This window comes from Phytohabitans houttuyneae (genome assembly GCF_011764425.1).
In the GTDB taxonomy this organism is placed as follows: domain Bacteria; phylum Actinomycetota; class Actinomycetes; order Mycobacteriales; family Micromonosporaceae; genus Phytohabitans; species Phytohabitans houttuyneae.
Window position 1 is genome coordinate 282683 of sequence record NZ_BLPF01000001.1, and the last position, 57671, is coordinate 340353.

The window sequence follows — 57671 nt, forward strand, 5'->3', positions numbered from 1 at the left end:
GCCGGGCTGGGGGCCGCGCGGGTCGGGTTCGCCGGCGCGCATGGTCTCCAGCATCGCGCGCAGCTCGGCGAGTGCGGCGCGGCCGTGCTCCTGGATCGTGTCGAGCGCGGCCCGCGCCTTCTCGGGGCGCGCGTCGAACACGTCGGCGGCGGCACCGGCCTGCACGACCATCAGCGACACGGTGTGCGCGACCACGTCGTGCAGCTCGCGGGCGAGGCGGGCGCGCTCGTCGGCGACGATGCGGCGGCGCTCCTCGGCGCGCCGGGCCGCCCGGATCCGGGCCAGCTCGCCCCAGCTCCAGCCGAGCAGGGTGGCGAAGAGCGCGATGACGAAGTTCTGCCAGCCGCCGGTGACCAGCTCGATCGGGGTCAACGCGACGAGCGCGCCGAGCAGCCAGGCCGACTCGCGGGGCGGGCGGAGGCGGGACACGTACGTCAGCGGGGCGGCGATCAGCCCCAGCCAGCCGAAGTCGGGTGCGGCTGCCTCGAACCCGGCGCCGGCCAGCAACGCCACCGCGATCGCCAGCCCGATGTGGCGGCGCATGAGGGACAGCGACGCGCCCTGAGCGACGGCACAGGCGACGGCAACAGCCGCGGCCGTGCTTCCAGGCCCGTCGGGGGCGGTCAGCACCCACGTGGCGAGGCCGGCGGCGAGCACGGCGCCGAGGATCCCGTCGAAGAGGGCTGGCCGGCAGCGGATTGCGTTCATGACCATCACGGTATGCGGCGGGACGCCGCGGTCCATCGGGCTCGGGACCGACCGCGCGGCGCGCGCGCCTCCGTCTCGGGACGGAGGGGCGATCCGGTCCGGCGGGCGATCCGGGACGAGGACCGCGCGGCGGATCGTGGGCAACCTCGGATCACTACAGGAGGTACCCCGAAATGACCGCGACTCTGCACACGAAGGCTCGGCCCGTCGCCCGTACCCGTGCGGCTTGGATCGTGGCGGCGACGGCCGTGACCAGCGCGATCTGGGCGGCCGCCCGCGGCCTCGGCGCCGATCTGACCGCGAACGACACGGCGGTGACCCTGCCCGCGGTGATCGCCACGACGGTCCTGGTCGGGCTGGCGGCGTGGGCGCTGCTCGCGATCCTGGAACGCGCCACGCGCCGCGCCGCCACCGCCTGGACCTGCGTGGCGGTGGCGGTGCTGCTGCTCTCGCTGGCCGGTCCGGTGGGCGGCGCGGCGACCGGCGGCGGGAAGGCCGCGCTGGCCGCGATGCACCTGGCCGCCGCGGCCGTGCTGATCCCCGGCCTGCGCCGGACTACGCGCCGCTCACAGGGATGAGTAGTCGGTGTATCCGGTGTCGGTCCGCACGTACTGGAGGTACTCCGCGCGCACCGGGTTGAGCGGCGCGCCGGTGCGCAGGCGGGCCACCAGGTCCGGGTTCGCGGCGAACGCGCGGCCCAGCGCCACGAGGTCGGCGCCCGCCGCGAGCAGCCGCTCGCCCGCCGCCGCGCCGCCGTCCGCGGGCAGCGGGCCGGGCCACGGCAGCGCCGGGTTGGCCACGAGCGTGCCGGCCCAGTGCTTGCGCAGGTACTGGAACGTCGGCTGGTCGGGGTCGGCGAAGACGACGTGGAGGTACGCCAGGCCGGCGCCGGCGAGCGCGTCCACCAGCGCGGCGTAGATGTCGTCGGTGTCGCCCTCGACGATGCCGTTGACCGTGTTGCCGGGTGAGACGCGCAGGCCCACCCGCTCCGGCCCGACCGCCGCGGCGACCGCCTCGACGGTCTCGACGACCGCGCGGATCCGGTGCGCAGCCGGCCCGCCGTAGCGGTCGCCGCGCCGGTTGGTGTTGCCGGCCAGGAACTGGTGCAGCAGGTACCCGTTCGCGGCGTGCACCTCCACGCCCGCGAAGCCGGCCGCGACCGCGTTGCGCGCCGCGGTCGCGAAGTCGTCCACAGTGGAGCGTATGTCGGCCGCGGTCATCTCGCGCGGCGTCACGGCCGGCTTCTCCCCGCCCGGCGTGACGAGGGGCACCGGCAGCGGCACCGGCGAGGGTGCGAGCGGCACGAGGCCGCTGGTCTCCGGGTGCCCGATCCGGCCGCCGTGCTGAAGCTGCAGGAACATCCGGCCATGGCCCACCGCGCCGGTCACCCGCCGCCAGCCGGCCACCTGCGCCTCGTCGTGGATGCCGGGGATGTGTGGGTACGTGGCGCCGACCGCGTTGGGCGTCGTGGCCTCGGCGACGATGAGGCCGGCCGTGGCACGCTGCGCGTAGTACGTGGCCATGCTCACCCCCGGCACCCCGTCGGCACCGGCGCGGTTACGCGTCATCGGGGCCATGACCAGGCGGTTAGGCAGCGTCAACGGGCCGAGTTCGTAAGGCGTGAAGAGGCTCATGGGCGGTACGGTAAAACTTGACATCAGTGTCAAGTACAAGAGGTGTTTTCGATGCGGATCGGCGAGCTGGCGCGGCGCACCGGGGTGAGCACCCGTTCCCTGCGCTACTACGAGGAGCAGGGCCTGCTGTTACCGGAGCGCACGGTGGGCGGCCAGCGCGAGTACCCGGACACCGCCGTCGACCGGGTGATCCGCATCCAGGAGCTCTACGCCGCCGGCGTGCCCAGCCGGAGGATCGGGCGCTTCCTCACCTGCATGCGCGACGTCGACGGCGGCCCCAACGAGATCGCCGACGGCAAGCTCGTGGCGGAGCTCACCGCCGAACGCGACCGCATCGACCGGCTGATGGCCGATCTGGCCCGCTCCCGCGAGGTCCTCAACGACGTCATCCAGACCGCCGCGGGCCGCTAGCGGTCGCCGGTCGCCCCTCGCGCCGCACAATCGTGGCCGGCTTCGTCCGCGTGATCGTGCCGGCTTCGTCCGCGCAGGAACAAATCCCCGAGAGGTGGGCTACCGCGATGTCCGCCGTGGTCCGGACCGTTGCTCCCGCGGCCTCGCCCTCCGCGGTCGCCCAGCTCACCCCGAAGAGCCTGCTCCCGCAGATCCAGGAAAAGTTGGTGCTGCTCGACTTTTCGCAGTCGGGATTGCTTGCCGTGGCGTGGCGTGACCGTCGAGCAGGTGGCGGCGGTGTGAGCTTCGAGATCTTGGTGAGTTTGCGCGTTATTTCGACGCCAACTTGCCAAGATCTGCCGGAGCGGGCTGCTGGTTTGAGCCGGACGACCACGGAGGGTGAGGCGGCAACCGCGGGCACAGCGGCAGCGGAGAGCTAACTCGGGGTCGGACTCAAAGAAGGCTCACCCTGAGCGCGAAAGAACTCGAAATCAGGCACGCAGCAGGGGCGCGTGTGGCGAAAGCGCCCCCTGAAAGGGTTCGTCGGTTAGGGGGCGTCGTGTCGCCAGCCTAGGAGGCGTTCTGCCTTGGCGCAGTCGAAGAGGGCGGCGTTGCCGGGCAGCGGCCGGCGCAGCGGGACGTCCGGGTAGTACGTGGCGCACAGCCGCTCGGTTGGAGTGTCCACAATGGTCTGTTGCGCCACGATGTAGAAGACCTCGTGCCCGGTGAAGTCGGCGGACAGCGCGTCCAGGCAGGCCCGCGCGGCGGCCGGGCGCAGCACGTAGCCCCACAGGTCGCGGGTCGCGAAGCCGTCGCGCTCCGGGTCGCCGGGCACGAGACCGACCGGCCGTTCGGTGCGTACGCCGTGCAGGCGCAGGCTCGCGATCGACATGTGCGGGTAGCGGCGGGCGATGCTGTCGGCCTGCGCCTCGCCGATCCACTTCGACAGGCTGTACGGGTCCTCGTTGTACGTCGGGTGCCCCTCGTCCACCGGAAAGTAGTCGAAGCGGGGCCGCCGCGAGTAGCCGCCGCCGATCGCGTTCACGCTCGAGGCGAGGCAGACCCGGTCGATGCCGAGCTCGGCCGCCACCCGTAGCGCGTTGTAGCTGGCGGTCACGTTGTTGTTGTGCACTTCGTGGTCCGGCCACCGCCCCGGCCCCGGGTACGCGGCCAGGTGCACCAGCGCCGCGCAGCCCGCGACCGCCTCGGACAGCGCGCCGTACGACGTCACGTCCACGTCCGGCAGGTCGAGCGCCACCACGTCGTGTCCTCGCGACGCGGCCAGCTCGACGACCGCGCGGCCCACCCGGCCGGCCGCGCCGGTGATCGCCACCTTCACGGGCTCAGCGTCACCGTGGTGGTACGGGTGTAGAAGTCACGCGCCGCCGGACCCTGCTCGCGCGGGCCGTAGCTGGACTCCTTCGCCCCGCCGAACGGCGCGTGGAAGTCCACGCCCGCGGTCGGCGCGTTCACCTTGGCCATGCCGACGTCGAGGCGGGGCGCGAGCGTGAGCGCGTGGCCGAGGTCGCGGGTGAAGAGGGCGGCGACCAGGCCGTACCGCACGGAGTTGGCCGCCTCGACGGCCGCTTCCGGCGAGGCGGCCGGAACCACCGCGCAGATCGGCCCGAAGACCTCCTCGGTGAGCAGCTCGTCCCCGTCCGCCAGGCCGGTGACGACGGTCGGCGCCACGAACCACCCCGCGCCGTCGAGCGCCCGCCCGCCGGTGAGCACCTTGGCACCGCGCGCCGCGGCGCGGTCGGCCGCGCCGGTGACCGCGTCGCGGGCCTCCTGCTCGATGACCGGGCCGACCGCGATGCCCGGCGCGGCGGGGTCACCGACGCCGAGCGCCTCGACGGCCGCGACGAGCCGCTCGGCGAACCCGTCCGCGTCGCCGACCACGATGACGCGGCTTGTGGCGGTGCACTTCTGGCCCGCGTACCCCATCGCGGCGCCCGCGATCGCCTTCGCGGCGGCGTCGAGGTCGGCGTCGGGCAGCACGATGGAGGCGTTCTGGCCGCCCATCTCGCACTGCGCCGGGATGCCGCGCTCGGCCGCCGCGCGGCGCACCTTGCCGCCGGCCGCGACCGATCCGGTGAACGAGACCGCGTCCACCCGCTCGACGACCGCCGCGCCCGCCGCGCCACCGCCCGTGACCAGCGTGAACACGCCGTCGGGCAGCGCGCCGGCGAAGATCTCGGCCAGCCGCAGCGCCACCGCCGGGGACTGCTCGGCCGGCTTGAGCACCACCCCGTTGCCGAACGCGAGCGCCGGCGCGGCCTTCCACAGCGGGATCGCGACCGGAAAGTTCCACGGCGTGATCAGGCCGGCGACACCGTGCGGCCGGCGGCGGGTGTGCAGCAGCGAGGCGCCGTCGGCGGCCGGGTAGACGTCGCCCTCGGGCAGCAGCGCCGCCTGCGCGAAGTACCGCAGGATCGCCACCCCCCGGGCCACCTCGCCGGCCGCCTCGCCGGTGGGCTTGCCGACCTCGCGCACGACAAGCGCGGCCACCTCGCCCGCGGCGCCGGCGAGGGCGTCGGCGCAGGCGTTCAGCGCGGCGGCCCGCTCGGTGGCCGGGCGGCGGGCCCAGCCGGCGCCGGCCGTACGCGCCCGCTCGACGGCGTCCGACACCTCGGCGGCCTGGCTGTCCGGCACCCGGACGACAAGGTCGCCGGGCGACTGCGGCGAGCGGCTCTCGATGTGTTCCACGTTCATCCCCCTGTACCGACGACCGTGACCGGGTTGCGCAGGGTTCCTACCCCGGCGACGTCGATCGTCACCACGTCGCCCGCGCGCAGCGTGAAGTCCCGGTCCGGGACCACGCCGGTGCCGGTGAGCAGCACCACCCCCGCGGGAAAGTCCAGCGCCCGCGTCAACCAGGAGATCAGATCCGCCGGGGTACGCGCGAGCCGGGCTGTCGACGTCTCGGCCGCCCACACCTCGGCGCCGGCCCGCTCCACCCGCACCGCCACCGGAAACGGCCCCGGTCCCGCCTCCCAGACCGGCACGATCGCCGGGCCGAGCGCGCAGGAGCGCGTGTACACCTTGGCCTGGGGCAGGTAGAGCGGGTTCTCCCCTCGATCGAGCGGCTGCTCATGTCGTTGCCGACCGTGTACCCGAACACCTCGCCCGCCGCGTTCACCACCAGGCCGAGCTCGGCCTCGGGCACGTCCCACCCGGAGTCGGCGCGGATGCCGACCGGCTCGCCGTCGCCGACCACCCGCCCGGCGGTCGCCTTGAAGAAGACCTCGGGCCGGTCCGCGTTGTACACGTGGTCGTAGAGCCCGGCGTGCCCGGCGTGCTCCGACTCCTCCCGCCGGCCTTCACGGCTGCGCTGGTACGTGACGCCGGCAGCCCACACCTCCTGCACGTCGACCGGCGCGCGCAGCGGCGCCTCGGCGGCCGGCCCGTCGGCGGCCTCGCAGCGGGCGCGGGCCTCCGAAAGTGGCAGCGCCAGCAGGTCACCGAGGCTCGCGCCGAGCGCGGAGCGCCGCCCGTCGCGGTCGACGGCCCAGCCGTCGTGCGTGCGTACCAGTCGCGTCACGGTCTCCCCTTCCCGCCGCGCCGCTGGCCAGGTGCGATGGGCGCGGCGCGAGAGGATGGTATCCGCCGCCGCGGCTCAGGCCGGCGCTGGCAGCTCGGACGGGAGTTCGCTGGTGTCCTTGCGGGGCTCGATGGACTCGCTGACCGCCGCGTCGTGGTAGACGTACGTGGTCACCAGCGCGACGAACGGCAGCGTGACCGCGTAGACCACACCGGCGACGATGTTGACCAGGGCGAACGACGCGTCCGTCGCGAAGATCAGCAGGAAGCCGACCAGCGGGCCGAGGGCGAGAAAGATGCCGGCGCCGGCCACGACCAGCCAGGCGACCTTCCACCAGCGGCCGCGGACAAGCTCGGAGGAGCGGCGCAGGGCACGCAGGACCGTGGCGGCCGAGACGCGGGCGTCGGGCCGCGGCTCGCGTGGTGCGGGGTCGCCTTCCAGCACGATCACCTGGCCGACCAGGGACCAGCGGCCGGCCAGCCACACCGCGACCGGGAGCCCGATCAGCGTGGCGCCGAGCACCACGACCGAGGTGACCGCGATCACCACGGCACCGAGCAGGCGGGGGAGGTGGCGCAGCGCCATCGCGTACGCCCGCACCGGCCCGATCGGCCGCCCCTCGTCCACTTCGGTGAGCGCCCGCGCGGTGGCGGCCTGCACCAGCCCCAGCCCGGCGAGCGTGACCGTCGCACCGACCACCACCGGGAGCGTGGCGAGCACGCCACCGCTGCCGCCCAGGTCGATGCCGAGCACGTTCTGCGTGCCGAGCGCGAGCCACTGCAGGAGCGCGACCAGGCCGGCGATCGGGAGCACCGCGAGGCCGATGCCGCCGAAGAGGTGCCAGCGCCGCAGGTACATGTGGGCCGAGGCGGCGAGGATCTGGCCCCACGCGCGGCGGCGGGCGACCCGCAGCGGGGCGGCCGGGCGAAACCGGGTGCGGTGCACCAGGTACAGCGCGAACGCCGCCACGATCCCGGCCACCAGCAGCACCCGCTCGGGCTGGTCGACGGTGCGGCGCAGCGCGTCCGAGCCGGCGCGGAGGCCGGCGCAGAAGAAGTCGGTCGCACCGGTGCCGAGCAGCCCGCCGGCCGGCACCGCGTAGCTGCGCCCCCGCCAGTCCTGCGCGTACGCGATCGGCTCCGTCCACTGCCGCTTGAGGTTCGGCCCGGTCGGCCCGTTGTAGAACGCCGTCTGCAGCTCGCCCCACCGCCCCTCGAACGTGATCCACGGGAACGCCTCACCCGCCGCCGCGGGGTCGCTCGGGATCACCTTCACCACCGGCCGCAACTCGACGCTCGGGCTCGTGGCGTCGTCGCAGCCCACGCCCTGCGAGCCGGAGCTGCCCAGGTAGAGCGCGTCCTCGAAGAAGTTGGCGTGCGAGCCGGCGGCGGGGTGGACGACGGGGTGGGTGCCGTCGACGATCTCCAGCTTGCGGTCGCCCCACTCGGCCCGCTCGGCGCCCTCGTGCTGGCTGTACCCCACCTCCTCCGGCTCCACCTCCAGCGCGCCGGCCGCGTCCGGTGCGTCGAAGACGAGCTGGATCATCTCCCAGTCGCCCTCGTGCGTGTTGTTGAAGTCGTTGAACGCGTAGAAGAACCAGTACTGCAACGCCACCTGGCCCGGGTAGCCGGGATCGGTCGCCACGTGCGCGTACACGGCCGGCGGCGTACCGCCGTTCACCCGGTCGGCCCACCGCTCGTAGCCGCAGCCGGGGTGCAGCGGGTTTCCCGGGAAGTCGAGGTGGTACTCGTACCGCCCCGCGGACAGGTCCGACGCGCTCGGCCCGATCTTGACCAGGTCGGTGGAGGTCCACGGCCCGCGCAGCGCCACGGTGGACTGTCCGAAGAGCACGCCGACGTCCATCGGCCGGTACGGCTCGCCGTACCCGCACTCCTCGTCCTGCTGGACCAGCCGCACCACCGGCGCGTACCGCTGGGCCAGTGCGGTCTCGTCGCCGAGGTCCGCCCGGGCGGGAGCGCCGCCGGCGGCCAGCAGGCCCGCGGCGGCAAGGGCGGGCGCGAGGACCCACCGCATCACCCCGCACCCGCGCATATCGCCCATTGTGGCCGCGCCATCATGATCTGGTACCGGATTGCTAAGATCGCGTCGCAATGATCAAGATGGATCGGGCGTCCCAGGAGCGCTTCCGCTCACGGGTCCGCGGCTGCCTGCTGGGCGGCGCGGTCGGCGACGCGCTCGGCGCGCCGGTCGAGTTCCTGTCGCTGGACCGCATCCACGCCAGGTACGGGCCTGACGGCCTCACCGACATCGTCACCGGCGGTGACGGCACCTCACCCGTCACCGATGACACCCAGATGACGCTCTTCACGGTGGACGGGCTGATCCGCGCCTCGGTGCGGTCCGACCGCGGCGTCAGCCACCCGCCGTCGATGGTGCACCGCGCGTACCTGCGCTGGCTCGACACCCAGCGCCTGCCCGCGCCGCCCGCCGATCCCAACGGCTGGCTCGCCGCCCAGCCCTGGCTGTACGCCCGCCGCGCACCCGGCAACGCCTGCCTGTCCGGCCTCGGCTCGCCCGGCATGGGCACGCCGGAGCAGCCGAAAAACCCGGACTCGAAGGGGTGCGGCACGGTCATGCGGTCCGCGCCGTTCGGCCTGTACCCGCAGCCGTGGCTGACGGCGGAGAAGGTGTTCGACCTGTCCGCCGAGTGCGCCACGCAGACCCACGGCCACCCGACCGGTTACCTGGCGGCCGGCGCGTTCGCCGCTATCGTCCGCACGCTGGTCGACGGCCGGGACCTGCGCGCGGCGGTCACCGTCGCGCTCGACCTGCTCGCCACCCGGACGGGGCACGAGGAGACCACGGCGGCGCTGCACGCCGCGCTGGCCGCCGCGGACGGTGGCCCGCCCTCCCCCGACGTGATCGAACGCCTCGGCGGCGCCTGGATCGCCGAGGAGGCGCTGGCCATCGGCGTCTACTGTGCACTGTCCCATCCGGACCCTGGCGAGGTACGCCAGGCGCTGCTGCTGTCGGTCAACCACTCCGGCGACAGCGACTCCACCGGCTCGGTCTGCGGCAACCTGCTGGGCGCGTGGCACGGCGAGACCGCGCTGCCGCCGGACTGGGTGGCGGTCGTCGAGGGGCGCGGGACGATCCTGGAGCTCGCCGACGACTGGGCGATGGAGCAGACCCAGTCCGCGCACCTGCACGGCGACCACGGCCCCTACACGGAGTGGATCCGCCGCTACCCCGCCTGACCTATGCTGGCCTGGTGCGAATCGCGTACGGCGCCGACGACGACAACGAGACCACCCGCGCGGTCCTCGACTACCTGTCGGGCCTCGGCGAGGTGGTCCGCGTCGGCGCCGACCGGCCGTGGCCGCAGATCGGCGCCGCGGTGGGCCAGGCCGTGACCGGCGGCGACGCCGACCTCGGCGTGGTGATGTGCTGGACCGGCACCGGCACCGCCATCGCGGCCAACAAGGTCCCCGGCGTCCGCGCCGCGCTGGCGTGGGAGCCGTGGATCGCGGCCGGCGCCCGCAAGTGGAACGACGCTAACGTGCTCGCGATGAGCCTCAAGCGCCTCGCCCCCGACGTCGCGGTCGAGGTCGCCCGCGCGTTCTTCGAGACGGCCGAGCCGGACCCGGACGAGGCCGCCAACATCGCCCTCCTCGCCGCCCTCGACCACGACCAGCCCCCAGCAGCAGTTGATCAGGGAGTTTGTGCGCGTGTCGGCCGGCGTGTCCGCCCACAGGGTCCCTGATCAACCCCGATAGCCCCCGCTAGCGGGACAGGCCCGTCGTGCGGTGGGCGACGTTGGAGCTGGCGCCGTGGTAGTAGGCGCGGACCCGAAACGACGCGCGCCGCTCCTCCGGCAGCGCGGTCAGGCCGACCGAGGTCACGTCGGGGTCCACCATCATCGCGACCGTCCAGGCGGCCGCGCCGTCCGGGCGCACCTCGACGAGGTAGCCCGCCTCGTCCGACGCGTTGTCCGCCCACGTGAAGAGCACCGCGTCGCGCGTCATCACCGTCGCCTTCAGGTCGGTGGGCGCGGCCGCGGCGCCACCGCCGCGCAGGGGGTGGCCTCCGGCCCGCGCGCCGGGCAGGCGGCGGGGGTCGGCCCAGGCGACGTCCACATTGGCCGGTTCCGGGTACGGTACACCCGTGAACCGCACGTCCACCTCGGACGACGCGGGACCGTGCAGCGGGCGCACCCGGTAGTGGAAGGGTGTCTGCGGCATCAGGTCGGGATGTTCGTACGCGCGCTGCTCGGGCGGCATGAACTGCAGGATCGTCCACGGCCCCTCCGGCGCCGTCGCGAACTCCACGATCTGTCCCGTGGCGCCCGCCTCCTCGCCGGTCCACTCGAGACGGATGTCGATCGGCGTGGTGAGCGTTGCCGTCAGCCGTACCGCCGTCGCCGGCTCCGGTGTGGACGGTGCCGCGCCGCAGCCCGCCACCGCGAGGGCCAGCAGGACCGGCAGTGCCTTCACGTCGCCTCCTCGCGTGTGCGGCCGTCCCCCGCCCGGGACGGCCGCGTCGGGTTCTACTTCTGCCAGAACTGGACGCCGCTCCATACGACCGTGGCCGGCCCGGCACCGCTGTTCGTGCGGTACGCGCCGAACTTGTCGTAGTAGCCGCCGCTCCCGCCGGTCTGTGAATGCCGGTTGGAGCCGTTGATGTACGTGCGGTGCGCACCGTTGCCCGTGTTGTGCACGGTGTTGACCCGCACCGTGGCGCCGACGGTGGCGCCGGTCGCGAGGGTGGTGCCGCCGTGCACCGCATACAGGCGGCCGCCGCGCTCCACCGCCAGCATGAAGAACGGCCCGCTCGGACCGAACGTCTGCTTCAGGCTGATCCGGGTCCCCGGCATGCTGGTGATCCGGAAGTAGCCCTCGAACTGGCGGACGCCCGTGCTGTACGTGGCGTAGCGGCGCTCGGCCCGCTGGTCACCGCTCGCGGTGGAGCAGGTGAGCTGGAACGTGAGCCCGTTGACCACGCCGCAGCCCCGCTCCTGCACGGAGAACGACGGCGAGTACGCGGTCCACGGCCCGCTCTCCAGCGGCTCGGCGGCGGCCGGCGAGGCCACGCCGAGGGCGGTGAGCGTCGCGACGGCGGCGACGAGTGCGAGTAGTCGTCTCGGCACGGAACCTCCTCACTCCGGTGCGACGCACCGGACTATCGGGATTTTCCGGAACGCTAGGCATCCAACTAGTCGCATGCATCGATTTCCCATCAGGTGGCACGCGGGAGCGTGCCCACGCGGCTGGCAGACTGTGAGACGGACGACCGCCGTCGCTCCGGCTGGGGGAGCCGTGGAGTTCCAGATCCTCGGTAGCGTGCGGGCGGTGCACGCCGGCTCCGCGCTGCCACTGGGCGGACCGAGGCACCGCCGGCTGCTCGCCGTCCTGCTGGTCCACGCGGGCCAGGCCGTGCCCACCGACCGGCTCACCGAGGCGCTGTGGGGCGACGACCCGCCGCGCAGCGCGGCCGAGATGGTCCACGTGCGGGTCAGCGAGCTGCGCGCCGCCCTGCGCCCCGCCCGGTCCGAGCGGCACGCGGGCCTCGTCGCCGGCGAGGGCGGCTACCACCTGGAGGTCGGCCCGGACGAGCTGGACGCGGGAGTCTTTGCGCGCCGCGCCGCCGCCGGCTCCCGCGCGCTCGCCGCGGGCGATGCCGCCGCCGCGCGCGACCACCTCACCGCCGCGCTCGCCGCGTGGCGCGGTCCCGCGCTCGGCGAGTTCGCGGACGAGCCGTTCGCGCGCACCGAGGCGGCCCGCCTGGAGGCGCTGCGGCTGCAGGCGTTCGAAGACCGGATCGCCGCCGAGCTCGCGCTCGGCCGGCACGCCGCGGTCGTGGCCGAGCTGGAGGCCCTCGTCGCCGGCCACCCGCTGCGCGAGCCCTTCCGCGAGCAGCTGATGCTGGCGCTCTACCGCGCGGGGCGGCAGGGCGACGCGCTACAGGCGTATGCCGAGGCCCGCGACGCGCTCGCCGACCAGCTCGGCGTCGACCCGGGACCGGGGCTGGCGAGGCTGCACGCCGCGATCCTGCGCCAGGACCCCGCGCTCGACGCTCCCCCGCCCCGCGCGGAGGCGGCCGCCCCGGCGCGCGTGGAGGCGGTCGCGCTGACGAGCTTCGTCGGCCGGGCACGCGACCTCGCCGAGACCCGCGAACGCCTCCGCGCCGGCCGCCTCGTCACGCTGACCGGGGTCGGCGGCGCCGGCAAGAGCCGGCTCGCGCTGGAGGTCGCCGCCGCGTGTGGTGCGGAGTTTCCGGACGGCACGTGGGTCGTGGAGCTGGCCCCGCTCGCCCAGCCCGGCCTCGTGGCGCCCGCCGTCGCCGCCGCGCTGCGCGTCCGCGAGCGTCCACAGCGGACACTTCTGGACCTCGTCGCCGAGCGCCTCCGCGACGCCGCCGCGCTGCTCGTGCTCGACAACTGCGAGCACCTCCTCGACGAGACGGCCGGCCTCGCCGACCACCTGCTGCGCGCCTGCCCCCGCCTGCGCGTGCTCGCCACCAGCCGCGAGCGCCTCGGCATCACCGGCGAGCACCTGTGGCCGGTCGGCGGCCTCGGCCTGCCGGCGCCCGGCGACACGTCGCTCGCCGCCGCGGCCGCGTCCGACGCGGTACGGCTGCTGGTCGAGCGGGCCGCCGCCGTGTGGCCGGGGTTCGCGCTCACCGGCGCGACGGCCGCCACGCTGACCCAGATCTGCCAGCGGCTCGACGGCCTGCCGCTGGCGATCGAGCTGGCGGCGGCGGCCGTGCCGGCCCTCGGCGTCGACCAGATCGCGTCGCGCCTCGACGACCGCTTCCGGCTGCTCACCCGCGGCAGCCGCACCGCGTCACCGCGGCATCAGACGCTGCGCGCGGTCGTCGACTGGAGCTACGACCTGCTCGACCCGCCGGCGCGGCGGCTCTTCGACCGGCTGGGCGTCTTCGTCGGCGGCTTCACGCTGGAGGCCGCCGAGGCGGTGTGCGCGGCCGAGGGCGAGCCACCGGTGGCGCAGTCGCTGCCCGCGCTTGTCGACAAGTCACTGGTGACAGTGGACAGTGCCGGCACCACCCCGCGGTACCGCCTGCTGGAGACCCTGCGCGCCTACGCGCTGGCCCGCCAGGCCGAGCAGGGGCCGGTGGCGCCGCTGCGCGACCGGCACGCGGCGTACACCCTCGCGGTCGTCACGCGGGCCCGCAGGGCCTTGCGCGGCGCGCAGCAGCCGGTGTGGCTGCGCCGCCTGGAGGCCGAGCACGGCAACATCCGCGCGGCGCTGGAGTGGTCGATCGAGCGGGGCGACGCCGGGACGGCTGTCCGGCTGGCCGGCTCGCTCTACCCGCTGTGGGACCGTCACGGGCACTACCGCGAGGGCCGCGCGTGGCTGGCCCGCGCCCTCGAGCTGCCCGCCGAGGTGCCCGCGCTAGTCCGCGCCCGCGCGCTGGACAGCGCCGCCGGCCTCGCCGCCATCCAGGGCGACCTGCCGGCAGCGGCGGCCGAGGCCGAGGAGTCGGCGCGGCTGAGCCGCGAGGCCGGCGACGGCGCCGGGGCGGCCCGCGCGCTGACCACGTCCGGCCTGGCCGCGTTCTACGCCGGCGACAACCCCAGGGCCGTGCGCGTGCTGGAGGAGTCGGTGCGCCGGGCGCGGGCCGCCGGCGACCGGGGCCAGGCGGGGTTCGCGCTGATGTACCTGTCCGCCACCGCGCTGGCCCGGGGCGACTGGGCCGAGGCGGTGCGCCGCTGCGACGAGGGCGAGCCCGAGCTGCGCGCCGTCGGCGACCCCGAGGGGCTGGCCTGGATCGACATCTGCCGCAGCGGCGCCGCCTGGCGCACCGGTGACCGCCCGGCCGCCGCCGACGCGCTGCGCGAGGCGATCCGCGGCTTCCAGAGCCTTGACCACCGGTGGGGCCTGTCCATCTGCCTCCAGCTCGCCGCCGCGATGGCCGCCGACCGGGCCGACCACCGCCGCGCGGTGTGGCTGGCCGCCACGTCCGAGGCACAGCGCCACGAGGTCGCCGCCGCCCAGATGCCGTTTCTCAAGCAGTGGCTGGACAGCACGATCGCCGCCTGCCGGCAGGCCCTGGACGGCGCCGCCTTCACCGACTCCTGGCAGTCCGGCCAGGCCACCCCGCCGGCGAGGCGATCACCGCGGCCCTGTCCGAACTCGACCCCCACCGACCGGCTCGCCGAACCCCCGATCTCCGCTGCGAGGTCCGCGGGCCGAGCCCGACCCCGCGAAGGGTGAGGCCGCGGGAGCAACGGTCCGGACCACGGCGGGCGCCGCGGTAGCTCTGATCTCAAAGGGGTGTCGCTCGAACGGGTGGCCGGGAAGGCGGCGGATAAGGATTCCGGAAGGTCGGCGCCCTACCGTTTCGGGGCATGCGGGGAAACGGGGTGCGGGTGCTCGTGGTGGGTGCGGGGATCGCCGGGTTGGCGGCCGCGCGCACGCTGCGGACCTGGGGGGCCGAGGTCGAGATCGTCGAGCGGTCGGCGGCCGCGCGCGTGGAGGGGGCCGGCATCTACCTGCCGGGCAACGCGGTCCGCGCGCTCGGCGACCTCGGGCTCGGCGCGCAGGCGGCGGCGCGGGCGGTGCGGATCGAGCGCCAGCGGGTCGGTGACCACAGGGGACGGCCGCTGATGGACCTGGCGGTGTCGGACCTCTGGCACGGCGTGGGGCCGTGCCTGGCGATGCACCGCGCCGACCTGCACGAGGTGCTCCTGGCCGGCGCCAAAGAGGTGCCGATCCGCTGGGGCGTCACGATCGAGTCCGTCGTGGACACCGGCGAGGACGTGCGGGTGACGTTCGCCGACGGCACGAGTCAGGGCTACGACCTCGTGCTCGGCGCCGACGGGGTGCACTCGACGGTCCGGCGGTTGATCTTCGGTGCGGCGGCAAGCGCCCGCCAGGTCGGGCAGTACGCGTGGCGTTTCCTCGCCCGCTGGCCCGACTCCGGTCCCGTGTGGTCGGTGATGGTGGGGCGCGGGGGCGCGTTCCTCACCATCCCGATCGGGGACGGCCTCGTGTACGTCTACTGCGACGGTCCTCTCGACGGGCCGCGGGTGGAGCCGCGCGAGCTGCTCGCCGGGTTTGCCGAGCCGGCCGCGACCGTGCTCGCCGCCGCGCGGGACGGCCTGCAGGGCGGGCCGGTCGAGGAGGTCTCGCTACCCCGCTGGTCGCGCGGGCTGACGCTGCTGATCGGCGACGCGGCGCACGCCACCTCGCCCAACATGGCCGAGGGCGCCGCGATGGCAGTTGAGGACGCGCTCGTGCTCGCCGACTGCCTCGCCGCGGCCGGCACGATCACCGGCGCGCTGCGTGCGTTCGAGGAGCGGCGGCGGCCGCGCACCGAGTGGGTCCGCGCGCAGACGCACCGCCGGGACCGCAGCCGCTCGCTGCCCACCCCGCTGCGCAACCTCGTGCTCGGGCGGCTCGGCGAAAAGCTCTTCCATTCGAGCTACGCGCCGCTCAGAAAGCGCCCGTAATTCCAACTACTCGAAAGCAAACGCCTCGCAGTCCAAAATTTTCGTTGCTCTATTGGCTTCTTGCAGACATCGGCGTTAATCTGTCGGCCAACACGCGGCCGACATGTGGCCGCAACATCGCAGTAAACGCGGTCGGCTCACGCCGAGAGCCGGCCGCGCGATCCCCACAAAGCCCGGCGGCCGCGGACGCCGGGCCAACCCGTCGCGCCCCCACCCGCGGCGGCCCGGCAAGCCGTCGCGCCCGTATCCGGGAGACCCCCATGGTGCGTTCCGGCCGTCGCCGAACCCTGCTCACCGCCCTGGCCGCGCTCGCGGCCACCGTCGTGAGCCTCACCCTCGCGCCCACACCGGCCCAGGCGGCCGCGTACTCCGTGCTCGTCTTCTCCAAGACCACCGGCTTCCGGCACGACTCGATCCCGGCCGGCATCGCCGCGATCCAGCAGCTCGGCGCCGCCAACGACTTCACAGTGGACACCACCGAGGACGGTGCCGCCTTCAACGACACCAACCTCGCCAGGTACGCCGCCGTCGTGTGGCTCTCCACCACCGGCGACGTGCTCGACGCGGGACAGCAGGCCGCGTTCGAGCGGTACATCCGAAGTGGACGCGGCTACGTGGGCGTCCACGCGGCGGCCGACACCGAATACGGCTGGAGCTGGTACGGCGGCCTCGTCGGCGCCTACTTCGCCTCGCACCCGGCCGAGCAGACCGCCACCGTGAAGGTGGAGGACCCGGCGCACCCGTCCACCGCGCACCTGCCGCAGCGCTGGTCCCGCTTCGACGAGTGGTACAACTTCCAGTCCAATCCGCGCAGCTCGGCGCACGTGCTGGCGAGCCTCGACGAGACGACGTACACGCCGGGTGCCGGCGCGATGGGCGCCGACCACCCGACCGCGTGGTGCAAGACGTACGACGGCGGGCGGTCCTGGTACACCGGCGGCGGCCACTCCAACGCCGCGTTCGCGGACACGGCGTTCCGCCAGCACCTGCTCGGCGGCATCCAGACCGCGGCCGGCGTGCTGAGCGGGGACTGCGGCGCGTCGCTGACCGGCAGCTTCGAGAAGGTGACGCTGGACAGCAACACCAACAACCCGATGGAGCTCGACGTCGCGCCGGACGGCCGGGTCTTCTACATCGAGCGGGACGGCCGGGTACGCGTCATCAAGCCGGACACGCAGACGACCGTCACCGCCGCGACGCTCAGCGTCTTCACCGGCAACGAGGACGGGCTGCTCGGGATCGTGCTGGACCCGGCGTTCGCCACCAACCGTTGGGTGTACCTCTACTACGCGCCCAACGACGGCGTCGCCCGTAACCGGCTCTCCCGCTTCACGGTCAACGGCGACACGCTCGACCTGGCCAGCGAGCGGGTCCTGCTGCAGGTGACCACCCAGCGCAACACGTGCTGCCACGCCGGGGGGAGCATGACGTTCGACGGCGCGGGCAACCTCTACCTGGCCACCGGCGACAACACCAACCCGTTCGAGTCCGGCGGCTACACGCCGATCGACGAGCGGGCCGGGCGGCAGGACTTCGACGCGCAGCGCTCCTCCGGAAACACGAACGACCTGCGCGGCAAGGTGCTGCGCATCAAGCCGCAGGCGGACGGCACGTACACGGTCCCGTCCGGCAACCTCTTCGCGCCGGGCACGGCGCAGACCCGCGCGGAGATCTACGCGATGGGGCTGCGCAACCCGTTCCGGATCGGCACCGACCCGCGCACCAACGTGCTCTACGTTGCCGACTACGGGCCGGACGCCGGGCAGTCCAACCCGGACCGCGGCCCCGGCAACACGGTCGAGTGGAACATCGTGCCGCAGGCCGCCAACCTCGGCTGGCCGTACTGCACCGGGGCGAACGCCGCCTACCGCGACTACACGTTCCCGTCCGGGCCGAGCGGGGCGGCGTTCAACTGCGCCGCGCCGGTCAACAACTCCCCCAACAACACCGGCCTGACCACCCTCCCGCCGGCGCAGGCGGCCACGGTGGACTACGACTACGACGGCAACCCGCGCTTCCCGGAGATCGGCGGCGGCGGCGCGCCGATGGGCGGCCCGGTTTACCGGTACGACCCGGCGCTGGTCAGCGCGCGCAAGTGGCCGGCGTACTTCGACGGCAAGGCGCTGTTCGGCGAGTGGAACCAGAACAAGATGTACACCATGCAGGTGACGCCGGACGGGCGCTCCCTTGTGGACATCAACCAGCTGCTCGCCGGCATGTCGACGATCCGGCCGATGGACTTCGAGTTCGGACCGGACGGCGCGCTGTACCTCATCGAGTGGGGCAGCGGCTTCGGCGGCAACAACGACGACTCGGGCGTCTACCGGGTCGACTACCGAAACCTCGACCCCGCGCCGATCGCCCAGGCCTCCGGCACGCCGACCAGCGGGCGGACGCCGCTCACGGTGCAGTTCTCCAGCACCGGGTCGCGCGACCCGGAGGGGCAGCCGATCACGTACTCGTGGACGTTCGGTGACGGCGGCACCTCGACCGCCGCGAACCCGAGCCACACGTACACGACGAACGGCAACTTCACCGCCCAGCTCACCGTCCGCGACCCCGGCGGCCGCACCGCGGTGGCGAACGTGCCGATCACGGTGGGCAACACCGCGCCGACGGTGACGCTGACCGCGCCGCCCAACGGCGGGTTCTTCGACTGGGGCAACCAGATCAACTACACGGTGACCGTCACCGACCCGGAGGACGGCACGATCGACTGCTCGCGCGTGGTCCTGCAGTACTCGTTCGGCCACGACGAGCACGCGCACCCGATCCAGCAGGCGACCGGCTGCACCGGCCGGATACAGACCTCGCAGGCCGGCGGCCACGACGCGGACGCGAACATCTTCGCCGTCCTCGAGGCCACGTACACCGACCGCGGCGGTGCCGGCGGCAGCGCGGCCCTGACCGGCCGCTCGCTCATCCAGCTGCAGCCCAAGCGGAAGCAGGCCGAGTACTTCGCGGCCACCGGCCGGGTGGCCGGCGCACCCACCGGCGGTACGGCCGGCGTGCAGCGGGAGGCGACGAGCGACCCGCAGGGCGGCTTCCAGAACATCGCGTTCGTCGAGAACGGTGACTGGTGGTCGTTCGCTCCCACCAACCTGACGAACATCACCGCCGTGCGGCTGCGGGCGGCGTCGGCCAACGGCGCCGGCTCGGTCGAGGTGCGCGGCGGCTCGACCACCGGCACGCTGCTCGGCTCGGCCGGGGTGCCGAACACCGGCGGATGGCAGTCCTACGTGGACGTCAACATCCCCCTCACCGCCAGCGCCACGACCCAGCCGCTGTACTTCATCGCCCGCTCGGCTTCCGGCACGCCGGCCGGTACCGCGCTGGTGAACGTCAACTGGGTCGACTTCGCCGGCCAGGGCGTCGGCGTCACCGACCCGCAGGCGCCGCTGTCCCGCAACGTCCACCTCTTCTACTACCCGTGGTACGGCAACCCCGAGCACAACGGCAGCTACCGCCACTGGCAGCAGGGCGGCCGCACCCCGCCGAACGACATCGGCGCCAACCTGTACCCGACGCTCGGCGCGTACGACTCCGGTGACTTCGCCGGCGCGGTCGCGCAGCACATGGCCTGGATCCGCCAGTCCGGCGCGGGCGTGATCGTATACAGCTGGTGGGGCCAGAACTCGTACGAGGACCAGCTCGCGATGGGCGTGCTCGACGCCGCGCAGCAACAGGGCATCAAGGTCGCCTGGCACCTGGAGCCGTACAGCGGGCGGAGCGCGGCCTCGACGGTCGCGGACATCAACTACATCAACACCCGGTACGGCTCGCACCCGGCGTTCTTCAAGTCCGCCGAGCACGCCAACAAGGCCGTGTTCTACGTCTTCGAGAGCCTCAACATCGCCGACTGGACCGCGCTGGACCAGGTCACCGGCAGCAACATCGTCCTGGCGCAGACCACGGACACCACGAAGATCGCGCACTTCTCCGGCATGTTCACCTACGACGCTATCGCGGCGGCGACCGCGCCGGGCTGGGAGAACGCCGGCGAGTACGCGAAGGCCAACGGCCTGGTGTGGGCGCCGTCGCTCGGTCCCGGCTACATCGACGACCGCGCGGTGCCCGGAAACACCACGCCGACGCTGGCCCGCAACAACGGCGCCACGTACGACCAGGTGTGGAACAACGCCCTCGACCCGACCAAGGGCGGCGTGCCGACCTGGGTCTCGGTCACCTCGTTCAACGAGTGGCACGAGGGCTCGACGATCGAGCCGGCGGACTCCACCCCGCCGGCCGGCTTCGGGTACGAGACCTACAGCGGCGCGTACGGCAAGACGGGCGCCGCCGCGGAGACCGCGTACCTGGAGCGGACGGCGTACTGGACGGCCGAGTTCGAGCGGCGGCGCGGCGGCACCGGCGGCGGCCTGGTGGCCGACCCGGCGAGCGTGGCGTTCGGCGCGCAGGACGTGAACACGACCAGCGCGGCCCGGCCGGTGACGATCCGCAACACCGGCACGTCGACGGTCACGCTCTCCGGCGTGACGGTCAACGGCGACTTCGCCCAGTCCAGCAACTGCGGTGCCAGCCTCGCGGCCGGCGCCACCTGCACGGTCAACGTGACGTTCCGGCCCACGGCCGCGGGCAACCGGACGGGCGTCCTGACGGTCGGCAGCCTGACCGTCGGGCTGTCCGGCACCGGGACGACCCCGTCGGGCGGCAACCTGGCGGCCGGAAAGCCGGTCACCGCGACGAGCGCGCAGGGCGGATTCCCGGCGGGCAACACGGTGGACGGCAACGCCGGCAGCTACTGGGAGGGCACAAACAACGCGTTCCCGCAGTCGCTGACGGTCGACCTGGGCTCGTCGGTCAACACCAACCGCCTCGTGCTCAAGCTCCCGCCGGGCTGGGGTGCCCGTACCCAGACGCTGTCCGTGCTCGGCTCGACGGACGGCTCGTCGTACTCCACAGTGGTGGGTTCGGCCGGGTACAACTTCGACCCGGCGTCGGCCAACACGGTCACGGTCACGCTGCCGTCCGCGTCCCGCCGGTACATCCGGCTGACGATCACGGCCAACACGGGGTGGCCGGCCGCGCAGCTGTCCGAGCTGGAGGTGTACGGCGGCACCACGCCACCGGCACCCGCGCTGGCCGCGTCGCCGTCGAGCCTGTCGTTCGGCAGCCGGCAGGTCGGCACCGGCGGCCCGGCGTCGCCGGTGACCGTCACCAACACCGGCACGGCGGCGGCGAGCCTCACCGGCGTCACCGCCACGGGTGACTTCGCGCAGACGAACACGTGCGGAGCCAGCCTCGCCGCCGGCGCGTCCTGCACGGTAAGCGTGACGTTCACGCCGACCGCGGCGGGCGCCCGCACGGGCACGCTGAGCGTCGCGTCGAACGCGCCGGGAAGTCCGCTGACCGTCGGGCTGTCCGGCACCGGGACGACCGCCAACACCAACCTGGCGGCGGGCAAGCCGGTCACCGCGACGACCACGCAGGGCGGTTTCCCGGCGGGCAACGCGGTCGACGGCAACGCGTCGTCCTATTGGGAGAGTGCGAACAACGCGTTCCCCCAGTCGTTCACCGTCGACCTCGGCAGCGCGCAGTCGGTCTCCCGGATCGTGCTCAAGCTGCCACCGGCCACGGCCTGGCAGACCCGGACACAGACGCTGTCGGTGCTCGGGTCCACAAACAACACGTCGTACTCCACAGTGGTCGGTTCGGCGGGCTACACGTTCAACCCGGCGACCGGCAACACGGTGACCATCACGTTCCAGGGCACGAGCCAGCGGTACCTGCGGCTCACGTTCACCGGCAACACCGGGTGGCCCGCGGGACAACTGTCCGAACTGGAGGTATACGCTCAGTAGCCGTTGGCGCCGGGTCGTCGTGGGGGCGGCCCGGCGCTCAGCTCCACGACCAGCGGCCGGTGGTCGGAAAAGGGCACCCGCGGCGTCTCCGCGGTCCCCTCGCCCGGCCACCGCGCTCCCCCACGCCGGTCCAGCAGCACGTGGTCGAGCTGCACGCGCGGCTCCCAGGCCGGAAACGTCGGCCGCCGGGCCAGCGGCCGCCACCCCGACACCAGCGCCGCCGCGCGCGCCGGCATGTTCAGGTCGCCGAGCAGCACCCGTGGCGACGGCAGGCGGCGCAGCGCGCGGACCGCCAGCCGCAGCTGGCCGGCGTTCCACGCGGGCACGAACGACAGGTGCGTGGTCGCGACGGTGAACGGCCCGTCCGGCCCCTCCACCACGGCGGCGAGCACGACCCGTGGCTCGTCGCGCAGCCACATGAACCGCCCGCGCGACAGGGCCGGGGCGCCGGCGGCCGCGGGCGGTGCCAGGATCGGCGAGCGCAGCGGCGCGCCGGTCAGCCGGGTGACGTGCCACGACCGCACCGGCCAGCGGCTGATCAGGCTCACCCCGAAGCTCGGCTCGCCGGCACCGTCATCGTCGTGGGCGAGCCGCCGGTACGTCTCGCCGGGCGTGCCGATCAGCGCCGGCGCGAACCGGTGCGCGACCGCGCCGCTCGCCTCGGCGGCCAGCTCCGTGAGGTCGAGGTGACCGCTGCGCGCCTGCCCCGGTCGACCTCCTGCAGGCCGAGCACGTCGGCCTTGAGATCGGCGATCACGGAGCGGAAGCGCTCCCGCTCCACCGCACCGTCGTCGAGGGACCTTCCGTGCAGGACGTTGAAGGTGGCCAGGCGCACGGGTTCCAGGGTACGGGGCGGCACGATCTCCGCGTTGCGGTCTCTTACTATGAACAAAGTTAACTGATAAGCTCCCTGCCCAATCGACGATGATTGGGGTTCTCATGCGCGCTCGGCGTCTGGTGTTGGCCCTGGTGACAGGGATGGCGGCGGCGGTCGTCGCCGGGATCGGCCTCGCGCCGAACGTCGGGGCGGCGCCCCAACTGCTCGTGGTCTGCAACGCACCGGCGTGGGCCGAGGGCAACACCTACACGGCCGGCGCGCAGGTGGTCTACAGCCTCCGCCTGTACCAGGCGCTGGTCACGCACACCGCACACCCCGGCGCCGGCTGGAACCCGGCCGCCACCCCGTCGCTCTGGCGCGACCTCGGCGCGTGCGACGGCCAGACGCCGCCCACGCCGACGCGCACGGCCTCGCCCACGCCGACCCGCACGGCCTCGCCGACGCCGTCCGTGTCGCCCACGCGGTCCCCCTCCCCCACACCCACGACCCCGGCGCCGACCGGCTCGACCTGCGCGGTCAAGTCGCGGCCCGCGGGCAAGGTCCTGCACGGGTACTGGGAGAACTGGGACGGCACGTCCAACGGCGTGCACCCGCCGCTCGGCTGGATCCCGATCACCGACGCGCGGATCCGCCAGCACGGGTACAACGTGATCAACGCGGCCTTCCCGGTGATCCTCTCCGACGGCACGGTGCTGTGGGAGGACGGGATGGACGCCACGGTGAAGGTGGCCACGCCGGCCGAGATGTGCGCGGCCAAGGCGGCCGGGCTCACGATCCTGCTGTCGATCGGCGGCGCCACGGCCGGCATCGACCTGTCGTCGTCCGCGGTGGCCGACCGGTTCGTCGCCACTGTCGTGCCGATCCTCAAGCGGTACAACTTCGACGGCATCGACATCGACATCGAGACCGGCCTCACCGGCAGCGGCAACATCAACCAGCTCTCGACCTCGCAGGCCAACCTGATCCGCATCATCGACGGCGTGCTCGCCCAGATGCCGTCCAACTTCGGGCTCACGATGGCGCCGGAGACGGCGTACGTGACCGGCGGCAGCGTCACCTACGGCTCGATCTGGGGCGCGTACCTGCCGATCGTCAAAAAGTACGCGGACAACGGCCGGCTGTGGTGGCTGAACATGCAGTACTACAACGGCAGCATGTACGGCTGCTCGGGCGACTCGTACGGCGCCGGCACGGTGCAGGGCTTCACGGTGCAGACGAACTGCCTCAACAGCGGGTTGGTCATCCAGGGCACCACGATCCGGGTACCGTACGACAAGCAGGTGCCCGGGCTGCCCGCCCAGGCCGGTGCCGGCGGGGGCTACATGACGCCGAGCCTCGTCTCGCAGGCGTGGGGCTCGATCAACGGGCAGCTCAAGGGCCTGATGACGTGGTCGATCAACTGGGACGGCTCGCGCAACTGGACCTTCGGCGACAACGTCCGCTCGCTACAGGGGCGGTGAGACTCGCTACAGGGCGGTGAGACTCGCTACAGGGGCGGTGAGACTCGCTACAGGGGCGGTGAGATAGGCGCGCGCGGCCCGGTGCTGGTGACACCGGGCCGCGCGTCTTTCTCCGCCTACAGCGGCGGGTACGCGTTCGCGATCAGCTCCTCGAACTGCGCCTGGAACCAGTGCCCGGACAGCGGGGCGTCCGCCAGCGCGCCGGACGGGTTGTTCTGGTTGCGCGGGTTCCCCTGGTAGGTGGGGTCGCACATCCGGTCGAAGCCCTTGCCCTCGTCGTTCGGGATGTCGCGGCTCGCGCCGTCGGACTCGCCCGGCGGCTTGATCCACACGTACGCGTCGATGCCCGACTCGGGCGACGCGGTCGGCCGCTCGCCGATGCCCGCCCCGGACTGGTTGCACCAGTTGCCGAGGTGGATGCGGCGGTCGAGCCGGGACTCGTTGACGAACGCCTCGGGGTCGCTCGACGTGCTCCGCGCGGTGGGCCGGTCCGGCCCGCCCCAACCGTTGCGGGAGGTGTCGATCAGCATGCCGATGTTGTCGTCGAACGCCATGCCGGCGAGCAGGTTGCGGTACGCCTGGGCGTAGGACAGCTCGTCGACGTACCGGTTCCAGTCGATCCACGACGAGTTGCCCTCGCGCACGACCTTGCCGCCGACGACGGTGTTCGCGTCGAAGAACGGCTCGTCAAGGATCCCGTAGTTCGCCGTGTTGGTGATGAAGCCGTGCACGTCCGCGGGCGTCGCGCCGTTGGCCTGCGCGGCCTGCAGGAACATGTTGGCCGAGGCCTGGAAGTTGTCGTCCCAGCCCAGCCAGCCGTGGTGCCCGGCGTCGATGTAGTTGTAGACGTTCTCGATCGCGCCGAACCGCGCCAGGGCGTACCCGACGCCGTTGACGTAGTTGCCGTTGGCCTTCATGACGTCGCACTCGGGCGTGGCGGTCTCCCGCGGACTGACGTTCGTCACGAGGTTGGGCAGCGAGTCGATCTCGATGATCGTCACGATCCGCAGGTTGGCGTAGGCCGCGTCGCCCAGGATGCCGGCGATCACGTCGATGTACTCGGACTCGTACCGGCTCAGCTCGTCCGGGCCGAGCTCGCCGTTGGATGCGAGCGCGGCGCAGTCCCTGCCGGGCAGGTTGTAGATGACCACCTGGACCAGGTCGGCGCCCTGTGACAGCGCCTCGTCGAGGTGGTCCCGCAGACCCATCGTGTTGGACCCGGCGGAACCGGACTCGATCGCCGCGATCCGGTCGAGCCAGATCGCGGTCGGCTGGTCGGCGATCGCCCCGCCGCCGTTCGCCGCGGCCTGCGCCGACCACTCCGGGTTGACGTAGACCTGGGCACCCTCGTACGGGTTGTCGACCCGCGCCAGCGCGCTGGCCGAGCCGGTGCTGACGGCGACCGCACCCGCCATCAGCGTGAACGCGGCGGCCACGGCGAGGCCGCGACGCAACCGACGATTGACGTGCATGTGAACACTCCTTGGGGTCGCGTTTGCACGGACCCCGGAAGGACCCACGACCGCACGGCGCTCCCCTTCGCGCCTGCGGCCCTCCCGGGGGCGGCGGCCCGCGGAAACCCGCGCGACGGCCATCACCGACGGGCGCACCACCGGAACGTCAGCCAACCCGGCCCGGACCTCGGGCGGCTGTTGCACCAGCGCGGCGACGGGTCCGTCTTTCACCCTCTACGCCTGCCTGGTGCGGCTCTATACGCACCCTATTGCACCCGATTGAATCCTTCAATAGGACTTCATCGATTTAATTCTCGATCTAAGCGATTGAACGGATGTGCGCTCATGGTCCTATTTGGACACACTGCATCCGATGTACCCCGTACCCAGGCCTTACGCCCCGAAACCCGTCCCCACCCACCGTCCCGATCGAGGACGATGTGCCGGTGGACGACGTCGAGCGCACAGTGGCCGAGGAACGACTTTGGCAGGCGTTCCCGCGCCGGGAGCCTGTCGATCTGAGTGAGGCCGAAGACCGGACGATACGGGCGTCTGTCGTCCGCGCGCTGATGCTCGGCGCGCAGGTCGCCGATCCCGGCCACGTCGGAGCGATCATTGTCGTCGGGGCGCACGTGACAGGTGTCCTGGACGTTTCCTACGGTGATGTCGCGGCACCCGTCCGTATGGCCAGATGTGAGTTCGACAGTCGTATCGAGATGATCGGTACGCACCTGCGCGAACTCAACCTGGAGGCCTCCACCCTGCGTGGCCTGCGTGCGGCGAAGGCGACGCTGGACGGCAATCTCAACCTGGATGCGGTGCGGTGTACCGGACCGATCGAGCTGGCGGGCGCCTGCATCGACGGCGCGCTGGTGCTCGATCGGGCGCGACTGCGGGCCGAGGCCGCGACGCTTGATGCCAGCCGGCTCTTCGTCGGCCAGGACCTGCGCGCCAACTTCGGCTTCACCAGCGATGGCGAGATCGTGCTGGACGACGCGAAGATCGACGGGTCGCTTCTGATGGAAGGAGCGACGATCAACTCGCCGGTTGGCCGCGCGCTCACCGCTCGCGGTCTCACCGTCGGCGCGGTCGCCAACCTGAACACCGGCTTCACCGCAAACGGTCGGGTGAGCGTCACGTCCGCACAGGTCGGCAGCCGGATCTCATTCGGCCATGCCCATCTATCCACACCCGACGGCGAGGCCCTCTCCTGCCGGCACCTGCGGTCGAACCAGCTGGTACTGGAGACGGCAACCCGGATCGACGGCGAGGCGGACCTCACGTACGCCCATGTGGGGGTTCTGTGGGACGACCCGGCCACCTGGCCGGACGTACTGCACCTGCAAGGCTTCACGTACGACGCCATCCGCAGCCCGGCCTCCCTAGAACAGCGGCTGACCTGGTTGCGGCGGGAGCCGTCTGGATATCTGCCCGAGGCCTACGACCAGCTGGCCGCCTTCTACCGCCGACTCGGTCACGACGACCAGGCCCGTGCCGTCCTCCTGGCCGGGCAGCGCCACCGCCGCGAGACGCTGAAGGCTCTGGGCAAGGTCTGGGGGCGCCTGCAGGATGGGGTGCTCGGCTACGGCTACCGGCCGTGGCTTGCCGCCCTCTGGCTCCTTGCAGCATGGATGGCCGGCGCCGTCTTCTTCGAGGTCGTGCCGCCGCAGGCGCAGCAAGCCGGGCGGGCCGGGCGTGCCGACCTCTACCTGTACACGTTGGATCTGCTCCTACCTGTCGCGGACCTGCAGCAGGAGGCCGCCTACCGACCGGTCGGCGCCGCCGCGTGGGGAGCGGCGGCGCTGGTCATGGTCGGCTGGCTGCTGGCCACGACGATCGCCGTCGGTGTCGCCCGGGTCCTGCGCCGCCCTTGAACGCCGGCTAGGTCGACAAGCCGACAGGCTCGGCCTTCTCGGCGGCCGCCAGCGTCGTGGGGCGGCCGCGGGCGACCAGGTACAAGGGTGCGGCGGCGGCGGCGAGCACCGCGGCGCCCACGAGCATCGACGTGCTGACCGAGGTGGCGTCGGCGAGGGCGGTCAGGACCAGCAGGCCGAGCGCGCCCGCCGGCTGGGCGACCATCGAGTTGAGCGAGAGGACCGTCGTGCGGTACGGGCCGTCGACCTGGCGGTGCAGCAGTCCCATGTGGACCGGGTTGGCGGCGCCGTGCACGGTGTAGCAGAGCAGGTAGGCGGCGAGCACGCCCACCGGGCCGGCCAGCACTGCCATACCGACGACGGTGGCGCCCTGGAGCACCCGGAGCAGGGCGCCGGTCCACGGCGCGCCGATCCGGCGGCTCGCCAGCGGGACCAGCGCGGCGCCCGCGGCGGAGGCGAGCCAGGCGGCCGAGCCGGCGGGGCCGAGCAGCGTGGCGGCGGTGTCGGCGTCGCCGACCACCTCGGTGAGCCGGACCGGGAGCAGCGTCTCGAACGTGATCATGCCGAAGCCCCAGAAGAGCTCGACCGCCACGATCGCGGCCAGCACGCGGGAGCGGCGCAGCAGCCCCAGCGCGGCGCGGACCGTGCCCGGGACCTGCCGGACCGAGGCGAGCAGGGGTGCGGTGCCGCCCGCCGGCCGTACCTCGAAAAGCAGCAGCGCGACCGCGACGAGCCCGACCACCTGGACCGCGATGGCGGCCAGCACCGGCACGGCGAGCGGGTTGACGCCGGGCAGCGGGTCGAGGGCGACGAGCCCGCCGGCGGCCAGCGCTCCCGCGGCGATGGCCACGCCGACCACGGCGCCGCCGCGGCTGAGGCCGCTCTCGATGTCGGCGCCGGGGTCGCCGGCCAGGGCGGCGTCGACGTACCACGCGTCGAGCGGGCCGCTGTCGAGTGCCCGGTAGACACCCTGCAGCGCGAAGACCGCCACGAACAGCGCCAGCGACCCGGCCACCGCCAGCAGCGCGAACGAGGCCAGGTTGATCACGCCGGCGGCGAGCAGGACCGGGCGCCGGCCGAGCGCGTCGGCGAGGCCGCCGGTGGGCAGCTCCAGCGCGAGCACCAGCAGCCCCTGCGCGACACCGGCGGCGCCGACCTGGCTCAGCGTGAGGCCGCGGTCGAGGGGCAGGAGCACGAGGATGGGGATGACCAGGCCGGTGGCGAGCCAGCGCAGCCCGAGCAGCAGCAGGTAGCGCCGGCGGGCGCCGCGCGCGCTCATCACTCGGATCCGCCCGGCGCCGACGGGAGCCGCGGGAAGCCGGCGATGAACACCAGCACCTGCTCGCCCTCGCCGGTGGCCTCCCGCTCGTACCGCTCGATGACCGCGTGCAGGTCGTCGTTGAGCGCGCGCAGCCGGTCGGCCGGCAGGGTGAGCCCGAAGTCGCTGACCTCGGCGGCGTCCCGCCAGGCCGGCGGGTGCGTGTAGTGGTCGCGGACCCAGCCGGCGATCATCTCGGCGAACAGGCGCACCTGGTACTCCGTCAGCCAGGTCGCGGCGGCCCGGTCGTCGGGGTCCCCGGCGACGTCGCGGCTGTACCAACTGTGGCTGTCGTGCGCGGCCCGCCACCAGCGCTCCCGGCCGCGCCCCTGCTCCGCGTCCTCGACCACCAGGCCGACGGCCGCGAGCTGGCGCAGGTGGTAGCTGGTCGCGCCGGTGTTGCTGCCCATGGCGGCCGCGAGGGTGGTGGCGGTGGCCGGGCCGTCGAGGCGCAGCGCGCTGAGCAGGCGTGAGCGCAGCGGGTGCGCGAGCACGCGCAGCTGCCTGCTGTCGAGCGTGACGCCGGACTCGTCCATGCCACTCACCGTAGCTTCCACAAAACTTATGCACAACTTCTATGCACGACTTTCCGCACCCGGGGGCCTTACGGAAAAGCCGAGCCTTGACGCGTGGAGGGTTGTCGATGACCCTGATGTTTCAGAACCGCCTCTTCGGCGCTGTGGCGGCCCTTTCGCGGGTCCGCCTCGGGCGGTGCCTTCACTCGCCCGACGCCAGGAGGTGTCATGTCGCAGTACTCCCTTGTCCGTGCGCGACCACGCCGAGCGCTCGCCGCCGCGCTCACAGTGGTCGTCGCCGGCCTGCTCGGCGCGGTTGCCATCGCGCAGGGGCCGGCCGACGCGGCAGGTCCCCTGATCTCCCAAGGGAAACCGGCCACCGCCTCGTCCATCGAGGGTGAGGGGATGGCCGCGCCGTTCGCGGTGGACGGCAATCCGGGTACCCGCTGGTCCAGCCAGTTCAGCGATCCACAGTGGATCCAGGTGGACCTGGGCGCCACGGCCGCGATCGACCAGGTGGTCCTCACCTGGGAGGCGGCGTACGCGACCGGCTTCCGGATCGAGACCTCGACCAACGGCAGCACCTGGACGCAGATCCACGCCACCACGACCGGTACCGGCGGCACGCAGACCCTCGCCGTCAGCGGCTCCGGGCGGTACGTGCGGATGTACGGCACCGCGCGCGCGACCGGGTACGGGTACTCCCTGTGGGAGTTCCAGGTCTTCGGCACCATCGGCGGCGCCCCCACGACGCCACCGACGAGCCAGCCGCCGACGAGCCAGCCGCCCGCCGGCGGGACGAACATCGCCGAGTTCAAGAACGTGACCGCCTCCTCGCACGAGGGCGGCAACGCGCCGGCGGCCGCGCTCGACGGGCGCACCACCACGCGGTGGTCGAGCCATTTCGCCGATCCACAGTGGATCCAGGTGGACCTGGGCGGCACGGCCGCGATCACCGGGGTGACGCTCGTGTGGGAGGCCGCGTACGCCAGCGCGTACCGCATCGAGATCTCGGCGAACGGGACCACCTGGACGCAGGCCTACGCCACCACCGCCGGGCGGGGCGGCACCGAGCGGCCGGCGGTGACCGGCTCCGGGCGCTACATCCGCCTGACCGGCACCGCGCGGGCGACGGGCTACGGGTACTCGCTGTGGGAGTTTCAGGTCTTCGGGCAGGTGGACAACCAGGCGACGACGCCGCCGATGCTGTCCGGGCCTACGCGGCCGCCGGGCACGACAGGTCAGTTCCAGCTCAGCGCCCCGGCCAACGGAGCCATGATCACGAGTACCCGCCGGCCGCCGCTGTCCTGGGCCGCCGTCGGCGGAGCCGCCCGCTACCAGGTGTGGCTCAACATCAGCCGGACCGACTACGACTTCGCCGCCACCGGCAACCTCATCGACCTCTACACGAAGGTCGCCGAGCCGACCGGCACCAGCTACACGCCCACCTGGGACATCGCCGACCGGTGGACCTACAAGTGGTACGTGGTCGCGGTCAACGGCTCCGGCGGCACGCTCGCCACGTCGAACATCAGGCAGTTCGGCCTGTACGTCCCCACGCTGGAGACGGTCGCCGACGGCGTCGGGATCGTCAACGGCGCGCGAGACCTCAACCGCAACGGCGCGATCGAGCCGTACGAGGACTGGCGCCTGCCGGTCGAGTCGCGGGTCAACGACCTGCTCGGGCGGATGACGCTCGAGGAGAAGGCGTACCAGATGTTCTACAACGCGCAGGCGTTCGCCCAGTCGGGGTGGCACTTCGGGCCGGCGGACGCCGCCGACCTGCACGCCAACCTCATCCGGGCGAGCGGCACGCGGCTGGGCATCCCGTTCGTCTCGGCCGGCGACACCATCCACGGGTACAAGACGACCTACCCGACGCAGAGCGCGCTCGCGGCGGCTCGCAACTACCCGCTGGACTACCGGCTCGGCGACATGCAGCGGCGCGAGCAGCTCGAGGTCGGCACCCGGGGCGTGCTCGGGCCGCTGGCCGAGGTGGGCACCAAGGTGATCTACCCGCGCATCCAGGAGGGCAACGGCGAGAGCGCCGAGGTCGCTGCCGCGCAGGTGCGGGCGCTCGTCGCCGGCCTGCAGGGCGGTCCGGAGCTCAACCCGCAGTCGGTGCTCGCCACGGTCAAGCACTGGCCGGGCGAGGGCGCGGGCGGCGAGGCGCTGATCGTCTACGACGCCGTCACGATCAAGTACCACATGATCCCGTTCCGCGCCGCGATGGAGGCCGGCGCGGTCAACATCATGCCGGGGTACGCGGGCAGCTCGTTCCTCGACCCGGGCGGGCCGGGGGCCGGCGACAGCGCGCCGATCCTCAACTACCTGCGCCAGAACCTCGGCTACACCGGCCTCATCACCACCGACTGGCTGCCGTCCGGCTCGTGGGTCGGCGCGGCGCGTGCCGGCTCGGACGTGATGGGCGGTGCCGACCCGGGCGCGGCCGGGTACAGCATCGGCACGTTCACGGCGGGTGTGCCGGCGGCGCGGATCGACGACGCGGTGCGGCGGGTGCTGCGGCTGAAGTTCCAGCTCGGCATCTTCGAAAACCCGTACGGCGACCCGGTCAACGGCCCGTACCGCTTCCACATGCCGCAGTACACGGGGCTCGCCAACCAGGCGGCGCGCGAGTCGATGACGTTGCTGCGCAACACCGGCGTGCTGCCGGTACGCCTCAACGCCGGCGACAACATCGTGGTGGCCGGGCCGCGCGCGGCCGACTCCGGCGCGTGCTGCATCTGGACGAGCTTCTTCCACCAGGAGTACGGCTCGCAGACCTTCCTGGACGCCATCCGGGCGAGGGCGGCGCGGGCCGGCGTCAACGTGTACCAGGACACCGGGCCGTCGCCGAAGCTGGCGGTGGTGGCGGTCGGCGAGAGCTCGTACACCCACGCCACCAACTGGGTGAAGGAGCAGCCCTACCTCCCGGCCGACCAGTTGGCGGTCATCCAGAACTTCCAGCGGCAGGGCATCCCGGTCGTCGTCCTGCTGGTCATGCCGCGGCCCTACGTGATCACTGACTGGCACACGCTGGCCAGCGCGGTGGTGGTCACGTACCGCGGTGGCGAGGAGATGGGCCCGGCCGCGGCCGGCCTGCTCTTCGGCGACTACCAGCCACGGGGCAAGCTGCCGTGGCAGCTGCCGCGCACGCTCGACCAGGTGCTGCGGCCGGGCGGAAGCGACGTGCTCGCGGACGCCAACGAGCAGTGGGACCTGCCGTACGACCTCGGCGCCACCGCCGCCCAGCGCAACGAGATCCGCGCGCGGATCGACGCCGGGCAGCCCGTGCCGACCACCTACGGCAACCCGCTGTACCCGTTCGGCGCCGGCCTGACGGCGTTCTGAGCAGCGGCGGGCGCCTCCCGTCGGGGGCGCCCGCCGTCTACGCTCTCTGGTGTGAGCCTGCAGGATCTGCCGTCCGACCGGCTCGTGCTGCGGATCGGCACGCCCGAGAGGCAGGCCGCCCGGGAAGCGCTCGCCGACCACCTGCGCAAGGAGCGGCTCGACAAAGAGGAGTTCGCGCGCCGGCTGGAGGCGTGCGAGCGCGCCGTCGACCAGGGCGAGCTGCTGCGCGTCTTCGCCGACCTGCCGGCACCCCATCCCGCCCTGCCCCTGCCGGGGCAGCCGCCGCACGCGCCGCCGGACAGCGACCTGTGGGAGTGGGCCTGCGTCCTGGCGATTCTCTTCGGGGTGCCGGTCGCGGTCGTCCTCGGCTTCACCGAGGACGCGTGGTGGACGCTCGCCGTCCCGGTCGGCTTCTGCGTGCTGATGGTCTCGACGGTCGCGCTGATCGCCCGCTTCCGCCGCGTCTGAGTCCGGGCTTGCCCCGCGGACCCGGCAGCGGAGGTCGGGGATCTCGGCGAGCCCTGGCGAGCCGCCGACCGGAGCGGTGCCCGCGGGAGCGTGCGGTCAGGCGCTGACGCGGACCGGGGCAAACATCTGCTCTGAAAATCACGGCGCGGGCGAGGCGGCGCCGGTCAGGGCGAGCTCCCGGCCGGGCCAGCGGGCGCGCAGCCAGCGGTCGTGGCTGGCGATGACCACCGCGCCCGGTCCGGTGCCCAGCGCCTCCTCCAGCTCGTCGGCGAGCCGCGGCGAGAGGTGGTTGGTGGGCTCGTCGAGCAGCAGCAGCTCGGGCGGGTCGGCCACCAGCAACGCCAGCGCGAGACGCCGCCGCTGGCCCACCGACAGCTCGCCGACCGGGCGGGCGATGTCGCGCGGGGCGAGCAGGCCCAGGGACCGCAGCGGCACCGACTCCGCCCGCTCCAGCCCCAACGCCAGCTCGTACGTGTCGTGCGCTGTCCGATCTGGACGGTCGAATGCCGTGTCCTGGGTGAGGACCCCGACCCGCAGGCCGCGCCGACGCCGCACCTCGCCGGTGCCGTGGAGGGTGCCGGCGAGCACGGCGAGCAATGTGGACTTTCCCGCGCCGTTGGGGCCGGTGACCAGCAGGCGGTCGCTCGCGGGCACGTCGAGGCGGTCGAGGCGGAGCCGTCCGGGCACGCACAGGTCGCGCACCGACACGAGCAGCCCCTCGCCGCCGTCGCTGGCCAGCGCGGACGCCCGGAAGCGCAGCGGCTCGGGCGGCTTGCGGACCTGGTCGCGTTCGAGCTCGTGGAGGCGGCGGGTCGCGTTGCGCACCCGGCGGGAGACCTGCTGCTCGACGCGGTTGCCGATCATGCCGTACGACATCTTGTTCTTGTCCTTGGGCGGCCGCGCGTACCCCACCTGGTGCGCGGTGACCGCGACCGAGTGCCGCAGCTCGCCGAGCTCCTCCTGCTCCTCGGCGAATCGGCGCTGCCACCGTTCCCGCTCGGCGCGCTTCTCGGCCTGGTAGTCGGTGTAGTTGCCGCCGTACCGGGTGGGGCCGTCCACCGCGGGGTCGAGGTCGATGAGGTCGGTGCAGGCGGCGTCGAGGAGGGTGCGGTCGTGGCTGGCGAGCACGACCACGCCGGGCAGGCCGCGCAGCTGCTCCTCCAGAAACCCGGCCGCCGCGTCGTCGAGGTGGTTGGTCGGCTCGTCGAGCAGCAGCGCCGCGGGACGGCGGATCAGCAGCGCGGCGAGCGCGAGCCGCCCCCGCTGCCCGCCGGAGATCGAGCCGAGCGTCCGCTCGTACGCGAGGTCGCCGAGCCCCAGCCCGGCCAGCGTCATCCCGGCGCGCCGGTCGGCGTCCCACGCCTCGGTCTCCTGGGCGCGGTCGAGCAACTCGCCGTACTCGGCCAGCAGCGCCGGGTATCCGGCATCGGTCTCCGGCGTGGCAGACAGCGCGGCGGTGAGCCGGTCGAGCCCGGCGAGCACGGCGCGGGCCTCGCGCAGCGCGTCGTCGACCACGTCACGCACGGTGGCGGCGAGGTCGAAGGGCATCTCCTGGTGCAGGTACCCGAGGTCGGGCGGCCGCACGACGGAGCCGCCGTCCGGCTCGTCCACGCCGGCGAGCAGGCGCAGGAGGGTGCTCTTGCCCGTGCCGTTTTCGCCGATCAGGCCGATGCGGTGGCCGGGCGCGGCGACGAAGGAGACCCCGTCGAGCACGCGGCGGGCGCCGAACGTGCGGACGAGATCCTGAGCGATGAGGGGATGACGTGACACGGAACACCACCGCGGGATAGACGCTTCCGCCCGCCGGGCAGTGCCTCGGACGCGGGCGCGACGGGGTGTCTGTGGATCACATCGCCATCCACGGTAACCAGGCCGTCCGCCACCCGCAAATGATTAACCGAGGAGTCGCCTTCGTCACCGTCGGTGGTGACGAAATATCTGACAACACGCGCTGTTGCCATTCAACTACTCATCGTTGAACCTGGATGGAGGCATTCGAAGCAAGGTGCGGTGATGGCCTCCTATGTACCGATCCTGAAGGGACGTGCCGGCGAGTTCAAGGCGATCGCACGACTGACCGTGCCGCCGGAGGTCCAGGTCCTGCCCGTTCTGGAGGTGCCGCCCTCGGAGGAGGGGCCCATCCGCGACGCCTTCACGTTTGGCAAGAAGGCCGTCAAGTGGGTGCCTGCCGGCCTCACGATCGCCGTCGATGTGGGCCACCTTCCCGATCCCACCAGCGGATGGCGCAGACCGATCCTGGACATCGCCGAGGACCTCATGCATCTGGGCACGCCTATGCGTCCCGTGGTGCGCCTGGACGACAGCGACGAGCGGCTGAGCGACGCGGGCGAAGCGGCGGCGCTCCACGACCGCCAGGCGGTTGTCCGGCTGTCCATCGCGGACGCCGGCGCGGACGACGAGGAAGCCGAGGCACGACTGACCCGAATGCGGCTGCGCACGGAGCTGGAGGTCGAGCAGTGCGCGCTGGTCGTGGACGCCGGCTCCGTGCTGTCCGAGCGCGACCTGACCGCGGCGGAGCCGATAGTCCGCAAGACCATCTCATGGGCACGCCGCCACCGATGGCAGTCGATCACCGTGGCCGCGGGTGCGATGCGCGAGAGCATCTCCGGCCTGCCCACCGACAAAGCGACCCGAGTCCGGCGCTGGGATCACCTCTTGTGGACACGGCTGCGGGATCTCGACGTCGGCTACGGGGACTACGCGATCGCCCATCCCGCCATGACCGGCAAGGGTTGGCTGCCGATGCCGAGCCTCCGATACACGCACGGCGACGCGTGGTGGATCTACCGGTGGGCCCGGGACGGTGGGGGCAGCGCCGTGATGTACGACCTGTGCGAGCACCTCGTACAGGCAAGTCACTGGCCGGCGGCGGGCGCCGCGTACTCGTGGGGCGACGCCGAGATCAACCTGCGGGCGGAAAGGGCGGCCGGGACCGGCAACCCCACCGACTGGCGCGCCTGGGCGACCTCCCACCACCTGGCTCACGTGCTCGACCAGCTCAGGGGTCGCGGAGGGTGACGGTCGCGGCGCCGGCGGCCAGCGCGACCGCCGTCCACACCGCGAGCGCCGCCGGACCGTCCGGTGCCGGGGTGGCGCGCTCGACCCAGTGCCGCCAGCGCTCGTCCGTGACGAACCGGGTGGCGACCGGCGCCAGGTACAGCAGGGCCAGCACCGCGCCAAGAGCGGCCGAGGTCCGCCGCAGGGTCGCGGCCACGCCGAGCGCGAGCAGGGCGACAAGGACGAGGTACCCGGCGGTGCCCGCGCCCGCCCGCACGACCTGCCCCGGCGGCAGCGGTGGGCGGGTGGCCGCGAGCGACGCCGCGACCGCCAGCGCGGCAGCCGGAACGGCGGCGGCGGTGACCGCGACCGCCTTGGCCGTGAACGCGACAAGCCGTCTCGGCACCGCGAGCAGCGTGGTGGCGGCGAGCCCGTGGCGGTACTCCCCCGCGGCCGCCACCACGGCGAGCGCGACAAGCGCCAACTGTCCAAGGTAGACGCCGGAGAGGGCGAGCCGGGCCGGGTCGCAGCCATCCGCGCAGGCGGTCGAGCCGGGCGTGGCGGCGGCCCCGACGAGCGCGCTGAGCCCCGCCGTCGCGAACACCGCGGCAAGGGGCAGCCAGGCCGTGGCCGGCGCGGTCCAAAGCTTTGTCCACTCCGCACGCACGGCCCGCACGAGCGGCCCGCGTCCATCCCGCCCGAAGGCCCGCACAAGCCGCCCACGACCGCACGACCCGAAGTCCCGCACAAGCCGGTCACGACTGCACGGCCTCAAGGGCCGCGGCCCGGAAGGCCGAGTCATGCGTCCCGCCGGCTCAGCAGCAGGTATGCGACGGCGAGCGCGGCCGCGGCCCAGGCCGCGAGGACGGCCAGGCCGGCCCACGGGCGGCCGGCCCACGGGAGCAGGAACGCGTCGTCGGTCTCCCGCACCTGCTGCACCGACAGCCCGGCGACCGGGGTCAGCCGCTGCACCCACGTCCCGGCGCCCGCCGGCAGGAGCGGGGTGAGCACGGCCGGCACCAGCAGCACGGCGGCCACGGCGGTGATGGCGGCGGCGCCGCGCCGCAGGATCGCGCCGGCACCGAGGCCGAGCAGCGCGACGAGGGCCGCGGCGGCGGCGGTACCGGCCACCACCCGCAGCACCCGCGGGTCGCCGAGTGAGGGGTCAGGGTAGGTGGGCGGCCGGTAGCCGTTGCGGCGCAGCAGCGGCTGGGCGAGCAGCAGCGCGGCGGCGGTGGCGACAAGAGCGGCGGCGAAGCAGGCACCGCCGGCTACCAGCGCCTTGGCGGCCAGCACCGGGCCGCGGCGCGGGCTCGCGGCGAGGGTGGTGCGCACCAGGTGGCGGCGGTACTCCGAGGTCATGACCAGCGCGCCCAGCGCCACGAGCGGGAGCATCCCGGCGAATGTACCTGCCGTCGCCGCCACCACCCGGCTCCCGTCGTCGGCCCGCGCGAGGATGTCGCCCGGCTGGGCGGTCACGCTCAGGACGCCGCCCGGCTGGGCGGTCACGCTGAGGACGTCGCGGGCCTCGACAGTGGACCGTCCACTAGGGAGCCCGACGTCCGTCCCGCGCCACTCGCCGGCCGGGCTCACCGAGTCGAAGAGCGCGGTCGCCGGGCGCGTGGGCACGAGCACCGGTCGCGTGGCGACGGTGCGCGTGATGCCCGGCGAGGTGGCGAACAGTCCGATCTCGACGCTCGCCGGCAGGCCCGCCATCGGTACCCGGCCGACCTCGCGCCAGGTCGCCCCGTCCGCCGAGGCGTAGCCCGTCACCGTGTCGCCGGTCCGCGCGATGCGCAGCCACGAGGCCGCGCCGCCGCCGGCGATGTCCACTGTGAAGTCGGCCTGCATCCGGGTGCCGTGGCCCGGCGTCACGAACACCGCCGCGTAGCGCGCGCCGGGCGACGCGCTCTGCTTCACCATCAGCCCGGTCATCGCCCACGGGTGGCCGGCGGCGGGGGTGCGTACGCGCGCGGTGAGCGTACCGTCGCCGGAAAGCGTCCGGTGCACGAACCGGAACTCGTCGACGTAGGCCGCGCGGTCGTAGGTCCCGGGGTTTCCGGCCGAGGCGAGCAGCGGGAGCGCGAGCATGACCGCGGCCGCCCCGACCAGGCACCACACCAGGCCGGGCGCCGTGCGGAGCTTGGTGAGCTCGGCGCGCAGCGGCCTCATGCCGGGCCCGCCGGGTAGTCGACCGACCCGCAGGTCAGCGCCAGGTACGCCGCCTCCAGCGAGGTGCCCAAGGCGGTCAGCGCCGCCACGCTCGCGTCGGCGAGCAGCCGCCCGCGCCCGATCACGACGAGATGGTCCGCGGTGCCGGCGAGCTCGGCGAGCAGGTGGCTGGAGACGAACACCGTGCGTCCCTGCGCCGCGAGCCCGCGCAGCAGCCCGCGGATCCAGCGCACGCCGTCGGGGTCGAGCCCGTTGACCGGCTCGTCGAACAGGAGCACGGGCGGGTCGCCCAGCAGCGCGGACGCGATGCCGAGCCGCTGCCGCATGCCGAGCGAGAAGCCGCCGAACCGCCGCCGCGCCACGCCGTCGAGCCCGACCAGCTCCAGCACCTCGTCGACGCGCGGCGGTGGGATGCCGTTCGACCGGGCCATCCACAGTAGATGGTCACGGGCCCGCCGCCCCGGGTCCGGCGAGCCGGCGTCGAGCAGCGCGCCGACGTGACGCAGCGGGGTACGCAGGTCGCGGTAGCGGCGGCCGCCGACGAGCGCGGTGCCGGCGTCGGGACGGTCCAGCCCGAGGATGACGCGCATGGTGGTGGACTTGCCGGCGCCGTTCGGGCCGACGAAGCCGGTCACCCGCCCCGGCGCCACGGTGAAGGTCAGCCCGTCGACGGCGAGCGTCCGGCCGTACCGCTTGCGCAGTCCCTGGCATTCGATCGGTCGCATGGGTTCCATCGAAGCGGTGGGGCGGCCGCGGCGCGTGAGCCCAGGCCCGCATCCGCGTCTGGGGGCAGGCACTACCGCGTACGGTGTCGGGCATGACAGCCACCCCGGCCACCGCGTGGGAGGCGCTGCGTGGCCGGCCGCGGCATTTCGTGGGGTCGCTGTGGCCGCTGCGCGCGCTGGGGTACGTGGCCTCCGGCGCCGTCACCGGCCTGGTCACGGTGGTGTGGGTACCGCTGGCTCTGGTCCTCGGTCTGGGCGCCGGGTGGCCGCTGCTCGCCGCGCCGCTGGTCGCCCTCGAACGCCGCCGCCTCGCCCTCCTCGGCGGTCCCCGCCGCCCGACCCGCACCGCCGGCCCGACCGCCCCGGTGTGGTCGCGTGGCTGCGGACCCGCCACGCGGAGCCGGTCACGTGGCGCGAGCTGGCGTACCTGGTGCTGCACGGCACGCTCCTCGTCCTGCTCGACGCGGCCGCGACGGCGATCGCGTTCGCGCCGCTGCTGCTGCTCGGCGCGGTGTCGCTGCCACGGTCCGAAGGGGACACCGGCAGCCTCGACGTGGCGGTGGCGGCCGCCGTCGCCGCGCTCGCCGTGCTGGCGGTGCTCGCGGTCGCGCTGGCCGCCCTGTACCTCGTGCCTCTCGCGGCCCTGGCGCACGGCGCGGTGGCGCGGCAGCTGCTCGGACCCGGCGCGGAGGCCGCGGTCCGCACGCTGACCAGCTCGCGGGCGCGCCTCGTTGACGCCTTCGAGGTGGAGCGGCGGCGGATCGAGCGGGATCTGCACGACGGCGCCCAGCAGCGCCTCCTGGAGCTGGGGATCACGCTCGTCGCGATCGAGCTGGAGCTGGACGAGGCGCCGGAGGCCGCGCGCCCGCTGGTGCGCAAGGCCGCCGGGCAGGCCCGCTCCGCGCTGGCCGAGCTGCGCGAGCTGGTACGCGGCATCCACCCCCGCGTGCTCACCGACCTGGGGCTCGCGGCGGCCGTCGCGGACCTGGCCGACCGGTCGGTGGTGCCGGTGCGGGTGGCGCTCGACCTGCCGCGGCGACCACCGTCCACGGTGGAGTCCACGGCGTACTTCGTCGTCGCCGAGGCCCTCGCCAACGCCGCCCGCCACGCGGACGCGACCACCGTCACGGTGAGCGGGCGGCTGGACGGCGACCGCCTCGTCGTGGAGGTACGCGACGACGGCGGCGGCGGCGCTGACCCGGGTCGCGGCACGGGGCTGGCGGGGCTCGCCGACCGTACCGACGCGGTGGGTGGCGTCCTCACCCTCGCCAGCCCGCCCGGCGGGCCCACCGTGCTGCGGGTGGAGCTGCCGTGGTGAGCGTCGGCCTGCGGGTGGTGCTCGCCGACGACGCGGTGCTCCTGCGCGAAGGGCTCGTGGCGCTGCTCGCCCGCTTCGGCCACGAGGCGGTCGCGGTGCTCGGCGACGCCGACGGGCTGGCCGCCGCCACCCGCGAGCACGCGCCCGACGTGGTGGTGACCGATGTGCGGATGCCGCCCACGTACACCGACGAGGGCCTGCACGCCGCGATCGCGCTGCGCCGCGACCACCCGCGGCTGCCGGTGCTGGTGCTGAGCCAGTACGTGGCGACGGCGTACGCGGACACGATCCTCGCCGCGACCGAGAGCGGCGGCATCGGGTACCTGCTCAAGGACCGGGTCCTGGAGGTGCGCGACTTCGTCGACGCGGTCGAGCGGGTCGCGGCCGGCGGCTGTGTCATCGACCCGGAGGTGGTCCGCCACCTGCTCGCCCGCCGCCGCAGCCCGCTGGGCCGCCTCACGCCCCGGGAGCGGGAGGTGCTGGGATTGATGGCCGAGGGCCTGTCGAACGCCGCGATCACCCGCCGCCTCACGGTCAGTGAGAAGGTGGTCGGCAAGCACATCAACGCGATCTTCACGAAACTCGACCTGCCGCCGTCCAACACGGACGATCATCGACGGGTGCGAGCCGTTCTTGCCTACCTCCGCGGACGAGGGGTTGAAAGTTGAGCGAGCCGGGGAATGAAGGGCCCGTGACTACCACCGTTGGGGAGCGGACCAAGGTCCGGGAAGGCACCGTCACGTTTCCCGCCGCCTGGCTCGTGGTGCTGGGGCTGGCCGAGGCGTTCGCGGTCGTGCTGCTGTGGCGGTTCTTCGTGCGCAGCGAGCGTGGCCAGCTGCTCGACACCGTCGCCCTCGAAGGCAACGCGATCGGCCAGGACCGGGTCGACGGCCTGGCGAACACCGTGCTCAACGCCGTCTCCGTCGCCTCCCTCGCCGTGGCGACCATCGCGGTCGCGGTGATCGCGCTGGCGCGGGGCCGCGTGCTGCTCACCGTCGTGGTCACCGCGTTCGTGGCCGCCGCCAACCTGGTCACCCAGGTCCTCAAGCACGGCCTGTACCGCCCGGACTTCGGCGTCGACCCCGAACGGGTCACCGCCGGCAACAGCTTCCCGAGCGGCCACGCGACGGTGGCCATGTCCGTGGTGATCGCGCTCATCCTGGTGGTACCGGCCCGCCTGCGTGGCGTGGCAGCGGTGGTGGGCGCCATCTACGCGACGGTGGCCGGCGTCGCCACCATGTCGCTGGGCTGGCACCGCCCGAGCGACGTGGCCGGCGCGGTGCTGATCGTCGGCGGGTGCGCGGCCCTCGCCGGCCTGCTGCTGGTGCTGGCGCAGGGGCGGGACGCGCGGGTGAAGACCGCCGACGCCCGCCCACTCGCCGTCGCGCTGCTGCTGATCACATCGGTGGTACTGCTCGCGTCCGCCGCCGGCGCCTTCTGGTGGGTCGACGGCGTGGCCACGACCCCGGTCGACGAACTGTCCCGCAGCACGCTGCTGACCGCGTACGCCGGCGCGGCCGCGGGCATCGCCGGCGTGACCTGCGGGGTCACCGCCCTGACGCTGGCCGCCATGCACCGCGTCGTCCCCTGGCGCACCGCCTGACCAGACCGATCCACGATGAGAGCTACCGCGATGTCCGCGGTGGTCCGGACCGTTGCTCCCGCGGCCTCACCCTCCGCGGTCGTCCAGCTCCTACTGCCCGCGTGATCACGGCCTGCGGGCCGGGCGCGCCGCGGCACACTCCGAAGCTGGGCGCATTGCTGCGCCCAGCTTGAGAGGCATCCCGCAGCCCCCCGCCGCGGGGTCGTGCGCGCCGCGGGTTGGACTGCGCAACCGCCGCGGTTGGGGCTTTGACACAGAGTCTGCCTTGGTGCGCGGCGCGGCCGGCCGGGTCGACTGGTAGGGCCAGGTCGGGTCAGCTGTGCTGCTCAGGCTGGCCGGGCCGGCTGGTCGGCCCCGGGCGGGTGAGGAGCGCGAGCAGGCCGCCGGCCGCGCACAGGGCGGCTGTCCACGCCAGCGTGGCACCGGGCCCGGTCCGGTCGGCGAGGATGCCCGCCAGCCACGGCCCGGCCGTCTGACCTGCGGCGAAGATCGCCGTGAACGCGCCCATCCGCGTCGCCATCCGCGCCTCGGCACCGGCCCGGTCCCCCACGCCGGGACCAGGCGCCACGGACGCGCGCCGCACGACGATGGCGCCCACGCCGGGACGGAGCCGCACGGGGGCCGGTGGCGCGGCGGCGCGGGCGCGGACGATCGCGGTGACCGCGGCGGGTACGGCCATGAACGCGGCGCCGTACCCCAGCGCCGACAGCACCACCACCGCTGGCAGGGGCGTGAGCAGCGGGAGCGCGCCGGAGACGGCGATGGCACCCAGCGGCGCCGCCAGGGCGAGCCCGCCCGGCCAGCGCGCGATCGGCCGGCGCCACAGGATGGGTGCGGCGATGACCGCGGCGCCGAGCAGTGTCCAGGTCAGCGCCTCCTGGGCGGCGGGGGCGGCGCGCTGGTCGAGGTAGGCGGACAGGAACGTGATGTACGCGATGTAGCCCGCCGCGAAGAGCAGGTACGCGACCGCGACCAGCCACAGTGGACGTACCGGCGAGCGGGGTGGCTGGACCCCGGCGGCGGGTGCCGGGCGGGCCGCGCCCCAGCTCGCGGCCGTGGCCAGCGCCGCCGCGAGCGCCAGGCCGAGCCAGGCCAGCGGCCACCGGGACGGGTGGCCGTCGAGCAGTGGCGGTATCGTCGCGCCGCTCACCGCGATCCCCAGTCCGGTGCCGGCGAAAAAGATCGGCGTGGGCGACAGCACGGCGCCGGCCACGAAGACCAGCGCGCCGGCCAGCCCGGCGAGCGCGCGGGCGGCGAGTAGCGGTGGGTAGCCGGCGTCGATCGCGTTGGCGGCGAGGGCGGCGGCGCCGGCGACCATGCCGAGGCGGTACGCGGCCGCCGGGCCGATCCGCCGCGTGACCGGTGCGGCGGCGAGCGCGCCGGCCAGGTAGCCGAAGCCGTTGGCGGTGGTGAGCGCGCCGGCGCGGGCGAGGTCCCAGTGCAGGTCGGTGGCCATGGCGGGGAGCACGAGGCCGTACGCGAAGCGGCCCAGCCCCAGCGCGGCGGCGGTGCCCAGCGCCAGCCGGGCGGCCCGCCAGCTGGACCGGCCGCTGGTCAGGTCGCCCACCGGCCGGGCGGCCGGGCGACCTGGCGGGGTCATGGTCGCAGCCACCGGTCCAGGAAGGCGGCGACCGTACGGGCGAGCGCCACCCGGTGGTCGGCGAGCGAGTGGTCGGTCGGGAAGAGGTGGTGCTCGAAGCGGGGCAGCGCGGCGAACGCCTCGACCACCGGCGTGTGGTGCGCCTCCGGCGGCGCGACCGTGTCGCCGCCGGCGCCGATCACCAGCACCGGGCGGTCGGCGAGGCGCGGGGCGAGCGCACCCAGCCGCCCGGCCGCGCCGATCGCCTCCATCTCGTCGACGAGCGCCACCGCGCTCGTGCCCCGAAGCGGCAGCAGCTCCTCGCCGAAGGCCGCCGCGTAGCCTGCCCGCGCGGCCGGGTCGGCCCGGCTCGCCACGCCACCCGCGCCCAGGTCGAAGGCCGCGAACGAGGCGACCGCCGCCACGCCCGGGTCGGCGGCGGCCGTGCGCAGCGCCGTGTACCCCCCGAGGCTGTGCCCCACCACCGCCACGCGGGACGGGTCGAGGCGGTGCGTGGCCGCGAACGCCCCGCCGCGCACCGCGCGCACGACGCCGGCCGCGTCCTCGAACACGTTGCCCCACGACCACGAGCCACCGACGCCCCACGATCCGCGGTAGTGGAAGACGAGCGAGGCGTACCCGCCGCGGCGCAGGGCGTGGGCCAGGTCGAAGTTGCGCTCGTTGCCGGGGAAGCCGTGCAGCACGACCACCACCGGGTGGGGTCCGGGCCCCGCCGGCAGGTGGAGCACGCCGAGCAGCGTCTCCCCGCCGCTCTCGAACGTCACCGCCGTCGTGCTCGCCGCCGGCGCCAGGTTGCCGGGCGGGTCGGTTACCAGGAAGTCGGACACCCTCACACCCCAACAGGACTCGCTAGATGGAACCGATCGGTTCGATGTCACGCTAGCAGACAGATCGAACCGAGCGGTACCATCTCATGCATGCCCGTCGCCAAGGGAGCGACCCTCGACCCCGCACAGACCCGCGCCGCGATGATCGACGCGGCCAGCCGCCTGCTCTACACGCGCGGGCTCGACGGCATCGGAGTCGCCGAGCTGTGCGCGACCGTCGGGGTGTCGAAGGAGACGCTCTACCGGCACTTCGGCTCCAAGGACGGGCTCGTCGCGGCGGTCCTCCAAGCGCGCAGTGAGCAGCTCGTGGCCGGCCTGCGCGAGGCGGTCGCGGCGGCCGGCGACGACCCCGCCGCCCAGCTCACGGCCGTGTTCGAGGTGGTCGGGCGCCGGCACGCCGAGGCCACCTTCCGCGGCTGCGCGGTCATGAACGCGGCGACCCAGCGGCACGACGGCCCGGCCCGCGCGGTCGCCACCGGCCACCTCGACCGCTACCTCGACCTGCTGGTGGGCATCGCCCGCGCGGCCGGCGCCGCCGACCCCGAGGTGCTCGGCCGGCAGTTTCTGACGCTTGTCGAGGGCTCGACGGTCCTCGCCGACCACCACCGCGACGCCCGCGCCGCCGCGACCGCGCGGGACGCGGCCCTCGCCCTGCTGCGCCTACAAGCCCCACCACACCACGCCTAGAGATTTTCGGCGTCAGGTGGTAGCCGTTCAGAAGATCCAATGCGAAAACAGATCCGGGCTACCGCGACTGTCCGTCGTGGTCCGGACCGTCGCGCGGGGCCCCCGGGGAAACGTGGAGCGCAGCGGAGCGTTTTCTTGGGGTGCTCTCCCGCGGCCTCACCCTCCGCGGCCGCCCAGCTCACCCCAACCCCGGGCGCCGTTCAGATCGTGGTCGTTTGCTGCCCCTGTAGGGGCAGCAAACGACCACGATCTGCTCTACGGGGCCTCCGTTGACACCGATCAGGGAACCGGTGTGATCTCCAGACCGTTGATCACTCCCTGCGGTCACCCAGATCGCCCCCGGGCGGCCAACCCCGGCGGATCTGTCAGCTTCTCGGCATCGGCATCGGCAACGGCGACCACCCCGCTCGGTTGTGAACGGATTCGCCCATCACCGCGGGGCCACGGACCCGGCCACCAACGCGGGCAGCGGAAAGCCGACGCGCACCCTACGACGTCTCGACGACGCGCTTGAAGGCGGCCAGCTGGCCACCGTCCGCGCGCCGGATCGCCGCGCGCAGCAGGGCGCCGAAGGGGCGCCACACCCCGCCCGCCCGGCAGTCGGCGGCCAGCGTCACCCGCGTGCGGTCGCCGTCCGGCTCGCACGTGTACGTGTACGCCGCCGTCACCCCGCCCTGCGCCGAGTGCACCACCACCGTCCGGCCGGGCTCGACCACCTCGACCCGCCCGGACCGTTCCCTCCCCCGCGCCCGGAACGTCAGCCGCGCCCCGTCCACCCGCACGCTCTCCACACCCGGCATCCAGGCGGGCGCGGTGGGCCAGTCGGTCAGCCTGGCCCACACCTCGGGCGCGGGTCGTTCGACGGTGGCGGTCGCGGTGAAGGCTGTGGTCACAACCGCGAGCGTGCCCGCACGGACCGGCCCGCGTCTTGGACGGATTTCACATCGACGTCCACCTCTGGCACGAAGCCCGGCTCGACGACCTCCGGCGTGAACGCCGCGCGCTGAGCGGCCACGTACCGCGAAGGCGTCACCCCGGTGTGCCGGCGAAAGTCGCGGATGAAGTGGCTCTGGTCGAACCACCCGTGCGCCGCCGCCAGCCCCGTCCAGTCGACCGGACCGTAGACGTCGAGCGCCGCGAGCAGGGCGCGCAGCCGCAGGATCCGGGACAGCACGCGGGGCGACAGCCCGACCACCGCGGTGAACTCGCGGTCCAGATGGCCGTGCGACACCCCGAGCTCCGCGGCCAGGCCGACGATCGGCCGCATCGGGTCCGCCTCGAGAGCGGCGACCGCGGTGGCACAGCGCCGCACCGCCGGTCCGGGCTCGCCCGGGTTCATCAGGCTCTGGTACGCGTCCAACGCCTCCTCCGCGCCCTGACCGCGCGACAGCGCCCGGCGCAGGTCGGCGGCGGCCGGCCACGCGGACCGCAGGTCGACCACCCGGCCGCGTACCGGCGCCGGTGCCACGCCGAGGAGTGGGAGGCAGCCGACCGGCGTGGTCACCACCCCGACGCAGTGGGTCTCGCCGAGCGGCTCGTTCACCACCGGCCGGTCGTGCGGCCCGAGCAGGAAGCCCTCACGCGCCACCAACGCCGGACCGTCGCCCGCCACCAGCCGGATCGGGTCGCCGAGCACCACGACCGCGACGGTGGAGCCGGTGGGCGCGATCCGCTCGCGCGGGTAGTCGATCCGGCCGCGGGCGAACCAGATCGACTCCACCCACCGCGCCAGCTCGGGCGGCCGCCGCGTCACGTACGTGAACTCCACCCGCCCATACCACCACGCGCGGCTACTCCGGCGGCACGTACGTCCAGGCGAGCTCGTTGCCCCGCGCGTGCGCCACGCTCGCCAGCCCGATCGCGGTGCACCGCCAGCCGCCGCGGGTGCGCACCAGGCGGTGCGTGTAGTGGCCCCACACCTCCCACAGGGCGTCGCCCAGCGGCCGGGCGAGGCGGTTGAACGCGTATCCCTTGGAGCGCACGCTCGCCCGGTCACCGTCCACTGTGATCGCGTGGTTGGTGCGCATGTGGAAGCTGGCCTTCTCCGCGTACAGGTTGCGCTCCCACCCACCGACCAACTCGTCGGCGGGTATGCGCGCGGCCGGCCCGCCGCCGAGCGCGGCGAAGTCCACGTCCACCCGGTCCGTGAAGTAGGCGCGGCACCGCGCCCAGTCTTTGGCGTCCACGGCGTCGTCGATGCCGTCCAGCACCGACCGGATCGCCTCCAGGTCGCCCGGCGCCGGGCCCGGTGCCGCGGCCGACGCGGACGAGGGCGCGGCCACCGCCACACCCGCCACGCCGATCGCGCCGGCCACCAGGGCCCGCCGGGGCAGTTCGCTGTTCTCCACCAGTCCTCCCAATCAGGCGTACTGCAGGTCCGCGACCGAGATCAGGCCGGCGGCGTACGTGAACCGGTAGCGTGCCTCCCAGCCGCCGGAGCCGCCGGGTGCCCACCGCACGAGCAGGTCCTGGCCGCCCTCCATCGGCGTCACCTCGACGACCTCCAGCCGGCCGCCGACCACCTCGGCAGCCGCCCACGCGCGGATCGCGTCCCGGCCCTCGATGAGCCAGCCTAGGCCGGCGCCGGCTCCGCATCTTTGTACGTTCTTGCTGACCTTCCATACCCTCCCGGCGGCACGCCCACCACCCGCGTGAAGTGGCGCGCGAAGTGGCTCGGGTCGTAGAAGCCCGTCGCGTACGCCACCTGCGTCGCGCTCCGCCCGGCCAGCAGCAGGCGCCGCGCGAGCCCGATGCGGGCCTGGATCTGATAGGCGTGCGGCGGCAGCCCGAACTCGCTCGCGAACGTGCGCGCCAAGTGGTACGGGCTCAGGCTCGCGACCCGGGCGAGCTCGGCGAGCGAGACGTTGGCCGTGAGGTTGTCCATCAGGTAGTCGCGCGCTCGACGCGCCTCCCGGCGGGCCGGCGCGGGCTCGCTCCCCGGCCCGTCCAGCAGCGCCGCGAGGGCCGCCTGCGCCAGGCAGTCCCGGGTGAGCCGCGACTCAGGTTCCTGGTACGCGCGGTGCAGCGTCAGGAAACGGTCGAACAGGTCGCCGGCCGGGAGGAGCAGGTCTGCGCTGGCCGGCCGTCCGGCGGCGCCGGCCACGGCGTCCACCGCGGCCGGGTCCAGGTAGAACACGCGGTAGCGGCCGCCGGCCGGGCGGTCGTCGGGGTCGCGGGTCTCGTGCACCTCCTGCGGCGCGACCACCGTGAGGCTGCGCGGCGCGATCGTGTGCCAGGCGCGGCGGTACCACACCCGACCGGGCAGCTCCAGGTTGAGGCAGACCTGGTACTCCTCGTGCGCGTGCCGCGGGTACGCCACCGCCGGGCCGGGCCCGTACCGGTAGCGCTCCAGCACCACACCGTCGACACTCCACGCCTCGATCCTCACTCCCATCCACTCCCACCCTGCCGAAACGCGGTGAAAGGCCGGCGAAAGGTGGTGCTGGCACCACCCCGAAGAGGCGAGCGCGCTCCATCGATGGCGACCCACCCGATCCATAGCGTCGACGGTGACGACTTCGACAAGGGGCAGCGACGTGTTCGAGAGATGGGGTACGGCCGTGGTCCGGCACCCGGTGCGGGTGATCCTGGCCTGGCTCGTGGTGGTGATGGGGTTGGGCGGGGTCGGCTACCTGGTGCTGGGACCGGAGGGCGCGGCGGCGGTCGCGGGGCAGAACGAGACCGACTTCCTGCCGGACAAGTACGAGTCGGTGAAGGCGGCCAGGTTTGCCGAGAAGGCGTTTCCCAGCGTGGACGGGGACGGTGCGACCGCGGTCCTCGTACTGTCCCGTGTGGACGGCGCCCCGCTCGCCCCGGCCGACCAGGCAAAGGGGCGCGAGGTGGTGGAAGGCCTCGGCGGCGCGGGCGTGCGCGGCGTGGACGGGCCGTCGCTGTCGCCCAACGGGAAGGTGATGCTGGCGCAGGTGACGTTCACTGAGAAGCTGGGGCACACGAGCCTCTCCGGCACGGTCACCCGGCTGCGCGCCGACACGGAGGACCGCGTCGCCGGTACCCCGCTGCGCTCCGGATACACCGGTGAGGCGGCCGTCGCCAAGGACAGCGAGCGGCTGGACATCCTCGTCAGCGTCGGCATGGTCGTCATGATCATGGTGCTGCTGATCGTCATCTTCCGCAGCCCGTGGGTGGCGCTGCTCAACCTGCTCATCATCGCGATGGTCGGGCAGGGTGTCGTGGCGGTCATCGCGATCGCGGCGAAGGCGGCCGGCACCACATTGGACGGTTCGGTGACCGGGCTGCTCCCGGTGGTGCTCTTCGGCGTGGGCACCGACTACGTGGTGTTCCTGCTGTACCGGTACCGCGAGCGGCTGCGCCTCGGCGAGGACCGGCGCACCGCGATGGTCGCCGCGCTCGCCCGGGTCGGTTCGGCGATCGGCGTCTCCGCGCTCGCCGTGGCCGTGTCGTTCGGCGCGCTGCTGCTGTCCGGCTTCGGCTCGTTCCAGATTCTGGGGCCGGCGCTCGCGTTCGCGGTGCTCGTGATGGTGCTGGCGGGCCTCACGCTGATACCGGCGGTGTTCTCGCTGCTCGGTCACCGGGCGTTCTGGCCCTCGAAGGCGTGGCGCTCCGAACCCAAGGCGGGGCTCGCCGCCCGTACCGGAAACCTCGTGGCCAGGCGCCCGACGGCGGTGGCCCTTGCCGCGGTGGCCATCCTGGCGGCGCTCGGAGCCGCCGCCCTGGCACACAAGCCCAGCTACGACATCGAGGCCATGCCTTCCGGCACGGAGTCGGCGCGGACGATGGACCGCCTCGAAGCCGGCTTCCCGGCCGGGACGCTGAGCCCCACCACGGTGTTCCTCTCCGGTCCCGGAGTGAGCGAACAGTCAGCGACCGCCTACGCCGGGCGCCTCTCCGCGCTGTCCATTGTGGGCGACCTCGGCGCCGTGCAGGTCGCCGGCGACGCGGCGCGGATCGACCTGCTGCTCGCCGCCGACCCGCTGAGCGAAAAGGCGCTCGACGCGATGGTGAACGAGCTGCGCCCGGCCGCGCACTCCGCCGCGCCGCCCGGCACGACGGTGTACGTGGGCGGCGAGACCTCGGCCTTCGCCGACATCCGCGACGTGGTCGAGGTGGACCTGCGGGTGATCCTGCCCGCCGCGGGCCTGCTAATCGGGCTTGTGCTGCTGCTGATGCTGCGCGGGGTGCTCGCGCCGCTGTACCTGCTCGGCGCGGTGGTCGGCGGCTTCGTCGCCACGCTCGGCGCGGCGGTGCTGGTCTTCCAGGGCGCGGTGGGGCGGCCAGGGCTGACGTTCACGCTGCCGCTGATCGTGTACATGTTCGTCGCGTCGATCGGCACCGACTACAACATCCTCATGATCGCCCGGATCCGGGAGGAGCTGCGCGGCGGCGCCTCGCGGCGCGAGGCCGTGCGGGTGGCGCTGCGCCAGGCCGGTCCGCCCGTGGCCGCGGCCGGCGTGATCCTGGCGGCCTCGTTCGGCGCGCTGACCATCTCGGCGACGCTCGCGGAGGTCGGGTTCGCGGTGGCGGTGGGGGTGCTGCTGTCCACGTTCGTGCTGTCGTGGCTGCTCGTGCCGGCCCTGACCGCGCTGGTCGGGCGGGCCGCGTTCTGGCCGGCGCGCACCTCGGCGCCAAGGGTGGTCCGGGCGCCGGAGCCGGTCTCGGTGAGAATGGGCGGATGATGAGGCGGGCGCTTCCGGACCTGCGGCACATGCTGGTGAGCACCGGTGTGGGGCTGGCCGCGCTCGGGCTGCTGATGCTCACCCTCTTCGCCCTGATCCTGTGCGTCGTGCCGCCGGTGGGCGGGCCCGCGCTGGCCAACACGGCCGGGCTGGCCCGCCGCCTGGCGGATTGGCAGCGGCGGCGGATGCGGCCGGCGATCCTCTCGCCGTACACCGCCGCGCCGGGCCGCATCCGCGACATCCTGCCCGACCCCACGTTCTGGCGCGACACGGCGTGGCTGCTCGCCGGCGGCGCGTGCGCGTTTCCCGCGATGCTCGTGTGGGGGCTCTGGCCCTCGGGCGTGCAGGGCCTCGTCACGCCGATCCTCTACCGGCTGCTCCCGGCCAGCGCCGACCTGACGTTCCAGGCGCTGCCGATCACCACCGCCACCCGGTCGTACATCGCGGTCGGCATGGGCGCGGTCATCCTGGTGGCGGCCTACTTCCTGCCCCGGTGGTACCGCCGCGGCGAGGCCCTGCTCTCCCGCTGGCTGCTCTCCCCCGGCGCCGCCGCCCGGCTCAGCGCGCGGGTCGAGCAGCTCGTCGAGACCCGCACCGCCGCCGTCGACGCCTCCGCCGCCGAGCTGCGCCGCATCGAACGCGACCTGCACGACGGCGCGCAGGCCCGGCTCGTCGCGCTCACGATGAACCTGGGGATGGCCGAGGACATGTTCGACACCGACCCGGCCGCGGCCAAGGCGATGCTCGCGGACGCGCGGGCCGGCGCGCACTCCGCGATCAGCGAGCTGCGCGACCTGGTGCGCGGCATCCACCCGCCCATGCTCGCCGACCGTGGGCTGGCCGGCGCGGCCGGGGCACTCGCCGCCGCCAGCCCGGTGCCGGTCGAGCTGGAGGTGCGCCTTGAGCGGCGGCTCAGCGCACCGGTGGAGTCGGCCGCCTACTTCGTGCTCGCCGAGGCGCTCGCCAACGCCATCAAGCACGCCGGCGCCGCGCGCATCCGGATGTCCGTCGTGGACGAGGCCGTCCACATAAGACTTCGGGTACAGGACGACGGCCGCGGCGGCGCCGACCGCTCCCGCGGGACGGGGCTGCGGGGTATCGAGCGGAGGCTGGCGGCCTTCGACGGCTCGGTCACCGTGAGCAGCCCGCCCGGCGGCCCCACCGAGATCGAGGCGGTGCTCCCGTGCGGGTCGTGATCGCGGAAGACCTGGTGCTGCTGCGCGACGGCATGGTGCGCATGCTGACCGCGTACGGCTTCGAGGTGGTCGCCGCCGTCGAGGACGGTGCCACGCTCGCCGACACGCTCGTCTCGCTCCGCCCGGACGTGGCGGTGGTCGACGTGCGCCTGCCGCCCACCTTTACCGACGAGGGCCTGCGCGCCGCGATCGCCGCCCGCCGCGAGGTGCCCGGCCTTCCGGTGCTGATCCTGTCGCAGTACGTCGAGCAGGTGTACGCCCGCGAGCTGCTCAGCGACCGCGCCGGCGGCGTCGGCTACCTGCTGAAGGACCGGGTCGGCGAGGTGCGCGCGTTCACCGACGCGGTGCGCCAGGTCGCCGCCGGCGGCACCGTGATGGACCCCGACGTGGTCGCCCAGCTCCTCGGCGGCGGCCGCTCGGCCCAGCTGGCAACGCTCACCCCGCGCGAGCGCGAGGTGCTGACGGTGATGGCCGAGGGCCGTTCGAACGCGGCGATCGCGTCCCGCCTGGTCATCACCGAGAAGGCGGTCAGCAAGCACATCAACAGCATCCTGACCAAGCTCGACCTGCCACCCTCCGACGACGACCACCGCCGGGTGCTCGCCGTGCTCGCATACCTGGGCGGCTAGAGCGAACCCGTGATCCCTGGCGGTTGATCAGGGAGTTGGCGGGCGTGTCGGTCGGCGTTTCCACCCACGAGGTCCCTGATCAACGACGGTCGGGGCGGGCGCGGCGGGCGCGGCCGGGTCAGAGGCTGTAGCCGTGCTCCACGATGCGCTGGGCGCTCATCTCGTAGGCCGCGGGGTCGTCGGGCACGACGGTGCCGAGGCCGTCGACGTAGCGGTTGAACATCGAGAACGCCGCCGCGATCAGCACCGTGTCGTGGATCTCGACGTCGGTCGCGCCCTCGGCTCGCGCCGCCGCCACCAGGTCGGTGGTGACGGCGCGGCCGTCGACGCGCACCGCGGCGGCGATGGCCAGCAGGGTGCGGAGCTTGGGCGAGATGTCGGCAGCGCCGGGGTCGACGCACACGTCGTGCACCAGCGGCAGGCCGCCGTCGAGCTGTGCGGCGGCGAACGCGGAGTGCGAGTCGCGGCAGAAGTTGCACTCGTTGCCGCTCGAGACATATGCCGCGATCAGCTCGCGCTCGCCGCGCGACAGGCTGTTGGGTGCGTGGAGCAGGGTGTCGGCGAGATCGAAGAGCGGCTTGCCCGTCTCCGGCCGATACCTGGCCAGTCCGATGATCCCAGGGAACTGCTTCTCGTCGATACCCAGATCGATATGCGCCACGGCACCAGGCTACCGGCCCATCGATCAACCGGCATCCACTCCTCAGCCCGTGGGAAACGCCGGGTCGAGCGCCGCGCGTCCGGTGTGGACGGCCCCGTCGCGGGCCCACGCGACCTCGACGTCCTCGCCGGCCTCGTGCTCGCGGGTGAACAGCCACAGGTCCGCGCGGCTGAAGATCGGCGCGTCGCCGAGGCGCACGACGATGTCGCCCGGCTCGATGCCGGCGCGGGCGGCGAACGAGTCCTCGCTGACCGTGCGGACCAGCGGGCCGGCCAGCACGTCGTCGGCTTCCATGCCCAGGTCGGCGCGGAACGTGAAGAAGCGGTCGAGCCGCACGCCGGTGCGCAGGTACAGGTCGAGGGCGGCGAGCGTCTGCACCCAGCCGAGGCCCACGCTGTCGATCTGGGCCTGCCAGTCGACGCCCTCGCCGAAGCCGGACTGCGTGATGGTCAGCCTCGTGCCCGCCTCGACCTCCTCGAACGTCACCGACACCTCGGTGGCGACCGGGAGGATGCCCGCGCCCTCGCGGTAGGTCAGCTTCTGCTCGGGCTCGACGTCGATGATGTCCCACACCATCTGCCCGTACTCGTCGGGTGCCCAGGCGATCTGGCCGCCCGGCTCCACGTCGGCCTTCTCGACCGTGCCGGTCAGCCACACCTCGATCAGCTTCGGGTCGGTGAAGGCCTGCCACGCCTTGTCCACCGGCACCGACAGCGTGAACGTCTTCTCGTATTTCGCGAACCGCTCCTCGCTCATTGCCTCTCCTCGGGTTGTGGGTGGACCGCGAGCATCACGCGGTACGGCTCGCCGTCCCGGTCGCCGTACTTCTTCAGCAGCGGGCCGACGGCCGCCACGTACTCACTCAGGAAGGCCGCGCGCTGCGCCTCGCCGGCGAGCCGGACCTCGGCCTCGACGGCGGCGCTGGCGATCTGCTCGCCGTCGAACGCGGCGCGGTCGAGCAGCTGCGCGGCCGCCCGCTGGAGCCGCTCGCCGGCGGCGACGAGGCTCTCGAGCGCCACCTGGTCGGCGAGCGCGCCGGTGCGCCGCGGGTCGGTCCAGGCCACCCGCGGCGACACCACGAACGTGGCGGCGACCGCCTCGTAGAGGCTCTCCATCAGGTTGCCGGCGCGCCGCTCACCGACGCGGCGGACCAGGCCGGCCCGCTCGAGCTCCTTGACGTGGTAGTTGACCTTCTGCCGCGGCTGGTCGATGCCGCGGGCGACCACGGCCGCCGACGCGGGGCTGCGCAGTGCCGCCAGGATGCGCAGCCGGATGGGGTGGGCGAGCACCTGGAGTGTGTCCAGGTCGTTCACGGACGCCACGGCTTTCATGGACAAGAGTCTTGTCCGGACAAGAAACCTTGTCAAGGCCGGCGCGGCAGTACACCGCACTCACGCTGGACCCGGCGCGTCAGGTGCCGTTCTTCGGGCGCAGCAGCGCCTGTGCCGCGCCGAACAGGGCGCAGATCACCGCCGCCGGGAGGATGACCAGCGCGCTGGCCAGCGTGCGAAGCGGCGTCCAGCGGGTCTCCATCACGCCGGCCGCAGCGCCGGAGCGCGGACGTTCGCGAGGACCATGCCGCTGCGCGGCCGCGTGGGGACGCGGCCCAGCGGGATGCGCACGTCCTGCGCGGGCACCTCGTATTCCAGCCGCGCGAGCAGCGGCAGCAGCGTGCCCAGCAGCGCCACCGTCACCTCCTCGCCGGGGCAGCGGTGGCCGGTCCGCGGGTCCCCGCCGCCCTGCGGGATCAGCTCGTAGGGGCCGATCCGCCGGTCCAGGAAGCGGCCGGGCGCGAAGCCGTACGGGTCGGGCCACATCAGCGGGTGGTGGTTCTGGCCGTAGATGTCGAGCAGCACGATCGAGCCGGCCGGAATGCGGTGGTCGTCCCACTCCAGGTCGTGGGTGGCGAGGCCGCCCACGAAGGGGGCGAACGGGTAGAAGCGGCGCAGCTCGTGCGCGAAGGCGTCGGTGTACGCGGGGTCGCCGTCGCGCAGGCGCTCGCGGTGTTCGGGCCACAGGTGCAGGGCGTGCGCGGCGAACGTGACGAACCAGCAGACCGCCACCGTCGGCCGCAGCACGTTGAGCAGCTCGATGGCGGCCACCCGCGGGGGAAGCGGGGTGCCGGCCGCGCCGGCGTGCTCGGCGATCGCGGCCAGCGCGGAGCCGGCCGGTGCGTCGCCCTTCTCGCGCGCGTGGGTGATGACGCCCTCCAGCCACCGCTCGCGGCCGGCCCGCGCGCGCCGCGCCCGCAGGTGCCGGGGGCCCACCGTCGCGAAACCGTCCACCATGGACACGAGGTCGGCGGCGAGCGAGTCGTCGGGGCGCAGCCCCGCCCACGGTGCCACCGCCCGCGCGAGCACCCGCGCCGTCTCGTCAAAGAGCACCACCCGGTCGCGGGTGGCCCAGGTGGCGGCCGCTTCCTCCCACTCCTGGGCCGCGTACCGCGACAGCAGCCCGATCCCGTCCCCGCTCAGCATCGACATGAACATCGCCTTGCGCAGCCGGTGGTCCACGCCGTCCAGGTGGTGTACGCCGCCGCGGCCGAAGAGCGTGTCCTGGACGGGGCCGGGTATCGCGCCGCGACGGTGCACGTTCGCCTCGTCGTAGAAGAAGCGCGCCGCGTCGGGACCGCACAAACCCGTCACGCGCCGGCCGAGCAGGCGGGTCTCGACCACGCCGTCGGTCGTGCGGCGGCGGAGGTTGGGCAGCCAGCCGTACCCCTCCACGAAGAAGGCGAACATGCGACCTTCGATGCCCACCCCGCCGTGGCGCAAACGTCCTACCTGAAGATCGTGTCCAGGTGGGCGTCGAGGGCGGCGAGCGCGGTGTCCGGCCCGTAGTGGTCGCCGAGCAGGTGCACGCCAAGCCCTTCCATCAGCGCGAGCAGGCCCACCGCTGCCTTGTCCGGGTCGACCCCGGGACGCGGGCCGCCGGCGCGGATCCGCTCGGCGACGAACGCGAGCATCGCGGCCGTGTCGGCGCGCAGCGGTGCGGCGGCCTCGGGGCGCACCGCCGTGTAGGCAAGGAACGCCAGCGCCACCCGCCCGTCCGCGCGCCGGGCCTCGTCGAGCGGCAGCACCCCGGCCACGAACGCGCGCAGCAGCGCGCGGGGTGACGGGTCGGGCCCGAGGTCGGCGACGGCCGCGGTGAGGCGGGCCTCGCTGCGCTCCCGCACCACCTCCAGCGCGAACGCCATCATCTCGTCCTTGGTCCGGAAGTAGTGCTGCACCATCCCCGAGGTCACGCCCGCCTCGGTGGCGACGTGGCGCAGGCTCACCGCCTCCAGGCCGTGCTCCCCCGCCACCCGCAGCAGTGCCTCGGCGATGCGGGTGCGGCGCTCGTTGTGGTCGACCACCTTCGGCATGCTCACATGCTTTCACATTGCGACCGCAACGTCATGCATGTTACGTTACGACTGCAATGTAAAGGAGGAGGAGCCGATGGAGTACGCGGTCGAGACGACCGGCCTGGTCAAGCGCTTCGGCGCGGTGACCGCACTCGACGGTGTCGACCTCGCCGTCCCGGCGGGCACCGTGCTCGGCGTGCTCGGGCCCAACGGCGCCGGCAAGACCACGGCCGTGCGCATCCTCGCCACGCTGCTGCGGCCGGACGCCGGCTCGGCCCGCGTCGGCGGGTTCGACGTGCGCCGCGAGGCACACCGCGTGCGCGAGCTGATCGGCCTCACCGGGCAGTACGCGTCGGTGGACAACGACCTGTCCGCCCGCCACAACCTCGTCATGCTCGGCCGCATCCTCGGACTTTCCCGGCCCGAGGCACGCCGGCGGGCGGACGAGCTGCTGACCGACTTCGGGCTGGCGGATGCGGGCGGCCGCACGGTGCGCGGCTTCTCCGGCGGTATGCGGCGCCGCCTCGACCTGGCCGCGAGCCTCGTGGGCCGGCCCCGCGTGCTCTTCCTCGACGAGCCCACGAGCGGGCTCGACCCGGCGCGGCGGGGCCAGCTGTGGTCGCGGGTGCGGGACCTGGCGGCGGAGGGGACGACGGTGCTGCTCACGACGCAGTACCTGGAGGAGGCCGACCAGCTCGCCGACACCGTCGCCGTCTTCGACCGGGGCACGGTGGTGGCCCGGGGCACGCCCGACGCGCTCAAGCGCCGCTCCGGACGCCAGACGCTCGACCTGCGCCTCGCCGACGCGGCGCGCCTCCCCGACGCGATGTCCATTGTGGAGTCGATGGCCGGTGGGCGGCCGGTCCCGGACGCCGCCCGGGGCACGCTGAGCGTGCCGCTCGCCGACGCGGCGATGATGCCGGCCATCGTGTGGCGGGTCGACGAGGCCGGCATCGAGATCGCCGAGCTCGCCCTGCGCCTGCCCAGCCTCGACGACGTGTTCCTTGCGCTGACCGGGCACGCGACCCGGGCGCCGGCGAGCGCGTCGCACGTACCGGAGAGGAACGCCGCATGACCACGGCCGTGAGCCAATATCTGACGCTGACCTGGCGCGGCGTCGTGAAGATCAAGCGCAACCCGCTCGTGCTGACCGACGTGGTCCTCGGCCCGGCGGTCTTCCTGGTCCTGTTCGTGTACGTCTTCGGCGGCGCGATCGACGGCAGCACCCGCGACTACCTGCAGTACGTGCTGCCCGGCATGATCGGCCTGATGACGCTGCTCGCCACGATGGGCGTCGGCGTCGCGCTCAACCAGGACCTGGAGCGGGGCGTGTTCGACCGCTTCCGCAGCCTCCCGATGGCCCGCTCCGCACCGCTCGTCGGCGCGATCGGCGGCGACGTGGTGCGGCAGGTGGTGGCGGTCGGCGCGCTGA

Annotated in this window: 49 protein-coding genes and 2 pseudogenes (2 of these 51 running past the window's edge); 22 read left to right on the forward strand and 29 right to left on the reverse strand. The window is 73.7% G+C overall.

What is annotated here, in order from left to right; genetic code table 11:
* On the reverse strand, positions 1–708 hold the 5' portion of the coding sequence (locus Phou_RS01315) for a sensor histidine kinase (RefSeq protein ID WP_173052793.1). The gene continues 372 nt to the left of window position 1, outside the view; only the first 708 of its 1080 coding nucleotides appear in the window; its start codon is at positions 706–708; its stop codon lies off the left edge, out of view.
* A 173-nt stretch (positions 709–881) separates the two neighbouring features.
* Here Phou_RS01315 and Phou_RS01320 point away from each other — a divergent pair, with 173 nt between their 5' ends.
* The gene (locus Phou_RS01320) at positions 882–1286 is read left to right on the forward strand and encodes a DUF6069 family protein (RefSeq protein ID WP_173052795.1); all 405 of its coding nucleotides are present in this window, start codon (positions 882–884) and stop codon (positions 1284–1286) included.
* On the opposite strand, the gene Phou_RS01325 is transcribed toward Phou_RS01320, so the two are convergent.
* Positions 1275–2342: an alkene reductase gene (locus tag Phou_RS01325; RefSeq protein ID WP_218578619.1), complete on the reverse strand. Its 1068-nt coding sequence runs from the start codon at positions 2340–2342 to the stop codon at positions 1275–1277. The genes Phou_RS01320 and Phou_RS01325 overlap by 12 nt on opposite strands.
* A 51-nt stretch (positions 2343–2393) precedes the next feature.
* Here Phou_RS01325 and Phou_RS01330 point away from each other — a divergent pair, with 51 nt between their 5' ends.
* Complete coding sequence (locus tag Phou_RS01330; protein ID WP_173052799.1) at positions 2394–2753, forward strand: MerR family transcriptional regulator; 360 nt, start codon at positions 2394–2396, stop codon at positions 2751–2753.
* A 32-nt stretch (positions 2754–2785) separates the two neighbouring features.
* Positions 2786–3172: a hypothetical protein gene (locus Phou_RS01335; protein WP_173052801.1), complete on the forward strand. Its 387-nt coding sequence runs from the start codon at positions 2786–2788 to the stop codon at positions 3170–3172.
* Between the two features lie 107 nt (positions 3173–3279).
* Here Phou_RS01335 and Phou_RS01340 read toward each other — a convergent pair whose 3' ends face one another.
* The 4 genes from Phou_RS01340 to Phou_RS01355 all read right to left on the reverse strand — a co-directional run bounded on the left by Phou_RS01340 (position 3280) and on the right by Phou_RS01355 (position 8307).
* Positions 3280–4071, reverse strand: coding sequence for an NAD-dependent epimerase/dehydratase family protein (locus tag Phou_RS01340; protein WP_218578620.1), 792 nt, complete (start codon positions 4069–4071; stop codon positions 3280–3282).
* A complete protein-coding gene (locus Phou_RS01345) occupies positions 4068–5438 on the reverse strand; it encodes an aldehyde dehydrogenase family protein (protein WP_218578621.1) in 1371 nt (456 codons plus the stop codon). Before Phou_RS01345 ends, Phou_RS01340 begins: the two co-directional genes overlap by 4 nt.
* 2 nt (positions 5439–5440) lie before the next feature.
* A complete protein-coding gene (locus Phou_RS54885) occupies positions 5441–5905 on the reverse strand; it encodes a fumarylacetoacetate hydrolase family protein (RefSeq protein WP_308784373.1) in 465 nt (154 codons plus the stop codon).
* A 443-nt stretch (positions 5906–6348) separates the two neighbouring features.
* A complete protein-coding gene (locus Phou_RS01355; protein WP_173052805.1) occupies positions 6349–8307 on the reverse strand; it encodes a hypothetical protein in 1959 nt (652 codons plus the stop codon).
* A gap of 86 nt (positions 8308–8393) precedes the next feature.
* Here Phou_RS01355 and Phou_RS01360 point away from each other — a divergent pair, with 86 nt between their 5' ends.
* Both Phou_RS01360 and Phou_RS01365 read left to right on the forward strand, forming a co-directional pair.
* Positions 8394–9491, forward strand: a complete 1098-nt coding sequence (locus Phou_RS01360; RefSeq protein ID WP_218578623.1) for an ADP-ribosylglycohydrolase family protein — start codon at positions 8394–8396, stop codon at positions 9489–9491.
* 14 nt (positions 9492–9505) lie between these two features.
* Positions 9506–9997 (forward strand): RpiB/LacA/LacB family sugar-phosphate isomerase, encoded by a 492-nt coding sequence (locus Phou_RS01365; RefSeq protein WP_173052809.1) that lies wholly within the window; start codon positions 9506–9508, stop codon positions 9995–9997.
* A gap of 19 nt (positions 9998–10016) precedes the next feature.
* Here the strand turns inward: Phou_RS01365 and Phou_RS01370 are convergent, their stop codons facing one another.
* Positions 10017–10727 (reverse strand): fibronectin type III domain-containing protein, encoded by a 711-nt coding sequence (locus tag Phou_RS01370; RefSeq protein ID WP_173052811.1) that lies wholly within the window; start codon positions 10725–10727, stop codon positions 10017–10019.
* A 53-nt stretch (positions 10728–10780) separates the two neighbouring features.
* Positions 10781–11380 (reverse strand): hypothetical protein, encoded by a 600-nt coding sequence (locus tag Phou_RS01375; protein WP_173052813.1) that lies wholly within the window; start codon positions 11378–11380, stop codon positions 10781–10783.
* Positions 11381–11549: 169 nt separating this feature from the next.
* On the opposite strand from Phou_RS01375, the gene Phou_RS01380 reads away from it, so the two are divergent.
* From Phou_RS01380 to Phou_RS01390, 3 genes are all read left to right on the forward strand, one after another.
* Entirely contained in the window at positions 11550–14468 is a 2919-nt protein-coding gene (locus Phou_RS01380) for an AfsR/SARP family transcriptional regulator (RefSeq protein ID WP_173052815.1), read from the forward strand.
* Positions 14469–14602: 134 nt separating this feature from the next.
* Complete coding sequence (locus Phou_RS01385) at positions 14603–15706, forward strand: FAD-dependent monooxygenase (RefSeq protein WP_173052817.1); 1104 nt, start codon at positions 14603–14605, stop codon at positions 15704–15706.
* 260 nt (positions 15707–15966) lie between these two features.
* A complete protein-coding gene (locus Phou_RS01390) occupies positions 15967–21525 on the forward strand; it encodes a ThuA domain-containing protein (protein WP_173052819.1) in 5559 nt (1852 codons plus the stop codon).
* On the opposite strand, the pseudogene Phou_RS01395 reads toward Phou_RS01390, so the two are convergent.
* A pseudogene (locus Phou_RS01395) lies at positions 21519–22360 on the reverse strand (endonuclease/exonuclease/phosphatase family protein). The gene Phou_RS01390 and the pseudogene Phou_RS01395 sit on opposite strands and share 7 nt — an antisense overlap.
* A gap of 104 nt (positions 22361–22464) precedes the next feature.
* On the opposite strand from Phou_RS01395, the gene Phou_RS01400 reads away from it, so the two are divergent.
* Positions 22465–23823, forward strand: coding sequence for a glycosyl hydrolase family 18 protein (locus Phou_RS01400; RefSeq protein WP_173052821.1), 1359 nt, complete (start codon positions 22465–22467; stop codon positions 23821–23823).
* A 116-nt stretch (positions 23824–23939) separates the two neighbouring features.
* Here the strand turns inward: Phou_RS01400 and Phou_RS01405 are convergent.
* Positions 23940–25193: pseudogene (locus Phou_RS01405) on the reverse strand (glycoside hydrolase family 6 protein); the annotation flags it as partial.
* Positions 25194–25723: 530 nt separating this feature from the next.
* Here Phou_RS01405 and Phou_RS01410 point away from each other — a divergent pair.
* Positions 25724–27151, forward strand: a complete 1428-nt coding sequence (locus tag Phou_RS01410) for a hypothetical protein (RefSeq protein ID WP_173052823.1) — start codon at positions 25724–25726, stop codon at positions 27149–27151.
* A 7-nt stretch (positions 27152–27158) separates the two neighbouring features.
* Here the strand turns inward: Phou_RS01410 and Phou_RS01415 are convergent, their stop codons facing one another.
* Together Phou_RS01415 and Phou_RS01420 are read right to left on the reverse strand one after the other, a co-directional pair.
* Positions 27159–28439, reverse strand: a complete 1281-nt coding sequence (locus Phou_RS01415) for an MFS transporter (protein WP_246273710.1) — start codon at positions 28437–28439, stop codon at positions 27159–27161.
* On the reverse strand, positions 28430–29005 hold the full coding sequence (locus tag Phou_RS01420; protein WP_173052827.1) for a winged helix-turn-helix domain-containing protein: 576 nt from the start codon (positions 29003–29005) through the stop codon (positions 28430–28432). Before Phou_RS01420 ends, Phou_RS01415 begins: the two co-directional genes overlap by 10 nt.
* A 207-nt stretch (positions 29006–29212) precedes the next feature.
* On the opposite strand from Phou_RS01420, the gene Phou_RS01425 reads away from it, so the two are divergent.
* Both Phou_RS01425 and Phou_RS01430 read left to right on the forward strand, forming a co-directional pair.
* Entirely contained in the window at positions 29213–32335 is a 3123-nt protein-coding gene (locus Phou_RS01425; protein WP_173052829.1) for a discoidin domain-containing protein, read from the forward strand.
* 51 nt (positions 32336–32386) lie between these two features.
* Positions 32387–32803 (forward strand): DUF1707 SHOCT-like domain-containing protein, encoded by a 417-nt coding sequence (locus Phou_RS01430; protein ID WP_173052831.1) that lies wholly within the window; start codon positions 32387–32389, stop codon positions 32801–32803.
* 138 nt (positions 32804–32941) lie between these two features.
* Here Phou_RS01430 and Phou_RS01435 read toward each other — a convergent pair whose 3' ends face one another.
* Positions 32942–34573, reverse strand: coding sequence for an ABC-F family ATP-binding cassette domain-containing protein (locus Phou_RS01435; protein WP_173052833.1), 1632 nt, complete (start codon positions 34571–34573; stop codon positions 32942–32944).
* Between the two features lie 243 nt (positions 34574–34816).
* Between Phou_RS01435 and Phou_RS01440 the strand changes: the two genes are divergently transcribed.
* Positions 34817–35842, forward strand: a complete 1026-nt coding sequence (locus tag Phou_RS01440; protein WP_173052835.1) for a beta family protein — start codon at positions 34817–34819, stop codon at positions 35840–35842.
* Here Phou_RS01440 and Phou_RS01445 read toward each other — a convergent pair.
* The 3 genes from Phou_RS01445 to Phou_RS01455 form a co-directional block, all read right to left on the reverse strand.
* The gene (locus tag Phou_RS01445; RefSeq protein WP_173052837.1) at positions 35823–36497 is read right to left on the reverse strand and encodes an ABC transporter permease; all 675 of its coding nucleotides are present in this window, start codon (positions 36495–36497) and stop codon (positions 35823–35825) included. The genes Phou_RS01440 and Phou_RS01445 overlap by 20 nt on opposite strands.
* A 122-nt stretch (positions 36498–36619) precedes the next feature.
* Positions 36620–37993 (reverse strand): DUF1349 domain-containing protein, encoded by a 1374-nt coding sequence (locus Phou_RS01450; RefSeq protein ID WP_173052839.1) that lies wholly within the window; start codon positions 37991–37993, stop codon positions 36620–36622.
* Positions 37990–38718 (reverse strand): ABC transporter ATP-binding protein, encoded by a 729-nt coding sequence (locus tag Phou_RS01455; RefSeq protein WP_173052841.1) that lies wholly within the window; start codon positions 38716–38718, stop codon positions 37990–37992. Before Phou_RS01455 ends, Phou_RS01450 begins: the two co-directional genes overlap by 4 nt.
* Between Phou_RS01455 and Phou_RS01460 the strand changes: the two genes are divergently transcribed.
* Genes Phou_RS01460 through Phou_RS01470 form a run of 3 tightly spaced genes read left to right on the forward strand, consistent with a single transcriptional unit; the run spans position 38717 to position 41639 of the window.
* Positions 38717–40036: a sensor histidine kinase gene (locus tag Phou_RS01460; RefSeq protein WP_246273122.1), complete on the forward strand. Its 1320-nt coding sequence runs from the start codon at positions 38717–38719 to the stop codon at positions 40034–40036. The two genes, Phou_RS01455 and Phou_RS01460, sit on opposite strands and share 2 nt — an antisense overlap.
* Positions 40037–40044: 8 nt before the next feature.
* Positions 40045–40704: a response regulator transcription factor gene (locus Phou_RS01465; RefSeq protein ID WP_218579080.1), complete on the forward strand. Its 660-nt coding sequence runs from the start codon at positions 40045–40047 to the stop codon at positions 40702–40704.
* A gap of 23 nt (positions 40705–40727) precedes the next feature.
* The gene (locus Phou_RS01470; protein ID WP_173052843.1) at positions 40728–41639 is read left to right on the forward strand and encodes a phosphatase PAP2 family protein; all 912 of its coding nucleotides are present in this window, start codon (positions 40728–40730) and stop codon (positions 41637–41639) included.
* 313 nt (positions 41640–41952) lie between these two features.
* Here Phou_RS01470 and Phou_RS01475 read toward each other — a convergent pair whose 3' ends face one another.
* Together Phou_RS01475 and Phou_RS01480 are read right to left on the reverse strand one after the other, a co-directional pair.
* A complete protein-coding gene (locus tag Phou_RS01475; protein WP_173052845.1) occupies positions 41953–43239 on the reverse strand; it encodes a YbfB/YjiJ family MFS transporter in 1287 nt (428 codons plus the stop codon).
* The gene (locus Phou_RS01480; protein WP_173052847.1) at positions 43236–44066 is read right to left on the reverse strand and encodes an alpha/beta hydrolase family protein; all 831 of its coding nucleotides are present in this window, start codon (positions 44064–44066) and stop codon (positions 43236–43238) included. Before Phou_RS01480 ends, Phou_RS01475 begins: the two co-directional genes overlap by 4 nt.
* Positions 44067–44156: 90 nt before the next feature.
* On the opposite strand from Phou_RS01480, the gene Phou_RS01485 reads away from it, so the two are divergent.
* Positions 44157–44753 (forward strand): TetR/AcrR family transcriptional regulator, encoded by a 597-nt coding sequence (locus tag Phou_RS01485; protein WP_173052849.1) that lies wholly within the window; start codon positions 44157–44159, stop codon positions 44751–44753.
* A gap of 488 nt (positions 44754–45241) precedes the next feature.
* Here Phou_RS01485 and Phou_RS01490 read toward each other — a convergent pair whose 3' ends face one another.
* Genes Phou_RS01490 through Phou_RS01510 form a run of 5 tightly spaced genes read right to left on the reverse strand, consistent with a single transcriptional unit; the run spans position 45242 to position 48147 of the window.
* Positions 45242–45646, reverse strand: a complete 405-nt coding sequence (locus Phou_RS01490; protein WP_173052851.1) for an SRPBCC family protein — start codon at positions 45644–45646, stop codon at positions 45242–45244.
* Positions 45643–46521: a helix-turn-helix domain-containing protein gene (locus Phou_RS01495; RefSeq protein ID WP_173052853.1), complete on the reverse strand. Its 879-nt coding sequence runs from the start codon at positions 46519–46521 to the stop codon at positions 45643–45645. Before Phou_RS01495 ends, Phou_RS01490 begins: the two co-directional genes overlap by 4 nt.
* 22 nt (positions 46522–46543) lie before the next feature.
* Complete coding sequence (locus tag Phou_RS01500) at positions 46544–47101, reverse strand: nuclear transport factor 2 family protein (protein ID WP_173052856.1); 558 nt, start codon at positions 47099–47101, stop codon at positions 46544–46546.
* Between the two features lie 12 nt (positions 47102–47113).
* A complete protein-coding gene (locus Phou_RS01505) occupies positions 47114–47275 on the reverse strand; it encodes a hypothetical protein (RefSeq protein WP_173052858.1) in 162 nt (53 codons plus the stop codon).
* Between the two features lie 50 nt (positions 47276–47325).
* Positions 47326–48147 carry an AraC family transcriptional regulator gene (locus Phou_RS01510; protein ID WP_173052861.1) on the reverse strand — a complete coding sequence of 274 codons (822 nt, stop codon included), beginning with the start codon at positions 48145–48147 and terminating at the stop codon, positions 47326–47328.
* Between the two features lie 142 nt (positions 48148–48289).
* Here Phou_RS01510 and Phou_RS01515 point away from each other — a divergent pair, with 142 nt between their 5' ends.
* The 3 genes from Phou_RS01515 to Phou_RS01525 are packed head-to-tail and all read left to right on the forward strand — an operon-like array spanning position 48290 to position 52232.
* Complete coding sequence (locus Phou_RS01515; RefSeq protein ID WP_173052862.1) at positions 48290–50407, forward strand: MMPL family transporter; 2118 nt, start codon at positions 48290–48292, stop codon at positions 50405–50407.
* Positions 50404–51603 carry a sensor histidine kinase gene (locus Phou_RS01520; RefSeq protein WP_173052864.1) on the forward strand — a complete coding sequence of 400 codons (1200 nt, stop codon included), beginning with the start codon at positions 50404–50406 and terminating at the stop codon, positions 51601–51603. The genes Phou_RS01515 and Phou_RS01520 overlap by 4 nt, the downstream gene beginning before the upstream one ends.
* Positions 51591–52232: a LuxR C-terminal-related transcriptional regulator gene (locus Phou_RS01525; RefSeq protein WP_173052866.1), complete on the forward strand. Its 642-nt coding sequence runs from the start codon at positions 51591–51593 to the stop codon at positions 52230–52232. The genes Phou_RS01520 and Phou_RS01525 overlap by 13 nt, the downstream gene beginning before the upstream one ends.
* A 118-nt stretch (positions 52233–52350) precedes the next feature.
* Here Phou_RS01525 and Phou_RS01530 read toward each other — a convergent pair whose 3' ends face one another.
* The 6 genes from Phou_RS01530 to Phou_RS01550 form a co-directional block, all read right to left on the reverse strand.
* Positions 52351–52893 (reverse strand): carboxymuconolactone decarboxylase family protein, encoded by a 543-nt coding sequence (locus Phou_RS01530; RefSeq protein ID WP_173052868.1) that lies wholly within the window; start codon positions 52891–52893, stop codon positions 52351–52353.
* A gap of 42 nt (positions 52894–52935) precedes the next feature.
* Positions 52936–53649 (reverse strand): SRPBCC domain-containing protein, encoded by a 714-nt coding sequence (locus tag Phou_RS01535; protein ID WP_173052870.1) that lies wholly within the window; start codon positions 53647–53649, stop codon positions 52936–52938.
* Positions 53646–54224 (reverse strand): winged helix-turn-helix domain-containing protein, encoded by a 579-nt coding sequence (locus Phou_RS01540; protein ID WP_173052872.1) that lies wholly within the window; start codon positions 54222–54224, stop codon positions 53646–53648. Before Phou_RS01540 ends, Phou_RS01535 begins: the two co-directional genes overlap by 4 nt.
* 79 nt (positions 54225–54303) lie before the next feature.
* Positions 54304–54426 (reverse strand): hypothetical protein, encoded by a 123-nt coding sequence (locus Phou_RS54250; RefSeq protein ID WP_281364995.1) that lies wholly within the window; start codon positions 54424–54426, stop codon positions 54304–54306.
* Positions 54426–55634 carry a cytochrome P450 gene (locus Phou_RS01545; RefSeq protein WP_173052874.1) on the reverse strand — a complete coding sequence of 403 codons (1209 nt, stop codon included), beginning with the start codon at positions 55632–55634 and terminating at the stop codon, positions 54426–54428. Before Phou_RS01545 ends, Phou_RS54250 begins: the two co-directional genes overlap by 1 nt.
* Before the next feature lie 38 nt (positions 55635–55672).
* A complete protein-coding gene (locus tag Phou_RS01550; protein ID WP_173052876.1) occupies positions 55673–56257 on the reverse strand; it encodes a TetR/AcrR family transcriptional regulator in 585 nt (194 codons plus the stop codon).
* A 76-nt stretch (positions 56258–56333) separates the two neighbouring features.
* On the opposite strand from Phou_RS01550, the gene Phou_RS01555 reads away from it, so the two are divergent.
* On the forward strand, positions 56334–57314 hold the full coding sequence (locus Phou_RS01555; RefSeq protein ID WP_173052878.1) for an ATP-binding cassette domain-containing protein: 981 nt from the start codon (positions 56334–56336) through the stop codon (positions 57312–57314).
* On the forward strand, positions 57311–57671 hold the beginning of the coding sequence (locus tag Phou_RS01560; RefSeq protein WP_173052880.1) for an ABC transporter permease. The gene runs 395 nt beyond the window's last position; only the first 361 of its 756 coding nucleotides appear in the window; its start codon is at positions 57311–57313; its stop codon lies beyond the right edge, outside the window. Before Phou_RS01555 ends, Phou_RS01560 begins: the two co-directional genes overlap by 4 nt.

Excerpts from the sequence above, each read along its gene's own strand:
- Phou_RS01320 (WP_173052795.1), top strand. The coding sequence starts at position 882 with ATGACCGCGACTCTGCACACGAAGGCTCGGCCCGTCGCCCGTACCCGT.
- Phou_RS01325 (WP_218578619.1), bottom strand. The coding sequence starts at position 2,342 with ATGAGCCTCTTCACGCCTTACGAACTCGGCCCGTTGACGCTGCCTAAC.
- Phou_RS01330 (WP_173052799.1), top strand. The coding sequence starts at position 2,394 with ATGCGGATCGGCGAGCTGGCGCGGCGCACCGGGGTGAGCACCCGTTCC.
- Phou_RS01355 (WP_173052805.1), bottom strand. The coding sequence starts at position 8,307 with ATGCGGTGGGTCCTCGCGCCCGCCCTTGCCGCCGCGGGCCTGCTGGCC.
- Phou_RS01360 (WP_218578623.1), top strand. The coding sequence starts at position 8,394 with ATGGATCGGGCGTCCCAGGAGCGCTTCCGCTCACGGGTCCGCGGCTGC.
- Phou_RS01385 (WP_173052817.1), top strand. The coding sequence starts at position 14,603 with ATGCGGGGAAACGGGGTGCGGGTGCTCGTGGTGGGTGCGGGGATCGCC.
- Phou_RS01390 (WP_173052819.1), top strand. The coding sequence starts at position 15,967 with ATGGTGCGTTCCGGCCGTCGCCGAACCCTGCTCACCGCCCTGGCCGCG.
- Phou_RS01400 (WP_173052821.1), top strand. The coding sequence starts at position 22,465 with ATGCGCGCTCGGCGTCTGGTGTTGGCCCTGGTGACAGGGATGGCGGCG.
- Phou_RS01420 (WP_173052827.1), bottom strand. The coding sequence starts at position 29,005 with ATGGACGAGTCCGGCGTCACGCTCGACAGCAGGCAGCTGCGCGTGCTC.
- Phou_RS01425 (WP_173052829.1), top strand. The coding sequence starts at position 29,213 with ATGTCGCAGTACTCCCTTGTCCGTGCGCGACCACGCCGAGCGCTCGCC.
- Phou_RS01440 (WP_173052835.1), top strand. The coding sequence starts at position 34,817 with ATGGCCTCCTATGTACCGATCCTGAAGGGACGTGCCGGCGAGTTCAAG.
- Phou_RS01450 (WP_173052839.1), bottom strand. The coding sequence starts at position 37,993 with ATGAGGCCGCTGCGCGCCGAGCTCACCAAGCTCCGCACGGCGCCCGGC.
- Phou_RS01460 (WP_246273122.1), top strand. The coding sequence starts at position 38,717 with ATGGGTTCCATCGAAGCGGTGGGGCGGCCGCGGCGCGTGAGCCCAGGC.
- Phou_RS01455 (WP_173052841.1), bottom strand. The coding sequence starts at position 38,718 with ATGCGACCGATCGAATGCCAGGGACTGCGCAAGCGGTACGGCCGGACG.
- Phou_RS01475 (WP_173052845.1), bottom strand. The coding sequence starts at position 43,239 with ATGACCCCGCCAGGTCGCCCGGCCGCCCGGCCGGTGGGCGACCTGACC.
- Phou_RS01485 (WP_173052849.1), top strand. The coding sequence starts at position 44,157 with ATGCCCGTCGCCAAGGGAGCGACCCTCGACCCCGCACAGACCCGCGCC.
- Phou_RS01510 (WP_173052861.1), bottom strand. The coding sequence starts at position 48,147 with ATGGGAGTGAGGATCGAGGCGTGGAGTGTCGACGGTGTGGTGCTGGAG.
- Phou_RS01520 (WP_173052864.1), top strand. The coding sequence starts at position 50,404 with ATGATGAGGCGGGCGCTTCCGGACCTGCGGCACATGCTGGTGAGCACC.
- Phou_RS01535 (WP_173052870.1), bottom strand. The coding sequence starts at position 53,649 with ATGAGCGAGGAGCGGTTCGCGAAATACGAGAAGACGTTCACGCTGTCG.
- Phou_RS01540 (WP_173052872.1), bottom strand. The coding sequence starts at position 54,224 with ATGAAAGCCGTGGCGTCCGTGAACGACCTGGACACACTCCAGGTGCTC.
- Phou_RS54250 (WP_281364995.1), bottom strand. The coding sequence starts at position 54,426 with ATGGAGACCCGCTGGACGCCGCTTCGCACGCTGGCCAGCGCGCTGGTC.
- Phou_RS01545 (WP_173052874.1), bottom strand. The coding sequence starts at position 55,634 with ATGTTCGCCTTCTTCGTGGAGGGGTACGGCTGGCTGCCCAACCTCCGC.
- Phou_RS01550 (WP_173052876.1), bottom strand. The coding sequence starts at position 56,257 with ATGCCGAAGGTGGTCGACCACAACGAGCGCCGCACCCGCATCGCCGAG.
- Phou_RS01555 (WP_173052878.1), top strand. The coding sequence starts at position 56,334 with ATGGAGTACGCGGTCGAGACGACCGGCCTGGTCAAGCGCTTCGGCGCG.